This is a genomic window from Rothia sp. HMSC071B01, from assembly GCF_001808945.1.
GTDB lineage: Bacteria > Actinomycetota > Actinomycetes > Actinomycetales > Micrococcaceae > Rothia.
Window position 1 is genome coordinate 351,697 of the sequence record NZ_KV795073.1, and the last position, 57,221, is coordinate 408,917.

General features: G+C 58.9%; 50 protein-coding genes, 4 tRNA genes and 1 pseudogene (1 of these 55 running past the window's edge). 15 read left to right on the plus strand and 40 right to left on the minus strand.

All coding sequences use genetic code 11. The features are described from left to right. Positions 1-144 precede the first annotated feature (144 nt). Together HMPREF2527_RS06385 and HMPREF2527_RS06390 are read right to left on the minus strand one after the other, a co-directional pair. Positions 145-735: a LytR C-terminal domain-containing protein gene (locus HMPREF2527_RS06385; protein WP_070507216.1), complete on the minus strand. Its 591-nt coding sequence runs from the start codon at positions 733-735 to the stop codon at positions 145-147. 261 nt (positions 736-996) lie between these two features. After that, positions 997-1,320 carry a DUF3263 domain-containing protein gene (locus HMPREF2527_RS06390; protein WP_012902847.1) on the minus strand — a complete coding sequence of 108 codons (324 nt, stop codon included), beginning with the start codon at positions 1,318-1,320 and terminating at the stop codon, positions 997-999. A 211-nt stretch (positions 1,321-1,531) separates the two neighbouring features. Here HMPREF2527_RS06390 and HMPREF2527_RS06395 point away from each other — a divergent pair, with 211 nt between their 5' ends. Further along, positions 1,532-2,203, plus strand: a complete 672-nt coding sequence (locus tag HMPREF2527_RS06395) for a uracil-DNA glycosylase (RefSeq protein ID WP_070507220.1) — start codon at positions 1,532-1,534, stop codon at positions 2,201-2,203. Positions 2,204-2,342: 139 nt separating this feature from the next. On the opposite strand, the gene HMPREF2527_RS06400 is transcribed toward HMPREF2527_RS06395, so the two are convergent. The 8 genes from HMPREF2527_RS06400 to HMPREF2527_RS06435 all read right to left on the minus strand — a co-directional run bounded on the left by HMPREF2527_RS06400 (position 2,343) and on the right by HMPREF2527_RS06435 (position 13,306). Continuing rightward, on the minus strand, positions 2,343-4,481 hold the full coding sequence (locus tag HMPREF2527_RS06400) for a threonine/serine exporter family protein (RefSeq protein ID WP_070507221.1): 2,139 nt from the start codon (positions 4,479-4,481) through the stop codon (positions 2,343-2,345). 416 nt (positions 4,482-4,897) lie between these two features. Beyond that, positions 4,898-5,176, minus strand: coding sequence for an HPr family phosphocarrier protein (locus tag HMPREF2527_RS06405; protein ID WP_005504506.1), 279 nt, complete (start codon positions 5,174-5,176; stop codon positions 4,898-4,900). A gap of 234 nt (positions 5,177-5,410) precedes the next feature. Next, a complete protein-coding gene (gene ptsP, locus HMPREF2527_RS06410; protein ID WP_012902843.1) occupies positions 5,411-7,105 on the minus strand; it encodes a phosphoenolpyruvate--protein phosphotransferase in 1,695 nt (564 codons plus the stop codon). A gap of 99 nt (positions 7,106-7,204) precedes the next feature. Beyond that, positions 7,205-9,223: a PTS fructose transporter subunit IIABC gene (locus HMPREF2527_RS06415; protein WP_070507222.1), complete on the minus strand. Its 2,019-nt coding sequence runs from the start codon at positions 9,221-9,223 to the stop codon at positions 7,205-7,207. A 182-nt stretch (positions 9,224-9,405) separates the two neighbouring features. After that, positions 9,406-10,356 carry a 1-phosphofructokinase family hexose kinase gene (locus tag HMPREF2527_RS06420; protein WP_005508167.1) on the minus strand — a complete coding sequence of 317 codons (951 nt, stop codon included), beginning with the start codon at positions 10,354-10,356 and terminating at the stop codon, positions 9,406-9,408. Beyond that, positions 10,356-11,147: a DeoR/GlpR family DNA-binding transcription regulator gene (locus HMPREF2527_RS06425; protein WP_005504500.1), complete on the minus strand. Its 792-nt coding sequence runs from the start codon at positions 11,145-11,147 to the stop codon at positions 10,356-10,358. The genes HMPREF2527_RS06420 and HMPREF2527_RS06425 overlap by 1 nt, the downstream gene beginning before the upstream one ends. A gap of 400 nt (positions 11,148-11,547) precedes the next feature. Further along, entirely contained in the window at positions 11,548-11,982 is a 435-nt protein-coding gene (locus HMPREF2527_RS06430; protein WP_141744454.1) for a VanZ family protein, read from the minus strand. A gap of 34 nt (positions 11,983-12,016) precedes the next feature. After that, entirely contained in the window at positions 12,017-13,306 is a 1,290-nt protein-coding gene (locus HMPREF2527_RS06435; protein WP_070507226.1) for a histidine phosphatase family protein, read from the minus strand. A 228-nt stretch (positions 13,307-13,534) separates the two neighbouring features. Here HMPREF2527_RS06435 and HMPREF2527_RS06440 point away from each other — a divergent pair, with 228 nt between their 5' ends. From HMPREF2527_RS06440 to HMPREF2527_RS09690, 4 genes and pseudogenes are all read left to right on the plus strand, one after another. After that, a complete protein-coding gene (locus HMPREF2527_RS06440; protein WP_070507229.1) occupies positions 13,535-14,515 on the plus strand; it encodes an ABC transporter ATP-binding protein in 981 nt (326 codons plus the stop codon). Next, positions 14,515-15,933: an ABC transporter permease family protein gene (locus HMPREF2527_RS06445; protein WP_070507232.1), complete on the plus strand. Its 1,419-nt coding sequence runs from the start codon at positions 14,515-14,517 to the stop codon at positions 15,931-15,933. The genes HMPREF2527_RS06440 and HMPREF2527_RS06445 overlap by 1 nt, the downstream gene beginning before the upstream one ends. A gap of 190 nt (positions 15,934-16,123) precedes the next feature. After that, positions 16,124-16,888, plus strand: coding sequence for an HAD family hydrolase (locus tag HMPREF2527_RS06450; RefSeq protein ID WP_070507234.1), 765 nt, complete (start codon positions 16,124-16,126; stop codon positions 16,886-16,888). Positions 16,889-18,308: 1,420 nt separating this feature from the next. Beyond that, positions 18,309-18,461 (plus strand): annotated as a pseudogene (locus HMPREF2527_RS09690) (HAD family phosphatase); the annotation flags it as partial. 153 nt (positions 18,462-18,614) lie between these two features. Here HMPREF2527_RS09690 and HMPREF2527_RS06455 read toward each other — a convergent pair. From HMPREF2527_RS06455 to HMPREF2527_RS06470, 4 genes are all read right to left on the minus strand, one after another. Continuing rightward, positions 18,615-19,310 carry a methionine ABC transporter permease gene (locus HMPREF2527_RS06455; protein WP_070507236.1) on the minus strand — a complete coding sequence of 232 codons (696 nt, stop codon included), beginning with the start codon at positions 19,308-19,310 and terminating at the stop codon, positions 18,615-18,617. Further along, positions 19,311-20,366: a methionine ABC transporter ATP-binding protein gene (locus tag HMPREF2527_RS06460; RefSeq protein ID WP_049353211.1), complete on the minus strand. Its 1,056-nt coding sequence runs from the start codon at positions 20,364-20,366 to the stop codon at positions 19,311-19,313. It lies immediately after the preceding gene. Between the two features lie 141 nt (positions 20,367-20,507). Next, complete coding sequence (locus HMPREF2527_RS06465; RefSeq protein WP_070507239.1) at positions 20,508-21,392, minus strand: MetQ/NlpA family ABC transporter substrate-binding protein; 885 nt, start codon at positions 21,390-21,392, stop codon at positions 20,508-20,510. 316 nt (positions 21,393-21,708) lie between these two features. After that, positions 21,709-23,475 carry a long-chain-fatty-acid--CoA ligase gene (locus tag HMPREF2527_RS06470; protein ID WP_049363516.1) on the minus strand — a complete coding sequence of 589 codons (1,767 nt, stop codon included), beginning with the start codon at positions 23,473-23,475 and terminating at the stop codon, positions 21,709-21,711. Between the two features lie 296 nt (positions 23,476-23,771). Between HMPREF2527_RS06470 and HMPREF2527_RS06475 the strand changes: the two genes are divergently transcribed. Beyond that, positions 23,772-24,434 carry a sugar O-acetyltransferase gene (locus HMPREF2527_RS06475; RefSeq protein WP_012902830.1) on the plus strand — a complete coding sequence of 221 codons (663 nt, stop codon included), beginning with the start codon at positions 23,772-23,774 and terminating at the stop codon, positions 24,432-24,434. 45 nt (positions 24,435-24,479) lie between these two features. Further along, complete coding sequence (locus HMPREF2527_RS06480; RefSeq protein WP_070507241.1) at positions 24,480-25,586, plus strand: hypothetical protein; 1,107 nt, start codon at positions 24,480-24,482, stop codon at positions 25,584-25,586. A gap of 175 nt (positions 25,587-25,761) precedes the next feature. Here the strand turns inward: HMPREF2527_RS06480 and HMPREF2527_RS06485 are convergent, their stop codons facing one another. The 6 genes from HMPREF2527_RS06485 to HMPREF2527_RS06510 all read right to left on the minus strand — a co-directional run bounded on the left by HMPREF2527_RS06485 (position 25,762) and on the right by HMPREF2527_RS06510 (position 34,314). After that, entirely contained in the window at positions 25,762-27,237 is a 1,476-nt protein-coding gene (locus HMPREF2527_RS06485) for a dihydrolipoamide acetyltransferase family protein (RefSeq protein ID WP_070507243.1), read from the minus strand. Positions 27,238-27,336: 99 nt separating this feature from the next. Then, entirely contained in the window at positions 27,337-28,323 is a 987-nt protein-coding gene (locus HMPREF2527_RS06490; protein ID WP_070507245.1) for an alpha-ketoacid dehydrogenase subunit beta, read from the minus strand. 2 nt (positions 28,324-28,325) lie between these two features. Beyond that, positions 28,326-29,492 (minus strand): thiamine pyrophosphate-dependent enzyme, encoded by a 1,167-nt coding sequence (locus HMPREF2527_RS06495; RefSeq protein WP_070507247.1) that lies wholly within the window; start codon positions 29,490-29,492, stop codon positions 28,326-28,328. Positions 29,493-29,905: 413 nt separating this feature from the next. Continuing rightward, positions 29,906-31,033: a histidinol-phosphate transaminase gene (locus tag HMPREF2527_RS06500; RefSeq protein WP_070507249.1), complete on the minus strand. Its 1,128-nt coding sequence runs from the start codon at positions 31,031-31,033 to the stop codon at positions 29,906-29,908. Positions 31,034-31,316: 283 nt separating this feature from the next. Next, positions 31,317-33,701, minus strand: coding sequence for an extensin (locus HMPREF2527_RS06505; protein ID WP_070507252.1), 2,385 nt, complete (start codon positions 33,699-33,701; stop codon positions 31,317-31,319). 19 nt (positions 33,702-33,720) lie between these two features. Beyond that, on the minus strand, positions 33,721-34,314 hold the full coding sequence (locus HMPREF2527_RS06510; protein WP_070507253.1) for an ABC transporter substrate-binding protein: 594 nt from the start codon (positions 34,312-34,314) through the stop codon (positions 33,721-33,723). Between the two features lie 251 nt (positions 34,315-34,565). On the opposite strand from HMPREF2527_RS06510, the gene purB reads away from it, so the two are divergent. Continuing rightward, a complete protein-coding gene (gene purB, locus HMPREF2527_RS06515; RefSeq protein ID WP_070507255.1) occupies positions 34,566-35,999 on the plus strand; it encodes an adenylosuccinate lyase in 1,434 nt (477 codons plus the stop codon). 109 nt (positions 36,000-36,108) lie between these two features. On the opposite strand, the gene HMPREF2527_RS06520 is transcribed toward purB, so the two are convergent. After that, on the minus strand, positions 36,109-36,990 hold the full coding sequence (locus HMPREF2527_RS06520) for a hypothetical protein (RefSeq protein ID WP_049346152.1): 882 nt from the start codon (positions 36,988-36,990) through the stop codon (positions 36,109-36,111). A gap of 271 nt (positions 36,991-37,261) precedes the next feature. Between HMPREF2527_RS06520 and HMPREF2527_RS06525 the strand changes: the two genes are divergently transcribed. From HMPREF2527_RS06525 to HMPREF2527_RS09895, 3 genes are all read left to right on the plus strand, one after another. After that, on the plus strand, positions 37,262-38,323 hold the full coding sequence (locus HMPREF2527_RS06525; protein WP_012902817.1) for an EamA family transporter: 1,062 nt from the start codon (positions 37,262-37,264) through the stop codon (positions 38,321-38,323). 185 nt (positions 38,324-38,508) lie between these two features. Then, positions 38,509-39,327, plus strand: coding sequence for an EamA family transporter (locus HMPREF2527_RS06530; protein ID WP_012902816.1), 819 nt, complete (start codon positions 38,509-38,511; stop codon positions 39,325-39,327). 3 nt (positions 39,328-39,330) lie between these two features. Further along, positions 39,331-39,483 (plus strand): putative permease, encoded by a 153-nt coding sequence (locus HMPREF2527_RS09895; RefSeq protein WP_012902815.1) that lies wholly within the window; start codon positions 39,331-39,333, stop codon positions 39,481-39,483. Between the two features lie 102 nt (positions 39,484-39,585). On the opposite strand, the gene HMPREF2527_RS06535 is transcribed toward HMPREF2527_RS09895, so the two are convergent. Beyond that, a complete protein-coding gene (locus HMPREF2527_RS06535; protein ID WP_070507258.1) occupies positions 39,586-40,374 on the minus strand; it encodes a spermidine synthase in 789 nt (262 codons plus the stop codon). Then, complete coding sequence (locus HMPREF2527_RS06540) at positions 40,374-41,138, minus strand: DsbA family protein (RefSeq protein ID WP_070507260.1); 765 nt, start codon at positions 41,136-41,138, stop codon at positions 40,374-40,376. Before HMPREF2527_RS06540 ends, HMPREF2527_RS06535 begins: the two co-directional genes overlap by 1 nt. Before the next feature lie 320 nt (positions 41,139-41,458). On the opposite strand from HMPREF2527_RS06540, the gene HMPREF2527_RS06545 reads away from it, so the two are divergent. Both HMPREF2527_RS06545 and HMPREF2527_RS06550 read left to right on the plus strand, forming a co-directional pair. Further along, positions 41,459-41,533, plus strand: a tRNA-Thr gene (locus HMPREF2527_RS06545). A 105-nt stretch (positions 41,534-41,638) separates the two neighbouring features. After that, positions 41,639-41,905: a hypothetical protein gene (locus tag HMPREF2527_RS06550; protein ID WP_005504446.1), complete on the plus strand. Its 267-nt coding sequence runs from the start codon at positions 41,639-41,641 to the stop codon at positions 41,903-41,905. Between the two features lie 126 nt (positions 41,906-42,031). On the opposite strand, the gene HMPREF2527_RS06555 is transcribed toward HMPREF2527_RS06550, so the two are convergent. From HMPREF2527_RS06555 to HMPREF2527_RS06565, 3 genes are all read right to left on the minus strand, one after another. Beyond that, positions 42,032-42,907 carry an HpcH/HpaI aldolase/citrate lyase family protein gene (locus HMPREF2527_RS06555; RefSeq protein ID WP_005504437.1) on the minus strand — a complete coding sequence of 292 codons (876 nt, stop codon included), beginning with the start codon at positions 42,905-42,907 and terminating at the stop codon, positions 42,032-42,034. Positions 42,908-43,125: 218 nt separating this feature from the next. Next, a complete protein-coding gene (locus tag HMPREF2527_RS06560; RefSeq protein WP_049358270.1) occupies positions 43,126-43,665 on the minus strand; it encodes a hypothetical protein in 540 nt (179 codons plus the stop codon). A gap of 248 nt (positions 43,666-43,913) precedes the next feature. After that, positions 43,914-44,924 carry an NAD(P)H-quinone oxidoreductase gene (locus HMPREF2527_RS06565; RefSeq protein ID WP_070507262.1) on the minus strand — a complete coding sequence of 337 codons (1,011 nt, stop codon included), beginning with the start codon at positions 44,922-44,924 and terminating at the stop codon, positions 43,914-43,916. 125 nt (positions 44,925-45,049) lie between these two features. On the opposite strand from HMPREF2527_RS06565, the gene HMPREF2527_RS06570 reads away from it, so the two are divergent. Next, positions 45,050-45,137, plus strand: a tRNA-Ser gene (locus tag HMPREF2527_RS06570). A gap of 103 nt (positions 45,138-45,240) precedes the next feature. On the opposite strand, the gene HMPREF2527_RS06575 is transcribed toward HMPREF2527_RS06570, so the two are convergent. From HMPREF2527_RS06575 to HMPREF2527_RS06600, 6 genes are all read right to left on the minus strand, one after another. Further along, positions 45,241-45,684, minus strand: a complete 444-nt coding sequence (locus HMPREF2527_RS06575) for a hypothetical protein (protein WP_070507264.1) — start codon at positions 45,682-45,684, stop codon at positions 45,241-45,243. Positions 45,685-45,751: 67 nt separating this feature from the next. Then, entirely contained in the window at positions 45,752-46,033 is a 282-nt protein-coding gene (locus tag HMPREF2527_RS06580) for a hypothetical protein (RefSeq protein ID WP_049353199.1), read from the minus strand. A 137-nt stretch (positions 46,034-46,170) separates the two neighbouring features. Then, positions 46,171-46,644: a hypothetical protein gene (locus tag HMPREF2527_RS06585; protein WP_141744457.1), complete on the minus strand. Its 474-nt coding sequence runs from the start codon at positions 46,642-46,644 to the stop codon at positions 46,171-46,173. Between the two features lie 181 nt (positions 46,645-46,825). Beyond that, positions 46,826-47,470, minus strand: a complete 645-nt coding sequence (locus HMPREF2527_RS06590; RefSeq protein WP_049358267.1) for a polyprenyltransferase — start codon at positions 47,468-47,470, stop codon at positions 46,826-46,828. A gap of 201 nt (positions 47,471-47,671) precedes the next feature. Beyond that, positions 47,672-48,160 carry a hypothetical protein gene (locus HMPREF2527_RS06595; protein WP_005504421.1) on the minus strand — a complete coding sequence of 163 codons (489 nt, stop codon included), beginning with the start codon at positions 48,158-48,160 and terminating at the stop codon, positions 47,672-47,674. A gap of 209 nt (positions 48,161-48,369) precedes the next feature. Next, entirely contained in the window at positions 48,370-48,717 is a 348-nt protein-coding gene (locus HMPREF2527_RS06600) for a DUF4190 domain-containing protein (protein WP_049346009.1), read from the minus strand. Between the two features lie 253 nt (positions 48,718-48,970). Between HMPREF2527_RS06600 and HMPREF2527_RS06605 the strand changes: the two genes are divergently transcribed. Then, positions 48,971-49,062 (plus strand) — tRNA-Ser (locus HMPREF2527_RS06605). Positions 49,063-49,155: 93 nt separating this feature from the next. On the opposite strand, the gene HMPREF2527_RS06610 is transcribed toward HMPREF2527_RS06605, so the two are convergent. From HMPREF2527_RS06610 to HMPREF2527_RS06645, 8 genes are all read right to left on the minus strand, one after another. Further along, the gene (locus tag HMPREF2527_RS06610; protein WP_005504419.1) at positions 49,156-49,701 is read right to left on the minus strand and encodes a SixA phosphatase family protein; all 546 of its coding nucleotides are present in this window, start codon (positions 49,699-49,701) and stop codon (positions 49,156-49,158) included. Positions 49,702-49,833: 132 nt separating this feature from the next. Continuing rightward, complete coding sequence (locus HMPREF2527_RS06615; protein WP_005504418.1) at positions 49,834-50,586, minus strand: winged helix-turn-helix domain-containing protein; 753 nt, start codon at positions 50,584-50,586, stop codon at positions 49,834-49,836. Between the two features lie 577 nt (positions 50,587-51,163). Then, positions 51,164-51,802 (minus strand): uracil phosphoribosyltransferase, encoded by a 639-nt coding sequence (gene upp, locus HMPREF2527_RS06620; protein ID WP_005507583.1) that lies wholly within the window; start codon positions 51,800-51,802, stop codon positions 51,164-51,166. Positions 51,803-52,007: 205 nt separating this feature from the next. Further along, positions 52,008-52,094: transfer RNA gene (locus HMPREF2527_RS06625), tRNA-Ser, on the minus strand. Positions 52,095-52,260: 166 nt separating this feature from the next. After that, complete coding sequence (locus tag HMPREF2527_RS06630; RefSeq protein WP_070507268.1) at positions 52,261-52,881, minus strand: TetR/AcrR family transcriptional regulator; 621 nt, start codon at positions 52,879-52,881, stop codon at positions 52,261-52,263. A gap of 78 nt (positions 52,882-52,959) precedes the next feature. Further along, positions 52,960-55,566, minus strand: a complete 2,607-nt coding sequence (locus HMPREF2527_RS06635; protein WP_070507270.1) for a YhgE/Pip domain-containing protein — start codon at positions 55,564-55,566, stop codon at positions 52,960-52,962. 2 nt (positions 55,567-55,568) lie between these two features. Further along, complete coding sequence (locus HMPREF2527_RS06640) at positions 55,569-56,480, minus strand: ABC transporter ATP-binding protein (RefSeq protein ID WP_239662194.1); 912 nt, start codon at positions 56,478-56,480, stop codon at positions 55,569-55,571. 299 nt (positions 56,481-56,779) lie between these two features. Further along, positions 56,780-57,221, minus strand: the 3' portion of a protein-coding gene (locus tag HMPREF2527_RS06645) for a nucleoside deaminase (protein ID WP_049340406.1). 86 nt of this gene lie beyond the right edge of the window; 442 of the gene's 528 nt are visible here — the last part of the coding sequence; the start codon falls outside the window, past its right edge; it ends in the stop codon at positions 56,780-56,782.

The window sequence follows — 57,221 nt, forward strand, 5'->3', positions numbered from 1 at the left end:
GCGTGAGGGGTGTTAAAAGCATCAACCCCACCCGGCGCATCAGTGGAATTGCGCGGATGGGGTTGAGCAGAAGTCGTTATGGCAGAAACAGTGGGCACGGGCTTAGATTCGCGGACTTAGATTCACTGGGGCAACCGCCCGAACCTATTCCGCTGCAGTAGCGGAGCCGGTGTAATCCGAGGACAGAATCACGATGACCTCGTGGTTGCCCATCCGCACGTCGGAGGTTGCCTGACGCACCTGAGCAATACCCAGCTTCGAGGCGATACTCTGCGCCTGCGACTGGTAGCCCTCAGCGTAGTAGACCACGCTGGTTGCCGGTGCCACACCCGTGTAGTTTGCCGTCTCGCTGATGGTGTAACCGGTCAGCTGCGCCGCCGCACCGGATGCGCTACCCGCCGGAGCCGCCGCATTGTAGACCGCCACAGAGATGGACTCAGCCAGACCGGTCTTCGTGGCGCTTGCCGACGCAGAAGCCTTAGCCGGCGCAGAGGACGCCGACGCACTTGCGGGGGCGGAGCTGCTCTTCGCGGTGGACGCCGAGTACTGCGGGGAGGCGGTGCGCGGCGCGTACACGTACATTGCGCCGCCGATGAGCAGACCAACTACGCCTGCAGCTACCAGGGGGATAGCGCCCTTGGGGCTCTTTGCCGGGTCAGCATTGACCGCGCGGTAGGTTCCGCGGCGGGCGGTATTTTCGTCTACCTCGTCAAATTCGTCGCGGGGGGAGCTCATTTATCCTCATTTCACGGGTCTCTGTTTACCGGCTGGTACCGTGCCTCCCTGCCTGGCACGCGGGCGCGGCTGCAGAAGGTGCGGTCTTGGTGTTCTAGTACCTAGAGTACCGGCTCAATTAGCGAGAACCAATGTGAACGCCCCGCAACCGGCTGTGAAAGAGACGGACACCGCACAGTGTTCAATCTCTGGTTGAACCTAAGGTGTGCGGGGTTGGATGCAGGAGTTGGAAGGCTCGCACGGCTCCCGCAATTCGAGCCCCTAGTCAGCGTCTCGGCGGGCGCGCAGAACGTCGATCATCTGCGGCGCTGCGGCGCGTACCCGCTCATCATCGAGCATCACATTCAGGCGCTGATAGTAGGCAATCGGGGTGAAACCGGCGGCGATAATCGCCTTCTCCTTGGAACCCTGGTGCTTGAAGCGGCGGCGCTCCACCTCAAGGATGCGGCGCTCCACCGGGGTCAGCCCGCCGGGTTGGCTCTGGGCTTCCGGCTGGTTTTCTATTTCCGCCTGGCTCTGCGCTTCTAATTGGCTCTGTGCTTCTGGCTGGCTCTGTGCGGTTTCAGCGCGTTCCTGTTCTGACACGTTCCCTCCTGTCTGTAGCTCGCCCGCTGCGGCTGGCGTCTCCTAGCGTGTGTATTCGTCATCCCCTAGTCTAGAAGAGAAACCCAGCCTAGAAGAGAACCCTAGCCTAGAGGAGAGCCTCAGTCTAGAAGAGAACCTCAGTCTAGAGGAGAAGTATTCATCCCGCACCCGGCCCCGTCACCGTCCGGGTCGCATCAGCCCCAGGAGATTCATGAACCAGCCCCTCAGCAACATTATGAGCGAGGATTGGGCGGCAGCACTCGCCCCGGTCGAAGAGCAGATTCACGCCATGGGCGCTTTCCTGCGTGAGGAGCACGCGGCGGGGTATCGTACTTTCCCGCCTGCCGCTGATATTTTCAATGCGTTCCGCCGCCCGATGAGCCAGGTGAAGGTCCTCATTATTGGCCAGGACCCCTACCCTACTCCGGGCAATGCGATGGGTTTGTCGTTCTCGGTGCACCGCGGTATGCCGTTGCCTCGTTCGCTGAACAATATTTACAAGGAACTTGAGGACGACCTGGGTATTGCCCCGGCTGATCACGGCGACCTGTCCTGTTGGGCTGATGAGGGTGTCATGCTGCTCAACAGGGTTTTGACGGTGCGCGAGTCTGATGCGGGTTCGCACCGCGGCAAGGGCTGGGAGGAGATTACCGAGTGCGCTATCCGTGCACTGGTGGCGCGTAACCAGCCGCTGGTTGGCCTGCTGTGGGGTGCGGATGCGCGCAAGTGCGCACCCATGTTGCAGCCGTACCCGAGCGTGGAGTCGGCGCATCCTTCGCCGCTGTCTGCTCGTCGTGGTTTCTTTGGTTCGCGCCCGTTTTCGACCGTGAATTCTTTGCTGGTGCAGCAGGGTGCGGAGCCGGTGGATTGGACGGTCCGCTAGGCGCAGCGTAAGAACCGGTGTAAAAGCTGGCGCAATGGGTGTAGCGAAGGGGCGGTAGCTTGTGAGTTGAACTCGCAAGCTGCCGCCCCTTCCCGCATCCAATATATGCAATATTGGCTATATACCCTTGAAAATAGGGTTAGGAATCTGCCGGTTCCACATTCCGCGGAGTCGTAAAATGCTGTAGCGCGTACTGCATCGTGTAATTACCCAACGCAACACCCGAAGCCATCGCCACCACAATCGAAACCGCCGTAATCATATTCTGCATACCCAGAATCACATCCGTCTCAACCGTCAACAAATACATGCCGCGGAAGAACGACAGACCCGGCAGCAAGAACGTAATCGCAGGAATTGAGAAAATCGCCTGAGGCACATGCAGACGGTACGCAAAATACGTGCTCAACGCACCAATCACAACCGCCGCACACGCCGTCGGACCGCGACCAGTACTTGGGCCAGCCAGTAGCTCATAACTGTAATACGCCGCCAGACCGCAGCCCGTAATGACCATCAGCCACCCGACCTTCACCAGCTTCGTCTGCAAGGTAATCGCAAAGGTCGCAATCGCCACCAGGAAGAAGAACGACGCCACCAGCGGGGTCGTCGGCTCAAAACGCAACTGCTCAATATCCAGGGTCGGGCCGTTGAAAATATTGATCGCACTCACCGCGGTCGCAATGCCAACCACCAGGCCCAAGAAGCTCATGCCCGTAGACACGAAACGACCCGCAGCCGTCACCGGGAAGCCATTAATCGCGTCCTGCACGGCACCCACCAGGCGCGGCGTTGGCAAGAACATAATCATGCCCGCAGCCACCACCAGAGGCGCCGAAATCGCCTCCCCTTGACGCTGCAGCACCGAAAGAATGGACCCTTCACCACCCAGCCAAATCGCCAAGAAGGTCATCAGACCCGCACTAGCAGCCATACGGAAGAACGCCGGAATGCCAATCGAACTCAACCACTGAATCAGCAGGTACACCGGAATAAAGATAATCGCCGCGCTCAACGCCGTCGCAAAGCTCGCACCCAGCGCCGCCGTCAGGGTTCCGGCACACGCCAGGTTCGCCAACCACACCACCAGAGGCGGGAACGGCTTGGGTCGGTGCGTAATCTGGTTCAGCTTCAAATCAGCCATTTCCAGGGTCATACCGCCGCGAGTGATCTTGTAGATCAGGCCGTACACTTCAGAAAGCGCCTCGTAGTTCTCCGTAGAGGAACGCACCACACGCACCAGGGTATGGGTGAAGCGCTCCTCAGCATTCGCATTGCGCTTGGCGATGCGGGACTCCATGTAAATATCGGGGTCCGACGTGTAGTTGATGGTCACCGACTGGTTCGTAATATCGACTTCCACCGAGTCCAGCCCGTACGCCGAAGAGACCGCAATAATCGCCGAGTCCACGTCCATTGCATCCGCACCGTAGTGGAACATCGCCTCCGCCAGGCGCAGGGTGAAGTTCAGAGTATCGCGGGCGTACTCCTTCTCACGGCGGAACGCCTCACGGCGCTCATGCTCCTCAGAGCGAATCGTCGGCACGAACTGGCGCTGCGCGATGCGCTGGGCACCGCGCGGGGCAGCGGGTGCCGCCTCCTCAGTGCGCACGAAGGAGCGGAAGCGACGCGAACCCCAGCGACCACCGCTACCGCGCCCAAACAGGCCGCGAGAGCCGCCCTCAACCAGCGGTACGGAGGTGGTGGGCATCGAGACAGGCCCGGTCTTCGGCATTGCGGTAGGATCCGCGCCGAAGCGGCGGGCTGCGTGAGAGTTGGGCACCTGCGGAATCATGCCGGTCATGGGCACCGGCTGGGAGGGGCGAGTCAGCGCTGCCTCAGTTACCAAGTTGCTGGATGTGACGGGGTTAGAGTCCTCACGGTACGCATCCAGGTCGTCATCAGGCACGAGGGAGGGGTCAATGACGGTGCGCGCGCCGTGGCCGTTAGGGGTCAGTTCGGGGTCGCATGTGGGCTCAACCGGCTCCTGCGCGGTGATGCCCATATCCGCTGCGGCCTCCTGCAGTACATCGCTGACAGCTTCTGCAGCGACGGTGCTCTCCTGGCTTGTCGCGGAGGTAGCATGCTGAGCCAGCACGCGGCGCAATTTCTCGTCGGTGACCTGGTCTAGTGAAACCAGGGGAAAACCGCGTTTACCGGCGATGTAGCCCGCGGTGGTGTTCTGCTCGCTTCCTTCCATTGCGGCAGTGTTCGCTTCGTCTGCATGCGAAGCTTCCCGCGATGTGGGGGTCGCGGGGGTGTTCCTCGATTCTGCCAATGTCCCTCCCAGATAGACAGTGCCTTTTTAGTCTAACAAGGGCACGATTCTGCGGTAGCACTGAAGAGCAGAAATATCACTTTTCTGCCCGGTGATTTTGTGAGCAAAAAGCGCTCTGCGGCACTTACGGCAGAAGGCTTCATTGATATGAAGAGAAATCCAGGTCATTACTGCACAGAAGATATTTTGGGAGATATTTCTAGAGCTATTTTCGAGGAAAAATAAAGGTTATATATACATTAAGATTTGCAGAGAAATATCCCCTATCTCCCCCCACTCACGCCTCAATAAAAAATGAATTATTCATAACAAAAAATATCCCGCCACCGAAGTGACGGGATATTCACGCTTTAAGGCTGTAGCCTTCACAGCATCCGAAGCGCACCGCTCAGGGTCACTTCAGAGGCGAAAGTCAATTACTCAGCGTCGTGGTCGGTCTCGAGGATCTTAACCAGCGAGTCAAGAGCCTCTTCAGCACCTTCGCCCTCAGCGCGCAGGACAACAACGTCGCCGTGCTTTGCACCCAGGGACATCAGGGACAGAATCGATGCAGCGTCCATAGCCTCATCTGCGGGCTCACCCTTAGCAGCGATGGTCACCTCAACGGGGAGGTCGCCAGCTGCCTCAGCGAAGATAGCTGCCGGACGTGCGTGCAGGCCAACACGGCTTGCAATAGTGGCTTCGCGCTCTGCCATTATGTTTCTCCTTTGATCAAGGAACCAAAAATATATCAGTCCCTATTCTAAATGAACGGGGCGCTTCAGGACCCGCCCTTACTCTATAAATTGTACCGTTCAGCCGTACGCTAACAAGTACAAAAATGCCGGATGCAGAAATAAAACTCCGCACCCGGCATTTTTATGGACCCGGGCACCGCCTAACACACCCCACCAAGGGGCGGCAGGCAGAACCCGGAATCGTTTTAAGGCTTAGAGGCCCAGCTCATCCAGAATCGGCAGAGCCTTGCGTGCGCTCTCCTTCGCCTCAGCAGAAGAAATCTGCTGCAGAGCGATAGCCGCAATCTGCTGTGCCTTCTCCTTGGTCACAGACTTCAGAACCGCAGCCACAGCGGGGATAGCGCCAGCGTTCATGGACAGGGTGTCAACACCCAGACCAATCAGAACAACAGCCAGAGCCGGGTCAGCCGCAGCCTCACCACAGACGCTCACGTACTTCTTCTTACCCGCGGTGACCGATGCACGCTGAGCACCCTCAACAGTCATCTTGATCATCTTCAGCACTGCAGGCTGCCAGGGGTTGTTCAGGTGCGCCAGGTCACCCAGCAGACGGTCAGCTGCCATGGTGTACTGGGTCAGGTCGTTGGTGCCGATGGACACGAAGTCGACCTCGCCCAGGATAGCCTCAGCGTTCATCACAGCTGCGGGGGTTTCAACCATCACACCGTGAACGGGCAGGCCGATCTCCTTGAGCATGTTCGCGAAGTTGCGTGCCTCGGAGGTGGTCGAAATCATCGGAGCCATAACCCAGATGTCCGCGTCGGAGTTCTCCGAAGCAGCCTTAATAGCCTCCAGCTGGCGGGTCAGAACGCCCGGAACGGTCCAGTCAGTACGGAAACCGCGAACACCCAGTGCGGGGTTCTCCTCGGGGTTCACGTTCAGGAACGGCAGGGGCTTGTCAGCGCCAGCGTCCAGGGTACGAACCACAATGTGCTTGCCGGGGAATGCGTCAAACACGGACTTGTAGGTCTTAGCCTGAGTCTCGATAGAAGGCTCAGAGTCGTGGCCCAGGAAGCCGAACTCGGTGCGCAACAGGCCAACACCCTCAGCCTTCAGGCTTGCAGCCTTCTCAGCGGACTTGCCGTCACCAACGTTTGCGTACAGCTCAACGCGGGTGCCGTCAGCCAGCACACCCTGACCGTCAAAGTCAGCGACAGGCTTACGGTTTGCGTACTTGATTGCTGCCTCACGGTCAGCGTCGGTGGGCTCGGTGTCAACGATGCCTTCGTTGGAGTCCACGTAGACGACGGTGCCGTCAGCAATCTCGGTCACGCCCTTAGCCGCCACAATAGCGGGCAGACCCAGACCGCGAGCCAGAATAGCGGTGTGTGCCTGGGGGCCACCGTCAGAGGTAATCAGAGCGATAACCTTCTCGGGGTCCAAGGTCGCGGTGTCAGCCGGTGCCAGGTCAATAGCGGCCAGGATGAACGGCTCATCAGAAACGGGGATGCCGGGAGCCTGCTGGTCGGTCAGCTCAGCAACAATGCGGGCACGCACGTCGTGGATGTCGGTGACGCGCTCAGCCATGTAGCCACCCAGGGCAGCCATCTGGTCTGCGAAGGAGGTTGCAGCCTCCCAGATAGCGCGCTCGGGAGCCATCTCCTGAGTCTCAACCAGCTTAATAGCGCTCTTGATGAGTGCACGGTCGGTAGCCATCTGAGAGGTAGACTTCAGAACAGCCTTGCCGTCACGGCTAGCGTGCTCTGCACGAGCGAGCAGGTCTTCCTTCACGCGGACCGAAGCGTCCTTGATGCGCTGCGCTGCAGCCTCAGCGGTCTCACCGCTCAGACGCAGACCGTCCTTGGGTTCCTCGATGGGCTTAGGCATCTGAAGAACGGGGCCAATAACGCGGCCGGCGTATACGCCGACGCCCTTGTAGGTAGTCATAAATTCATGTCCTATCTGTGGTTTGTCTACAGTGTAACGTGTTTTTTCACGCTCACGCCTGCAAACAGACGATCAAATGAAGGTGAGGTTATACGGCCTTTATGCGGATGCCTTGGAGCGGGCACCCATGGACTTCAGCACAACGTACACCAGAGCCGATAGCACGGTACCGGCCAGCACGGCCACGAAGAACATCAGCGGGTTCTGCGCCAGACCAATAATCCAGATACCGCCGTGCGGAGCCGGGGAAGCCACGTGCGCACCCATGGAGATTGCACCGGCAATAGCGCCACCAACAATGGTCGAAGGAATCACGCGAGCCGGGTCAGCCGAAGCGAAGGGAATAGCACCCTCAGAGATGAAGGATGCACCCAGCAGCCACGCAGCCTTACCGTTCTCACGCTCGTTCTCGTTGAACAGCTTGGGACGCAGGGTGGTTGCCAGAGCCATAGCCAGCGGCGGAACCATACCGGAAATAATGACGGCAGCCATGATTTCCTGGTTCACGGTCGCACCCGAGGACAGGCCAGCAGTTGCGAAGAGGTAAGCAGCCTTGTTGATGGGGCCACCCAGGTCAGAAGCCATCATGGCGCCCAGGATCAGACCCAGCAGCAGAGCGGAACCGCCAGACATGGAGGTCAGCCAATCCTGCAGGGTGGTCATCACCCACGCCAGGGGCGCACCGAGCAGCAGGTACATTGCCAGGCCGGCGACCAGAGAAGTCACCAGCGGGGTGATGACCACGGGCATCATCGAGCCAAGCCAGCGGGGCAGCTTCAGGGTACCCAGAGCGTACGCAATCAGACCGGCGAGAATACCGCCAACAATACCGCCAAGGAAGCCCGCGTTTACCGCAAGAGCCACCGAACCGGCGATGAAGCCCGGAGCAATACCGGGACGCTGAGCCAAACCGTACGCAATGTACGCGGCAAGAGCCGGAACCATCAGGCTCAGACCGAAACCACCGATGGTCTGCAGAACAGCACCCAGGTACAGGGTCCAGTGCACGTCACCGAGATTGAACAGGGTTGCCGAGTCGAGAATCGCCTTGGTGTTCACATCGCCAAGGTTCGGCACCGTAATTGCCTCGAAAACGAAGCCCAGGGCGACCAGAATACCGCCGGCGGCAACGAACGGAATCATGTAGGAGATACCGGTCATCACAGCCTTGTAGATGCGCGAGCCCCAAGCGCCTTCGGTAGCGCCTGCGCTGTCCTCACCGCTGGATGCGGCAGCGGCAACGCGTGCACCGTTGGGGTTCTCGGCCTCAGCCAGAGCCTCCGCAATCATTTCCTTAGGCTCGTCAATACCGCGCTTGACGGGAGACTCAATAAAGGGCTTACCTGCGAAGCGGTTACGCTCACGCACGTTCACGGACACCGCGAAAATCACGGCGTCTGCGGCGTCAATATCAGCCTGAGTCAGCTTCTCGTTACCCGAGGAGCCCTGGGTTTCAACCTTCAGGTCGTAGCCGAGCTCTTCAGCAGCGTACTTGAGGGCGTCCGCAGCCATATAGGTGTGAGCGATGCCGGTGGGGCATGCGGTCACAGCAACAATCTTCTTCACCGGAGCCGAAGCGGCGGGTGCTTCCTTCTCAGCAGCAGCCGGGGTAGTAGCCGGAGCAGCAGCGGCAGCCTCGGCGGGCTTAGCCTCTGCCTTCTTCTCACCCACGCCGAGCGCACCGTTGACCAGCTCAACGATCTCTTCAGCCGAGGAGGCTTCGCGCAGGGACGCGGTGAAGCTCTTCTTCATCAGGGAGCGTGCCAGGGTGGAGAGCAGCTTCAGGTGAGCCTGGTCAGCGCCATCGGGTGCAGCGATGAAGAAAATCAGGTCGGCGGGGCCGTCCTTTGCACCGAAGGAAACTGCAGGGTTGGGGCGTGCCATTGCCAGGGTCGGCTCGGTGACGGCGGCACTGCGGCAGTGCGGAATCGCAATACCGCCGGGGATACCGGTGTCGGTCTTGGATTCGCGTGCCTCGGCAGCCGCGTAGAGCTGCTCGAAGTCGGTAGCGCGTCCGGCATTTACGACTGCCTGGGCGAGCTTGGCAATTACGTCGAATCGGGTCTCGCCGAGGTTCTCGTCCAGCAGGACGAGATCTGCGGTGATCAGATCAGACATATTCCCTCCTCGGGTATGTGTTGGGGCGGGGATTCGCTTAGCGGTGCCGGGCTTCTCCCCTATATGGGTTCAAAGTGTGTGCAGTGTGTGTTGTGTTCGTATATGCGTGTGGGTGTTGAGGTAACACCCCTGCATACATTCCCTTCTGAGAATAAAAGCTGGAGGTGCGAAAACAGTCCGAATTAGAGCTGCAGCTGACGAACAGTGACCTTCTCAGGAGTGGTCTGCTCCAGCGAAGGCATACGGGTACCGGGCAGAGCAGCAGCAGCCGAACCGTGAGCTACCGCCTGAACTAGGCAACCGGGGGCATCCTCACCACGAGTGTGAGCAATCAAGAAACCGGACAGCGAGGAGTCACCGGCACCCACAGTGCTACGAACCTGAATCGGCTCGTGCACAGCGTGCCAGATACCCTGCTCAGTGACCAGCACGGCACCGCCGCCACCGAGGGTGGCAAGCACATATTCAATGCCGTCGCCGAGCAGCTTCTGGGCGGTACGGGCGGTCAGCTCGGGGCTGGCCTCCAGCTCCTCCCAGTTGTCGCTACCGGTCAGCTGAGCCAGCTCCTCCGAGTTGGGCTTAATCAGGGTGGGCTTATGCTCACCGGCGACGGTCGCAATCAGCGGCGCCTCAGAGGTATCAATAGCAATCTTGCCCTCGTAGCCGGAGGCGCGCAGTGCCGCAACCAGCTCGGAGTAGTAGGTCGGTTCCAGACCCGGAGGCAGCGAACCAGCCAGAACCACCCAGTCGGCACCCTTGGAACGCTCAACCACCAGCTCGTCCAGCTTCTGACGCAGTTCAGCATCAAAAACGGTACCGGGGGCGTTCAGCTTGGTGGTGGTGCCATCCGGGTCAACCACGGTGATGTTCGAGCGAATCGGCTCACCGGTGGGCAGGTTAGCGAACTCAACGTCCACAGCCTGCAGTGCGGTCAGCACCGGGTCGGTGGCTTCACCGGGCACAATGGCGAGGGTCGGCACGCCGGAAACCTGCAGGGCACGCGAAATATTCACGCCCTTGCCACCGGGATCCTGTACGGCGCCGACAGCACGCTGCACGGCACCGTGAGCCAAAGGCGCACCCAGTTCAATGGTGCGGTCCAGGCTGGGGTTTGCGGTCAGAGTAATAATCATTAGGCAATCACAATCTCAACGTTTGCGGCCTCGAGTGCCTGACGGAGGGCACCTTCGGGCTCGCGATCGGTAATGAGGGTGTCAATATCCTCAAATCCAGCGAAGCGGACCAGGGATTCCTGACCGAACTTCGCGGAGTCACAGAGCAAGACCACGCGGCGGGCCGCCTTGCAAATTGCGGTCTTGACGATGGCTTCGTTCATGCCGGGGGTGGAGATGCCGAAGTGGGCTTCAATACCGTTGGCACCAATGAAAGCAATATCGGGGCGCATGGTGCCGAAGTGCTCTGCGGCGCGTGCACCAACAGCAGCCCAGGTCATCTTGCGCAGCTGGCCGCCAACCAGTTCAAGGGTCACGCCTTCGGCTTCGGCGAGCTTGACTGCAATGTGCAGTGCATGGGTGATGACGATGCGGTCATTGCCGGTCTTGAGGCTGAAGTTCTCAGCGCCGATGTGGTCGGCGAGAATTTCGATGGTGGAGCCTGCGTCCAGGACGATGGAGCCCGCCTCGGAGTCGCGCAGCATCTGGTATGCCTTGGTGGCGATGCGGCGCTTTTCGGGGGTGTTCATGCCCTGTCGGGAGGAGATGGAGGACTCCAGGGAGGTGGACTGCTCAATGGTGACAGCACCACCGTGGACACGGCGGAGCTTACCTGCCTCTTCCAGTGCGGCGAGGTCACGACGCACGGTCTCCATGGTCACATCGTAACGGCGCGCAAGGTCAGCGCCGTTGACACGACGTGCGGAGGCAACAAGCTTTGCAATTTCGGCACGGCGTTCTTCTGCGAACATAAATCTGGTGTTCCTTTGGGCTAGTGGGAGGAAATCTGTGCGTTCTTTTCTGTGCTCTGCTCGGCTTTTATAACCGTGAGAGACATGGTTTCAGTGAGCCAGCAGAACACTTGAGGGTAATACTTGATTTTATGTGGGTTTTTGTGGGTAAGTCAATATAAAACGCTGTATTTACCGGAATATTACCCGAATGTTCCCTACAGAAACCACACTATATCGGAGGTCACTGCCTGTTTATGTCTGTTTGACCTAATGAACTGTTGGGTTTTCCCGCTCCCCCCTCATCCGCACAGTATCCAACACCTACACGGCGCCCTCACAGGGTAAAAAGTGGAGGCGCCAGCTCCGAAAATCCTCAGCGAGAATCCTCGAAACCAGCGCCTCCACCGGGCACAAAACTTTATTTACCTTGACGCTCACGACGTTCACGACGCCAACGATGCACGCCCAAAGCACCCGCCGCACCCAGCAGGGCACCCGAACCGTTCATCAGCACATCCACCGGGTCACCGGTGCGATCAGGCATGAAACTCTGAATCGTCTCAATGCAGGCGCTGACCAAAAATCCCGAGTACAGCACGTGCGGGCGAGCCTTCGGCTTGAGCAGCAGGGCGAAAAGAAAACCGCCCGGAATGAACATGATGACGTTCGAAAGCTGCTCAATGCTCGAATAGGTGATGAACGCAGGCAGCCAGCCCTCGGCATGGCCGGTATCCAGCAGCTGCGCCAGGCGGCCGCCCATCTCGTTATCGTCCACGTGTACGGGGGCGAACACGATACTCGCCACCACCGCGCAGTACAGCGCCGTAACCGGCCAGAGAATCAGCCGCCACACGCGAGCGCTAGAGCGACCGCTACCGGGTTGTCCTTTACCAAACAAGGCGGCCCACCTCGTCGAACTGCTTGGTCGAATCCCACGCGAACAGGCCCGGTACGTCAATCGTGAGCGGTTCGGCGTTCGGCACGGTCACGGTCCACTCTTCACCGGCTGCGGCGGAGAGGGCGCGGCGGATAAAGCTGCCGTGGCTGACGGCAATAATCTTCTGGTCGCCCGAGGCTTCAGAGAGTTCACGCACGATATTGCGCAGGGTGCGCACCGCACGAATGTACACGTCACGTTCGGATTCCACGTTCGGGTAGTAGCGTTCCGGGGCGCGGCGTTCGGGGGCGGGAATGTCCAGGCCCTCGCCGGCACCGTAGGCGCGTTCCACCAGTTCGGGGTAGGTCTTGTGCACCTGCAGGTCGAAGTACTCACCGACCAGCTGCGCCGTCTTGTAGGCGCGGGACAGCGGCGAGGACACCAGCACAGTGAACTCCAGACCCATGTCGGCGAGCTTCTTGCCGGTGGTGCGTGCCTGCTCGCGGCCGGTGTCATTGAGCGGAATGTCGGTGATGCCCTGCATCAGGTTCGCCTTGTTCCAGTCGGTCTGGCCGTGACGGATCAGGGTGAGGGTCGTGTTCTCGGCACCCGCCGGTACTTCCTCGGGGCCCAGCTCGGGTTCCAGATGCTGCACGACCAGGCGGTCGATCGCGTCGTCCAGGTACTGCAGGGGCACCTCGGTCAGGGAGGCGTTCACCGGGATCGGGTAGATACCGTCCTCGTTGAGCAGTTCGGGGTGGCGCTCAGCGATCAGGGCGGTCATGGTCATGGCAATCAGCATGCCGTGCGCGGCGACCACAACGGTCTGACCCTCGTATTCGCGGCGGACACGGTTCAGCGCCGCGAGGGAGCGGGCGAGGAAGTCCTTCTTCGGCTCCACATTGAAAGCATTGTTGGACTGGCGGGAGGCGAGAATCAGCTCGCGGGTAGCAATCTGGCCTTCCAGGTCACCAAAGGAACGTTCCTGGAAGCCGTCAATGGCACCGCGGTAGGGTACGCCCAGGCCTTCGGCTACGATTTCGGCGCTTTCTACGGCGCGGGAAAGGGGCGAGGAGACGATAGCGTCCACCCTGGTGCCCTCAGCTGCTGCCTGTTGCAGGGCGCCGATAGCGGTGCGGACCTGCTCTCTGCCGGTGTCGTTGAGGGGGATGTCGGTGCCGCCCTGGAAGCGGTGGTCGATGTTCCAGTCGGTCTGGCCGTGGCGCAGGAAGATGATGCGGGTTCCTGCCTCGGGGTCGGCTACCGGAGTGATGATAGGGGTGTTCTGTGCGTCGGTCATCCTTCTAGTATGGCATTGCCCCCGCGCAGTTCAAGGGGGCAAGAGGCGTATTCTCTCATGAAGCGCACTCATACCGCGGTATGAGCTGCGGGGTGGTTGAGCACCCGGTCGGGCGAATTTTTTCAGGGTTTTCCCATATTTTTCAGCCCCCAGACGGAGGGGTGAGCCGCCAAGAAGCTGAGATGATAGAAGAGTACTTCCGTTAGTTCATACCCAATGAAGGTTGTCATGACGCAGAATCCTCAATCCCAGAACCATCCTCAAACCCAGAACCCGCAGTTCCAGGCTCAGAACCCGTATTCAATGACCCCTCCGCAGGCGGCGCAGCCTGCCGGTCAGTATTCCGCTCAGCAGGGTCAGCCCGGCCAGCAGGGCTACTATCAGGGTCAGCCGCAGGGCTACCCGGCTCAGGTGCCTCAGCAGGCGCAGCAGGCGCAGCAGGCGCCCTTCGCGCGCGGCGCGATTATTTCTGCCCGTAACCTGCACAAGTCGTACGGCAATAACCCGGTGCTGCGTAACGTGAGCCTGGATATTTTCCCCGGCGAGTCTGTGGCGATTATGGGTCCTTCCGGTTCCGGTAAGACCACCCTGTTGCACGCGCTCTCGGGCATTATCAAGCTCGATGCCGGTTCTGTGCTGTTCAATGGCCCGGCGGGTCAGGTGGCGGTGGAGTCCCTCAGCGAGCGTGAGCGCACCTCCCTGCGCGCTAACTCGTTTGGTTTCGTGTTCCAGCAGGGTCTACTGGTTCCCGAGCTGACCGCGGAGGAGAATGTCTCCCTCGCCGCGATGATTGCCGGTGTTCCCCGCCAGCAGGCGCGTTCCATTTCGGCTGATCTGCTGAACCGTCTGGGTTTGGGGCAGATGCTGGACCGCCGTATGGGTGAGATGTCCGGTGGTCAGGCTCAGCGTGTGGCGATTGCCCGCTCCCAGGTGAACGGTGCCCCCGTGACTTTCGCGGATGAGCCGACCGGCGCGCTGGATTCGAAGACCGCGCGTGAGGTGATGGCGCTGCTGCTGACCATGATTCCGCAGCAGGGTAAGACTCTGCTGGTGGTTACTCACGACCCGAACGTGGCGGCGGCGTGCTCCCGCGTGGTGTACCTGCAGGACGGTCAGATTGTGAGCGATCAGCGCAATAACCAGGGCGGTGTTCCCGCTTCCCAGAACCACGCTCAGAGCTTCGGCGCTCAGTCTCAGGCAGGTGCATAATGCAAATCTATGCTCTACTCGCCAAGCGAACCCTATGGAGTTCGCAGGCGATTCTTCCCGTGCTGGCTTTTGCCGCCTCCTCGGCGCTGTTTTTGACGGTTGCCGGTGGTGTTCAGGCGCTGAGTACCTGGCTTGACCACGCCAACGTTGACCACGACATGGTGAACCTGTTGGGTGTTCAGAAGCTCTACATGGGTTTGGCGTGGGTTGCCGCTCTGGTGCTGGTTGTTCCGCTCTTTACCCTGGGTGCTTCGGCTGCTCGATTGAGTGCCCGCCGCCGTGATGAGCGTCTGGCATCCCTGCGTCTGATTGGCGCCTCCACAACTCTGATTGTGGGTCTGTCGGTTGCGGACGCGCTGGTGTACTCCCTCGTGGGTTTCATTATTGGTCTGCTTCTTTACCTGGTGCTGATTTTCCCCTTCGGCGCCCTACACTTCATGAACGTTCCGCTGGGTGCTGAGAATATGCTCCTGCCGGTGAGCGTGATTTTCTACTGCTTCCTGGGCTGTATGGTTCTGGCGGCTCTTAGCTCCCTCTTCGGTCTGGCGAAGGTCAGCATCAGCCCGCTGGGTGTGCGTACCCGCGCGAAGGCTGGTTCCGCCGGTTACATTGCTCTGGGTATCGGTGTTGTTCTGGTCATTGCCGTGATGATTCTGGCTTCGACCTCGAAGGGTTTTAGCATGTTCTCGCCCTTCCAGGACGGCGGTGCCGATAGCGCGATTAAGAACCTAGCGATTTTCATTGCTCTGCCGGGTCTGCTGATGATGGTTGCTATCGACCTGATTGGTACCTTCCTGGTGTGGGCATACGCAAAGATTCGTGTGCGCATGACCCAGAAGGCGTCGGTTCTGCTGGGTTACCGTGCGGTGCTAGAGTCCCCGCGCGGGGCGTGGCGTCAGGTTTCGGGTGTGGCACTGTCGACCTTCTTGGTGACCTTCTTCGGCCCCATCCTGATTCTGGCGGGTGAGATGAACAAAACGGCGAAGGAGGTAGGCCCCGCCGCCGGCCCCTTCATGACCATCATGTCGGACATGTTCCAGGGCATGCTGCTCATGCTGTTCTTCTCGTACCTGCTGGTCACCCTCTCCGCAGTGCTGAATCAGAGCGCCGCCATTTACGAGCGTGGTTCGCTGTACTCTTCGCTGAATATGATGGGTACCCCCACGAGGATGTTGCAGGCTTCGCGCCTGACCGTGGTTTTCGGTCCGCTGGTGCTCATTAGCGTGGTTTCTGCTCTGCTGGGTCTGCCGCTGACGGCGTTGATTGCGGCGCAGGGTCTTTCCGGTGAGATTCTGACGAAGATGTTCGGTATGACCTTCGGCGCTATTGCGCTGGGTCTGGCGCTAGTCTATGTGGGCCTGTTGGCGACCATTCCGTTTATGCGTCAGGTGACTCACAAGCCGGTGTCCGCTCTCTAAGCTGTTTTAGCTTCTGCCCTCCCGTTGCGTCCGTTCTGGATGCGGCGGGAGGGTTTCTTTATGTCTGCTGATGTGCTGTGCGCTTTTGTGTTGTGTGCTTTTGTGCCCTCACCCGGTTTGCGCCCTGCATGTTTTCTCACGCACCGGGCCACCGCTTCCATAGCCTAAAACCCTGTGAGAGACTGACATTATGTTTGAACACACAGTACCCTCCGATTGGTTCCCCCGTTGCGCAATCTTCGACTGCGACGGCATCCTCCTCGACTCCGAGACCGTCTGGAACGATGTGCAGCGTGAGCTTTTCGCCCGCTGGTCTGTTCCCTTCACCGAGGAGGTGGAGCATCGCCTCACCGGCCTGGCAGCAGCCGATGTCGCCGAGGAGCTTGCACTGCTCTCCTACGAGGCGCAGAACGGCCAGAAGCCGGACACCGCCTCCGCAGAGTACGCCGAGCACCATGAACGCGTGATGAAGGACCTGCTCATCACCGAGCACGAGGTCATCAGCTCCGGCGTGGACCTGATTGAGGGTGCGCAGAAGTTCCTTGGCTTCCTGAGCGAGCACATGCCGGTTGCGGTGGCGTCGAACTCCACCGCGAACATTCTGACCCTGAAGATGGAAAGCTACGGCTACGCCCCGCTGGTGCGCACCTGGGTCAGCAGCAACGACGTTCCGGCCGGTAAGCCCGCCCCGGACATGTACCTGGAGGCGGCACGTCGCCTCGGCTTTGAAGGCCACGAGGCGCTGGCGTTCGAGGACTCCCCCGCGGGCGCGCAGGCGGCACGTGACGCCGGTACGAAGGTCATGATTTACGTTCCGGAAGGCACCGACCCGGCAAAGGCACCGACCGGTTTTGGGCGCTTCGATTCGTTCAATGACCCGCAGCTCTGGGAGGCGGCACGCACCTGGATCGCCAAGCTTGAGGCAGCTCAGCAGTCTGAAGCAACGCAGGGCTAAGCACGTACCGCAGACGCCTCACCGCGCCACCGCCTCACCTGATAGGCAGCATCAAGAAAGACCCCCGGCCCGCTCCTCAAGGAGCAGACCGGGGGTCTTCTATGCTTATCAGCTGCCTCTCTAGCACCCGCTCTTGTAGCCCTTTGACCTCATCAGCACTTTCGCGGAGCGCTACTTTTCCAAAGTCTCACTAAACGGTACCAATACAAAACATCACGAGAACCTGAACATTGGCAGGTTCTCGTGATGCTAGGTGTTTTAGAACTCCAAGGATGCTTATTTCGGCTGTTGCTTATAGAAAACAAAAGCGTACTGGATACTCATAAGTAGAACTACAACCTGAGCCAAAGGGTCAAGCCAATACACTTGTAAAATTACCACAGCCAACATAAAAAATACGGATTTTATGAAGGATGCCGCAGGTTGTACGTAGTTCTTATTTGCACGATATGCAGAGTACCCAAAAACTCCACAAAGAATTAAAATACTGCCAACATTATAAACCATTGAATCATGCGAAGATGTAAAATAAAAGCAAGAATAACCTGCGAACCATAATTCAGGTATCGGTATGTATCTAGTGTCGACCACTTTAATCACCTATCGCTACAGTTACAGAAATACAACTTGCAATTGACTTACTAACATTTTTCATTGGCTGTCCCTCTCTAGCTGTTGATAATATCTCTAGTTTGATGTGAAACAGAACACTTTTATGATATCAATCAGCAAAATGGGAGTCAAAATTATTTTAGTAATGATTCAATAACAATTTGCGCCACTGCACACTATAGTATTTAGCTGCTAAAGCTCCCAGCCCGTTCTCTCTCCTCAGCAAACTTACATCCTAAGTCGTCTTATTGCGCTTCGGATGCTCCTCTGCCTTACACATTTCTAGGTTCTTATCGCAGATACAGCGGTAAACAGTCTTCACTTCCCCTGCTGCTTTCACCCACCTCTCTTCTTCTTTCCTACGTGCGTATGCTTTTCTTCTCTTACGAGCAGGAGATAACTCTGGTCTTGTCCTCACAACTCTCTCACTTCAGTTCTACGGTCTAGGAACTTTTATTTTACGTCCGCTTAAGCGGACTTCGCTAACGCTCAGGCTCTTTTTCTCTCTGGCTTCTCTCCTTCTGTTCCAAGACTCAACCTCACAGCTCAGGCTGAGAGAGGTGAGGGGAGAGAGAAGCGAATGCCCTTGTACTTTCCAAACAAAATACACAAAGGTATTTGAATGAAAAGCACAAGGGGCATCACAACAAACAACACAGGCCAGTCGGTCGGCTCGGTCGGTCGATTGGCGAAGCATAAGAAGCACAAACGGCTCGCTCTTCGCATAGATGGCGGAAGGCTCTAATCTTCCGCGCGGAGGGCATTCGCCCTGTGATCTGGCGGTGTTGTTGATGTGTAGGTCATAGACATGCCGGTTGCGGTGGCGTCGAACTCCACCGCGAACATTCTGACCCTGAAGATGGAAAGCTACGGCTACGCCCCGCTGGTGCGCACCTGGGTCAGCAGCAACGACGTTCCCACCGGTAAGCCCGCCCCGGATATGTACCTGGAGGCGGCGCAGGGCTAAGCTGCACCCGCCGCCCTCGTAGCAGCATCAAGAAAGACCCGGTACGAGGAAAGACCCCCGGCCCGCTCCTCAAGGAGCAGACCGGGGGTCTTCTATGCTGTATCAGCCGTACCTACAGTACCTACAAGGCCTACAAGGGGCACGAGCTTATCGGCGCATAACCTTCTTCGCCAGGAAGTTACCGATGAACTGAACCAGCTGAACCAGGACGATAATAATCGCCACAACAGCCCAGGTGATCTCATCGTTGAAGCGCTGGTAGCCGTCCACGATCGCGATCTTACCCAGACCGCCAGCACCCACGTAACCGGCCATAGCGGACATATCCACCACGCCAATGACGAGGAAGGTGTAACCGAGGATCAGCGGGCCAAGCGCCTCCGGAATCATCACGGTGAACAGGATGGTCAGCTTTGAAGCGCCCATCGCACGCGCCGCCTCAATCACGCCCGGGTCAATGGAGACCATGTTCTGCTCCACGATACGGGCAATAGCGAACGCAGCACCGAAGCTCATCGCGAAGACCGCAGCGTTCACGCCCAGGCGGGTACCCACCACAGCACTAGTCAGCGGGCCCAAAGCCGCAATCAAAATAATGAACGGAATCGGGCGAATCACGTTCACCAGAATGTTCAGGATCGTGTACACGAAGCGGTTCTGGAAGATGTTACCTTCACGGGTGGTGTACAGCAGCGCACCAACAATCAGGCCGACCAGACCTGCACACAGCATCGTAACAGACACCATGTAGAAGGTGTCGCCGATAGCCGGGAGCAGCTTCTCGGGCAGGAACTCGGACCAGTCCGTCTTAGACGCAGCCAGCGGAAGAGTAGTAGCAAACATTTAGCGCACCTCCTGCACGCGGGCAACGGTCTTCAGTTCGGCAACGGCGGCATCAATGCTGGTGATTTCGCCGAGAAGTTCCAGGGTGAGGGTACCGTACGCCTTACCCTGCAGGGTCTCAATACCGCCGCCCACAATGTTGAAGCGGACGTTACGGGCACCCAGGTAGGACAGCACCTTACCGAGCTCCTGGTTACCCTCCACGATTTCAACGTTGATGAGGTAACCCTTGTGGTTAGCGCGCAGCTCAGCCGCCTCCTTGCCGGTGGGGGCAAGCTTGACGGTGGTTGCCACGAACAGCTTCGCCACGTCGGTCTGCGGGTTGGAGAAGACGTCGTAGACGTTGCCCTGCTCGACCACGCGGCCGGACTCCATGACCGCCACACGGTCAGCGATGCTGGAGACCACGTCCATCTCGTGGGTAATGACCACGACGGTCACACCCAGTTCGCGGTTCACACGCTTGAGCAGAGCGAGCACTTCATGAGTGGTTTCCGGGTCCAGCGCGCTGGTGGACTCATCCGCCAGCAGCAGGGCGGGGCTGGTCGCGAGCGCACGGGCAATACCCACACGCTGCTTCTGACCGCCCGAAAGCTGGTTCGGGTAGTGGCCTGCACGGTCGGCAAGACCCACAAACTCGAGCATTTCCAGGGCGCGGGCGCGGCGGTCCTTCTTAGACCAGCCGGCAATCTTCAGGGGGAACTCGACGTTACCGAGCACGGTGCGGGAGTTCATCAGGTTGAACTGCTGGAAGATCATACCGATGTTGGTGCGTGCTTCGCGCAGTTCGGAGTCGCGCTTGCCGGAAATTTCGAAGCCGCCGACGGTCAGGGTGCCGCTGGTGGTGGTTTCCAGGCCGTTAATGAGGCGGACCAGGGTGGACTTACCGGCGCCGGAGTAGCCGATAATTGCAAAGATTTCACCGCGGTTAATGGTGAGGGAGACGTTGTCGACAGCAACTACTGCCTTGGGGCCGTTGCCGAAGACCTTGGAGACTCCGTCCAGAACCACCATGGGCGAGGTGCTGTCGCCGAAGCTCTGTGCCAGTTCACTCATAAATATGTATCCGTAAATGTCGTGGTTGGGGCGCTAAAGGGCCTTAACGCCGTTACGCAAAGGACGGTAAGCCTTCACCCGCATCGGGTTCTTAGACTTACCGCCTTTGCGTATGCCTAGAAGAGGCGTGTATTCAGAAGATTACTTCTTGGCGCGCAGCTTGGCTTCTTCGTTAGCCAGGGACTGACGCAGCTCGTCGGTGCTCACGTTGACCTCAACAGCGGTGCCGCGGGTCTCTTCCTGAACGACGTCCATGACGGCCTTCGAGTGGAAGAGTTCGACGATCTTCTTGTAGGTCTCGTCGTCAGCCTTGTCCTTCTGAGCAACGAAGAGGTTCACATACTTGATGGCCGAGGGGTCGGTCTTGGGGTCGTCCTGAGCCAGTGCGTCTGCGGGCTTCAGGCCTGCATCCTTGAGGAAGTCGTTGTTGACGACTGCGCCGTCAGCGGACTCCATGCCAACCACGGTCTGGGTTGCGTCGACGGGGGTGACCTTCACCTTGGAGTTAGCGGTGTCCACGTCGTCGATGGTGGGTGCGTCAACGTCAGCGTTCTTGAAGGTGACCAGACCGTTGGTCTTCAGCAGCTTCAGTGCGCGTGCCTCGTTCACGGTGTCGTTCGGGATAACGATCTCGCCGCCCTGGGGGATGTCAGCCAACTTGGAGTGCTTCTTGGAGAACAGAGCCATCGGGTAGATGACGGTCGGACCGACAATCTGCAGGTCCTTGTTAGCGCTCACGTTGTAGTTAGACAGGTACGCGATGTGCTGGAAGCGGTTCATGTCGATGTCACCGGCGTCCAGTGCGGGGTTCGGCTCGGTGTAAGCGCTGAACTCCTTGTACTCAATGTCGATACCCTGCTTCTTAGCTTCTTCCTTCAGGGTCTTGTTGAACTTCTCAGAGCCAACCACACCGATGGTGACCTTCTTGGATGCGGAAGAGGAGGAAGAGGAGGAGTTGGTGGAACCGCAGGCTGCCAGGCCAAAGACCATGGGGACAACTGCGAGTGCAGCAGCAAACTTCTTCACGGCTATGAATCTTTCTGTTGAATGATGATGCGTTCCACCGGGTGCTGACGTTGGTATTAGCACGTCCGATGGGAATGATGATGGGACAATTACAGCACGGGCGGGGGCGGGTGTGGAAGTTAAGAGCTATTCATGAGACACAGAACGTCAAGGTCGTCATATTTTGTCATATTTCGTCATGCGGTGATTATTTCCAGGTTATAAAGCGTCATTACCGGTGTATTCAGGCGCACACAAAACGCCGGCAAGGGCACAAAAACCCAAGCCAGCGTCCATCTAACCCACTCATTACGAGCAGGCGGCGAATCAACCAGTACTACTGATCGAACTCGCCCGAAGCAATCAGCTGCTCACGCACCTTACGGCGTAGAACCTTACCCAGCATCGAACGGGGCAGGTCATCCACCACCACGATGCGGCGCGGAACCTTATAGCGGGTCACCTTCGAATAGCAGTGCTCGCGCAGAGTGTGCTCCTGCACCACTCGGCCCGGGGCGGCAACCACAGCGGCAACGACCATCTCGCCACCGGCGGGCAGCGGAATACCGACGACCGCCGCATCCGCGACCATGTCGTGCTGCTTGAGCGCGACCTCAACCTCCGTCGGGGAGACGTTGAAACCGCCGGTAATAATGACTTCCTTAATACGGTCGACAATCTGAATGAAGTAGTCCTCATCCAGGCGCACAATATCGCCGGTACGCAACCAGCCCTCGGGGGTGATGGTCTTAGCCGTCTCGTCCTCACGCTTCCAGTAGCCGGCAAAACGCTGAGGGCCTTTCACCCACAGCTCGCCCTCTTCACCATCAGGCACATCCTCGCCAGTTTCCGGGTCCACCACACGAATATCGGTGGAGGGGAACGGAACACCAATAAAACCGGCGCGGCGAGTGTCATTGAGCGGGTTGCAGGACACCAGCGGCGCGCACTCGGTCAGGCCGTAGCCTTCCACCATGAAACCGCCGGATGCTTCCTCCCACTCGGCAACCAGCTCAGGCGGCAGGTTCATCGCACCAGAGACCGCGTAACGGATACCCTCCAGGGACACGCCGCGCTTCTTCGCCTCATCCATGAGGCGGCGGTACACCGGCGGAACCGCAGGAAGAATGGTCGGGCGGGTCTTCTTCATTGCCTTCAAAATCAGGTCCATGTCCACGGTCGGGAACAGCACCAGGCGGGCACGGCACAGGGACGCAATCGTCACGCCCAGGGTCATACCGTACGCGTGGAACAGCGGCAGAACCGAGTAAATCACCTCGTCATCGCCCGGGTTAATCCATGCCTCACCCATGCGGCCGTTAGACTCCAGGTTGCGGTGCGTGAGCATCACACCCTTCGGCAGGCCGGTCGTACCCGAGGTGTACTGCAGCAGCGCAATATCGTGCGCGGTCGGGCGGCGATGCGACGGGTCAATACGCTCACTCTTCACCAAATGAGCCCACGACACCGTACCCGGCGCGGAGCCGGTCAGCTTCTCACGCGAAGCACGCGCACTCTTCACCGGCAGCTTCAGCGCGGTACGCATCAGCGCGGGCATCGCCGAAATCATGTTCACTGAATAAATATGGTTCGGGCGGATATCCGCCGGAAGACCCGTAATATGCGAGGCGATCTTATCCCACACAATCGCGACCTTCGCGCCGTGATCCTCAAACATGTGGCGCAACTCCGCGCCCGTATACAGCGGGTTATGCTCCACCACAATCGCACCCAGACGCAGAATCGCGTAAAACGCCGCAATATGCTGAGGACAGTTCGGCAAAATCAGCGCCACACGGTCACCCGGTTGCACGCCCGCCACACGCAGACCCTCCGCCGCACGCTCAATCTGATCCCCCAACTCAGCGTAGGTCGTGGTCGCGCCAAAAAACTCCAGCGCCACCTTGTGGGGTACGGTGCGGACCGCCTCATCAATGAGGTGACTCAACGACGTCTCCGGGAGCTCAATATCGCGTGCAGTCCACGTAGCATAGTTCTTCAACCAGGGACGATGCGCCAACGGATGCGCGCCAGCCGACGCGCCAGCGGGGGATGCAGGAGCCGCCGCATCCTGCAGGTTCGTGTTCTTCTGAGCCTCAGTCATGCAATGATTGTGCCTTCCCGCCCCCGCAGGCTTCAACTCTGCAGCGCTTCTTCCCACGCTGAAAATCACACGGTACGCCCGCCCCAGATACCGCAATAAACACCGAAACACTAAGGTAAACCCAAGCAACTCTGGGATACTTAAAGCATGAGTAAACGACAGCAAGAGATCACTGACGAACAGTTCAAGAAGCTCCTCCGCGAAATTTCCAAACGATTCGCTATCGCCGGAGGAGTCGTCATTCTCTTCGGAATGGCCATCATCGCGCTAGTCTACCTTCTGGGAGGAGCCCACTAATGCACACCCCGCAGCGCCCCACTGGTGAAAACTTCAACCGCATGACCAACGGTTCCGTCTACATGGCCGACGCCGAATGCGCCGCACAGTTCAAGCGCATTTACGCCGCCACCATCCTCGCCGAAGAACACTACGCACGCGGCGAGCAGGCGCAGGCAATGCACGTCTACCGTGAACACCTCGGCCACCTGGGCGAACACGCCCACATCCGCCCCGGCGCACGCTTCGACTACGGCGTGAACACCTACATCGGTAACGGCTCCTTCTTCAACTTCGGCACCGTCTTCCTGGACGTCTGCCCGATCCGCATCGGCTCCACCGTACTGGTTGGCAGCAACGTACAGTTCATGACCCCCACCCACCCGCTCCACCCCGGCGACCGCGCCGACTACTGGGAAGCAGGCGCACCCATCACCGTTGAAGACAACGTATGGATCGGTAGCGGAGCTATCATCCTGGGCGGCGTGACCATCGGCAAGAACTCCGTCATCGGCGCAGGCACCGTCGTCACCAAGGACGTCCCCGCTAACTCCCTCGTGGTGGGCAACCCCGGCCGCGTCATTCGTACCCTGGGCGAGAACGAGCGCCCCGCGCACCCGCACACCTTCTCCGCAGAAGCTATGGAAGAAGCACGCGCCTTCTACGCTGACCGCGCGCTCTAAGGCAACCCGCACACCACGACCCCAGGATTAGATCCAAAGGACTTAATGAACGCACAGAACAACACCCCGCAGCAGCGTCCGGCTGCCGCGGCGTCCTCCCCCACCGAAAGTGACCTGTGGGAGGCGGCATTCTCCTCCGACGACCCCACCGTGGTCCTGACCGATGAGGAGCTGAACGCGGCACGCCGCGCCCACGAAAAGGCGCGCGAGTCGAGCTCTTCGGCGCAGTCCTCCGCACAGTCCTCGCAGGATGCGACCCGCCCCCTCACCCAGGCGGCTACCGCAACCCAGCCGATCCTCTCCCCCAGCGCCACTTCTCAAGGCGCAGAATCCGGCGCTCACTTCGGCGAACCCGGAGATGACAACCTCAGCTGGCTCGACAAGCCTGCAGCCCCCAGCGCGGACAACGTACGCGGCGGTGGCGCCCCCACTACCGCACCTGCCACCGCTGCAAGCTACGAGGTGCCCGCACCCGGCAACGCCCATGCGGCACCCAGTGCCCCGCAGGCTAATCCGGCGGATGATGACCACTTCGTCATCCCCGCCCCCGCAGGTGATGCCGCTGGCTCGGAACCCATCCTCACCGCCGCAACCGCACTGTCCATGCAGAAGAGCCGCTACTCCCGCATGCACCTGTTGCCCGGTCTGCTCGGCTGGCTGATTACCATCTCCCTCATGGACGGTGGCCTGTGGGCTATCCAGTCGTGGCTGACCCTGACCGGTCAGAGCGAGTCCATCGACTACGCCACGGTGGTCTCCCGTCTGTTCAGCGGCGCATCGAACGCTGTGCCGGTCGCGGTGGCGTTGGGTGTGCTCATCTTCTTCGCCTACCTGGTGGGCGGTTACGCGGCGGGACGCATGGCACGATTCGCCGGTGCGAAGCAGGGCATTGCCGTATGGCTCTGGCAGATTATGGTGCTCATCATCGGGTCCCTGGCGACCTTCCTCGCGCCTCAGCTGTTCCAGAACGGTGTCGCGTCCCTGTCCCTGCAGAAGCTGATGGGGGGCGACTTCGCGAACGGCCTGCTGGCGGTTCTGCTGGTTCTGGCGTTGAGCTTCCTCGGCGCTATCCTCGGCGGTCTGTGCGGACGCCTGTACCACCGCCGAGTGGACAAGTACCCGAGTGACCAGGTGGCACGCGAGGACGCCTAGGCTTCTGGACACCTAGTCTTCTAAGCACCCGCGCCTCGTTGCGATAGGAATGAACCGTACAGAAAACCTCCGGTACCTTAAGTAAGGTACCGGAGGTTTTCTGCATCTAAATATCTGTATCCTCAACAGCCTCAGCTACCCAGCAATACGACGCTGACTAGCTAAAACATGCCGCCTAGTGGTCCAGCAGCAAGGCAGGCTCCTCAAGAATCGCAGCCACATCAGCCATAAAACGAGCCGACAGGTCGCCATCCACCACACGGTGGTCGAACGAGCCACCCAGGGTCGTCACCCAGCGAGGAATAACCTCACCATCAACAACCCACGGCTTCTGCTTGATCGTACCGAAGGCAACAATCGCCACCTCACCGGGATTAATAATCGGGGTACCCGTATCAATGCCCAGCGAACCAATATTCGTAATGGTCAGGGTACCGTTCGCCATCTCAGCGGGCTGAGTCTTACCCTCACGGGCGCGAGTAGTCAGGTTGTTCAGCGCAACCGCCAGCTCACGCAGGGACAGCTCCTGAGCGTCCTTAATGTTCGGGACCATCAGGCCGCGCGGGGTTGCCGCAGCAATACCCAGGTTCACGAAGTGCTTAATCTGGATTTCGCTATCGGTCCAGGTCGCATTGACCTGCGGGTTACGCTCAGCAGCCCAAATGACCGCGGCAGCAAGCACCAGCAGCGGGGTGACCTTCACGCCCTCAAAGTGGCGAGACTTCTTCAAACGCTTCACAAACTCCATGGTGCGGGAGGCATCAACGTCCACGAAGATGGACACGTGCGGGGCGCTAAACGCTGAAGCAACCATCGCCTTCGCGGTAGCCTTACGCACGCCACGCACCGGGATGCGCTCGATGCGGTCACCGGGGGTGGTTGCGGGCTGCCAGAAGGGCTGGCCGGCGCCGCTATGCTGCACATCGTTCAGGTGTGCCACATAGTTCATGAGGTCCTGCTTGGTCACCTGGCCGCGCGCACCGGTAGCGGTCACGTTCGCCAGATCAACACCCAGCTCCTTTGCGGCAAGACGCACCGGAGGCGGTGCGAGGGTCGGGCGGTGCGGAACCTGCTCGGGAGCCAGAGTCGGCGCGGGAGCTGCTGCGGGCTCGGGTGCCAGGCGCTGCACCATCGAGTTCAGCGGGGTGTTCTCCACAAAACGGGAGGCGCGCTCAGCCAGCTCGCTCAGCAGACCCTGGTTGCGATTCACCGGGTCGGAGGGGGTGTGCGCCACGGGTGCCTGAACAGCCGGTGCGACCGGTGCCGCAGCAGCCTGTGCGGGCTGGGCTGCGGAGGCGGGGCGCTTGCGGGCGCGACGCTTTACCGCATCTGCCTTGGGGCCGGAGCCAACCAGTGCGGTGCCGGACTCAGCCTCTGCCGCGGCGGGGGTTACCGGGGTTGCGGGTGCCTTGTCGCCGCCGGAGATGCTGATAATCGGGGTACCCACCTCAACGGTTTCACCTTCGGCAACGAGCAGCGCCTCGACGGTGCCGGCGAAGGGCGAGGGAAGTTCCACAACGCTCTTCGCGGTTTCAATTTCGACGAGGACGTCGTTGATGGCGACCTCGGTGCCGACTGCCACCTTCCAGCTGAGGATTTCTGCTTCGGTCAGGCCTTCGCCCACGTCAGGGAGCGGGAAAATCTGGGACATTTTTACCTCTCACTAGGGCATATACCCTATACGGAATATTCTGTGCGGGCTTTCAACCCGCCATAGCGCAACACGCTGATACGTCAGATCAGGGTATGCCTAGTAGTCAAAAGCGCGGTCAACCGCCTCAAGAATACGGTCAATATCGGGCACGTACTCTTCCTCAACACGGGAAACCGGGTACGGCATGTAGTAGCCACCCACGCGAATCACCGGCGCCTGCAGGCTGTAGAAGCAACGCTCCGTAATCGCCGCAGCCAGCTCGCCACCCATACCACCGAAGGTCGGCGCCTCGTGGGCAATAATCAAGCGGCCAGTCTTCGCCACCGAAGCAGCAACGGTCGGCACATCCAGCGGGGAAATCGAGCGCAGGTCAATAACCTCAATCGAGCGGCCATCCTCCGCGGCAGCCTCTGCGACAGCCAGAGCAACCGGCACCAGCGGACCGTACGCAACGATGGTCGCGTCCGTGCCTTCACGCACCACCTGGGCGCTAAAGGGATCAAAGGAAGTGTCGCTAAAGTCCACTTCACCCTTGAGCCAGTAGCGGCGCTTCGGCTCAAAAATAATGACCGGGTCGGGGCATTCAATCGCCTTGCGGGTCATCCAGTACGCCTCGTGCGGGGTCGAGGGGGTCACAATACGCAGACCCGCGGTGTGGGCGAACAGCGCCTCCGGGGACTCGGAGTGGTGCTCCACCGAACCAATCACACCACCGTACGGAATACGGATAGTCACCGGCACCGTGTACTGCTTATCAGTGCGGTTGTGAATTTTCGCCAGCTGGCTCGTAATCTGGTTGTAGGCGGGGAACACGAAGCCGTCGAACTGAATCTCAGGCACGGGTCGGTAGCCGCGCAGCGCCATACCGATCGAGGTGCCGATAATGCCGGACTCGCCCAGCGGACTATCCATGACGCGGCGGTCACCGAAGCGCGCCTGCAGGCCCTCAGTCACGCGGTACACGCCGCCGAGCTTACCGATATCCTCACCGAGCATGACGACGGTGCGGTCGGCTTCCATGGCATCTTCCAGGCCGCGGGTAATCGCCTTGGCGAGGGTCAAACGTTCAATTTTCTCGCTCATGCTTACTCCTCTTCAAAGCCTGCAACGTAGGTGCGGTAGAACTCGCGGTCGTCTTCCACCTGCTGGTGTTCCTGCGCGTAGACGCGGTCGAAGAAACGCTCAAAGTCAGCAACCTCGGAGTTCAGCACTGCCTCACGCACGCCGTTCGCGACCTGCTGTGCAGATTCCGCAACCTCTTCGAAGAAGGCGTCGTCAGCGTAACCGTTATCGCGCAGGTGCTTCTCGAGGCGAATCATGGGGTCGCGGTGCAGCGGGCCTTCAAGGTCGGCGTCGGTACGGTACTTGGTGGGGTCGTCCGCGGTGGTGTGCGGGCCGAGGCGGTAGGTCTCAGCTTCAATCAGCACGGGGCCTTCGCCGGCGCGGATCTTCTCCATGGCGTAGCGGGTTGCAGCCAGCACGGCGAGAACGTCGTTGCCGTCCACGCGAATACCCTCGAAGCCGTAGCCTGCGGCGCGGGTGGACACCGGAACGCGGGACTGCACCTCGAAGGGCACCGAGATAGCCCAGCGGTTGTTCTGCACGAAGAAGAGCACCGGCGCGTTATAGGAGGCGGCGAAAACCATGGACTCGTGTGCGTCACCCTCGGTGGAGGAGCCGTCACCGAAGTAGACCGCCACGGCGGGCTTCTGGGTGTCCTCGGCGGGGTCGGTTGCCTGACCCTGACCGGTGCGGCGGGTGCCGGTTTCAGCCTCGATGTCGGCGTCGAAGTTCAGACCCATAGCGTAGCCGACGGCGTGCAGGGTCTGGGCGGCAAGCACCTTGGTGTAGGTGTGGAAGTTGTGTGCCTTCATGTCCCAGCCGTGGGTGGTGGAGCCGCGGAAGATGGTGATTAGGTCGCGGAAGTCCACGCCACGCGTCAGGGCGACGGCGTGCTCGCGGTAGGAGGGGAAGATGTAGTCGTTGGGTGCGTAGGCGAGTGCGGAGCCGACCTGTGCGGCTTCCTGGCCTCGGCTGGGCACCCAGAGGGCGAGCTGACCCTGGCGCTGCAGGGCAGTTGCCTCGTCGTCGAATCGGCGGGTGGTGTACATGAGGCGGTATGCCTCGCGCAGGGTGTCTGCGTTGACGTCTTCGATGTACTGACTGTAGGTGGGGTGTTCGTGTACGGTGCCGTTTTCATCCATGAGCTGGATGCGTTCGGGCACTCCGGGGTACTTGTCGTTCTCGTGCATCTAACCTCCACACGTGACGAGGGCTTGGCCCTCAGCGACTTGGGTTTTAGTCTCAACTTTCACCTGATGGTGCAGGGTTTGAGGTGTTCCGGCAAGCCTGTGAGGGTCTGGGCATATATAGTTACCAGTCTACTCTTTTCGGCTTTATCTCGCGGCAGTTACGCTGATAACACAGCGTATTATGCCCTGTCATTCACTATTTGAACATCATTAAATTAAACCTCCCATATATTCTTTTTCAGGAATATACGGGAGGTTTAATTTAACTATTGAGAGCTTTTTCGGGTCATCATTTTTTCCGCGCGAGAACCATTTGAAAAGCCCAAACAAACCTCGACAAGGGAAAATAGTACATTGTTCAATTAGGGCTCAAACAGGGCAGGGTGGGCACTCCCGCCCCTTCACAAGACGCTCTAGAGCCCCTTCGCGAAGACCTCACATAGCGAGAGGAAACGGTCATTCGCCTCCACCTCGCCAATACTCACGCGAACACCCTCGGTACCGAACGCACGCACCGACAGCGCATGCTCAGCCATCAGCTGCACAAACTCACCCGTGCGCTCCCCCAGGGGCAGCCACACGAAGTTCGCGTAAGTGCTCGGGAAATCGTAGCCCAGCTCGCGCAGTCGAGCGGTCACGCGCTCACGCTCAGCGACCAGGTGGCTCACACGCTCCATCACCGCATCCTCATGCTCGATGGAGGCGATAGCCGCCGCCTCAGCCAGCGCCGTCACGGCGAACGGGGTTGCCGCCACGCGCAGGTGCTGCGTAATCTGCGGGTGCGAAATCGAGTAGCCCACGCGCAGACCCGCCAGGCCCTGCGCCTTGGAGAAGGTGCGCAGAATGATGACGTTCTCATAGTCGCGGTAGATGTCCAGGCCGTTCAGCGGGGCTTCTTCCCCTTCCGGCACGGTGGAGGCGGCGCAGAACTCGAAGTACGCCTCATCAATCACCACGGGGATGTGGGCGGGCACCTTCTCCAGGAACGCACGGATCTGACTTTCGGTGACGGCGGGGCCGGTCGGGTTGTTGGGGGTGCAGACCAGGATCAGGCGGGTACGGTCGGTGATGGCTGCCGCCATGGCGTCCAGGTCGTGTGAGCCGTCGGGCAGGTTCGGCACCTGCACACTGCGAGCGCCCATAATGCCGACGAGGATCGGGTATGCCTCGAAGGAGCGCCAGGCGTAGATGACTTCGTCCTGCACGCCGTCGGCGTTTACGCCGGCGAAGGTTTTGAGGATTTGGTTGAGCGCGCCGAGGCTTCCGGCGCCGGTGACGATGTCGTCAGCGTCCACGCCGAGCCGTGCGGAGAGCTTCTGTCGCAGGGCGGTGGAGAGCGGGTCGGGGTAGCGGTGCACGGTCGCAAATTCTGCGAGGATGCGCGCGACCTCGGGTACGGGACCCAGCGGGTTCTCGTTCGAGGAGAGCTTGTACTGGGTGAGGCCTTCAACGGGTGCGGGCGGCTTGCCTGCCGCGTAGCTGGGCAGGGTGTTGAAGACGGGGCGGACCGGGATATTGGCGTGTTCAGCTGACTGGCTCATGCTTCCAGTATGTGCCTGCGGGCGGCCCGGAGGCTAACGCTTCTCACCTGTAGAGCAGATCGCGAGCAAGCTGTAACTGTGCAGGCAGCAGATACTAGCCGCGAGCGCTGCACGCTAAGAAGCACTGCACTCAAAGAAGCACTGTACACACAGACTGTGCGCGCAAAGTTGGAGGGGCGCCGCCGGGGTTGTTCCCGGCGGCGCCCCTGTTTCTCTTCTCTACTCTACTCGTCCCCTCCACCCTCCACCGAGTCGTTGAGATTAGTTCTTTGGACTCGGTTTTTTAGACCATCAGGGGTTTGCGCTCCTCGAGGGGATTCAGATCCTCGGGAGGGCCTGGGGCGCGGAACCCGGGGTCGATGTTCTCGGGCGGAGCTGGTGCGAGGAACCCGGGGTCAATGCTCTTAGGCGGGAGCATAGGCGCCAGCTTCTGGCCTGGCAGGATGGGAATGAGCGACTCAACGCCGTCGTAGTCTCCGCCTTGCCTATCGCCACCGACCACATGCGGCATAGCCGTTAGGTCACCAATCCGGGGTAGTGATTCAACCACGTCTGGCAGGCCCTGAATGAGGCGGGGTGCGACGCTCCCCAGGGTGGGTTGTGCTTCCGGGCGCACGATGAATCCGGGGTCGATGTCATCTGCCGGTGTCATGGGCATGTGGCTGACGGGCTGAGTGTTCTGCGGTGCGTTGACGATGAATCCACGGTTGGCAGGAGCAAGGTTCGGTGCGGGCAAGGCTCCTGAATTCGGCATCTGCGGCACAGGCATTTCGGGCCATGCAGGCTTCGGGCTATGAGGCTTTTCCTGCGGAGTCGGCTCGGGATGAGGGATGGTCTTTTGGACACCCTCGATGACGGCGGGGATTTGCTTAGCAACCGCCCAGGCGGATTCTCCAGCTTCTCGCTGAAGACCCTCGGCCTTCTGCTTGGCAATCTCCATGCCCTGCTGGACGTCTGAGACAGTGTCTTCGATTTTCTGCCGAGTATTTTCGATACTCTCTCGCACTTTACGCTTTGCCTTAGCCAGGTTCCCACCTGTCAGCTGGTCGAGCCCTTCAACTATGCCCAAGCCACCAGGCACAGTTCCTGATGCAAGGGCTGCAACAGCATAGCCCTCGGTACGTCCAGCTGTTATACCGATTCGTACAATGGGAGGCAGACCATCCGGCAAGGCTGACGCAGAGGTAACCTTCTGCTCCCCCAGCACATACTCTTTACCGTCCATTGCGGCGCGCATGCCGCCAGGCACCTTGCCGCTATGCCCTTCACGGTGTAGGGCTTCGTGGTAATTTACGGCATGATGCTCATGGTTATTGACGGTGATTACCGTATCGCGTTCATCAGGATGCCACGGTTCTCCAAAAATCTGTGGCAAGGGAATCTTCTTTGCTATATCAGGAACCCCATCACCTTCTCCCTCCACGTAATCCACGGCAAAGTCACGTTGTTTGGCTGACATACCTCGCATCGGGGCAGCTTGGGCATAGACACCCACAATATTGATTTCTTTGGCGACTTCAGCACTATTCGCCATGTTGTGGGCGATCATTGCTCCCTGACTGAAGCCCTCCAGGTATACACGAGCATCCTTGGGAGCACCAGCATCACGCAGAGCCTGCAAAATCATCATGTATGCAGAGTTCATCTGGTCTGAGCTGGGCGCCTCACGAAGAGCCCCAGAGCCATCTATGATAGATCCACCCCAGGACCCAAAGATAGTACCCGGAATGCTGACCACATATAGGGCATGGGCTGGGTCGCCTTCGTGTCCTGCTTCGTACATGACGGTGACGAGTACGGCACTGCGTTCAGCAGTCAAAGGGTCCTGTCGCGAACGCTCAAGTTCAAGGTCCTGTGCTTTACCAATAGTCATCAGACGGTCCGAGCTGGCGCCCACAGAGAGCTGGTTTTTCTCGCCGCGATGCGTAGCAATACCGTATTCCTCCGCAGAGGCTGTACGGACGTTGTAAACCACGTTTCCACCGATAGCTGTCTTGATGAGGTCAGACAGGTCACCTCCCAGTGCCTTTCGAGCAAGTCCTCGCGGAATGCCAAACATGTCTGCAACGCGGTCAATTGTTCGCTGACGGGCAATTTCGGGGTTCGATTTGGCATCAAAGTAGGCGGTGGCGCCGAAGAGAATACCCGCAATGATAGGCGAATACGGAAGCGTCCGAGATGCCGCAAAGTACCCAAGCTCGGGAATGGTGAGCTTCAAGAGGTATTTAGCTTCGCCGGGTTCTCCAGCGATGAGTCCGCGCAGGTGGTCTCGGGTGCTGCGTCCGTCGGGTAGTTTACCGTCCTTTGCGATGCCCATGGAATCGAACCAGCCTGCGACGATATTTTCGGTCTGCAGGTAGGAGCTGTGGGCGACGCGGACGGCAGCTGCGGTGGCGCCGAACTTTGCGGCACTCATACCGAGCTCTGCAGCAAGGCCGGTGCAGAGGGCAGCAGCCTGCTGGGCGCGTCCGTTAATGCCGAGGAAGAGACGAGTTTCAGCGGCGATGCCAAGAATGGGCATGGTGCGGTCGGCGCAGGTGTGGCTGACGGTGTCGAGCCCGTCAGCGATGGCGGGCATTTCTTCAAGCTCAACGCTGATGGTGCCTGCGGTGGGCCCTGCGGAGTCGGTGAGGTCACCGATGGGTGCAACGGTGGGTCCGGTAATCATGGTGTCTCCTAGGGTGGGGTTAGTGGGTTCGGATGAGCGAGCTCAGCCCGTCGGGCAGGTTCACGTGCATGAGTGAATCGAGCGTTGACTGGGCTTTTTGCACGCCTGAGCGGGCGATAATTTCGCCGGGGTCGAGCTTTTCGAGTGCGTCGGCGGCGCCGTCGGCGAGTTTGCCGAGTAGCCCGTCTACAACGGAGGCGGCGGCTTCGATTGCCTGCGCTTTGGTGGTGAGGTCGTTGGCGAGTTCTTCGCCGGCGGCGGCAATCATGGCGGCGGCGCTTTCGGCTTGTTCGGCTTGGTTGCGGATTTTTTCGCGGTGTTCTTCAAGTTGTCGCCGGTAGGCGCGTCCGGCTTCGGATGCCCAGTGGTCGCCGTTGAGTTCGTTGGCGCGTTGGTGTGCGGTGCGGATTTCTTGGGCTTCGGTGCGCATCCGGTGGGAGAGTTCTGCGCCTTTGGCGCGGGCGAGCGCGGCGGCTGCCATGAGTTGCTCGGCGAGGGCGTGGCCGGCGGCGGTGCCGATGCCCATGTGTCCTGCTGCGCGGAGGATATCGGTCGGTTCGATTCGGGGCAGCTGGGGTACGGGTGGTGGTGCGGTGTCAACAATCGTGGTCATGGTGTGTCCTTTCACGGCGGGTTTGTTTTAGGCTAAATCTGTTGCGGTGACCGTGCAGGTGGAGTGCGCCAACCTGTGGATAACTCAGGCTTGTTTCGAAAAATTCGCACGTTTTGCGTCCTCAAAACCCAAAAAATGCCCCCTCCGCATCCCCTCGTTTTGTCATATTTCTGTAACTAACCAAGCCGCCCGTCACGTCCATATGCTCTTCCCGCCTCTTTTTTTCAGCGAATTCATGCAAAAATAGAGCTATGTCTCACACCAATAACACCTTCTTGCCTTCTGGCCGTATTGACCTGGGCACCGGCGAACTTGCGCTGGGCCCCCTCGACGGACGCTACGCATCCGTAACCGCACCCCTGACCAACTACCTCTCTGAGGCAGCTCTGAACCGCGACCGCATCCATGTTGAGGTTGAGTGGTTCATATACCTGTGCGAGCACGAGGTGCTGCCGGGTCTGTCCCCGCTGAGCGAGGAGCAGAAGAAGGGCCTGCGCGCCATCGTTACCGATTTCAACGCTGATTCTGTGGCGGAGCTGGCTGAGATTGAGGCAGTCACCGTTCACGATGTGAAGGCGGTCGAGTACTACATTGGCCGCCGCCTGGAGGGCCTGGGCCTGGGTCACCTGGTGCCGCTGGTTCACTTCGGCTGCACTTCTGAGGACATTAACAACCTCGCCTACGCGTTGGGCATCAAGGATGCTGTTGAGAACGTGTGGGTTCCGGCTGCTGAGAACCTGATTGAGGTTCTGCTGAAGCTGGCTGAGGAAGGCCGCGACGTGCCGATGCTGTGCCGCACTCACGGTCAGCCTGCAACTCCCTCCACCCTGGGTAAGGAGTTGGGTGTTCTCGCCTACCGTCTGAAGCGTCAGGTGAAGCACGCTGCTGCTACCGAGTTCCTCGGCAAGATTAATGGTGCGACCGGCACTTACGCTGCTCACTATGCGTCGGTTCCTGACGCTGATTGGCAGGCTGTTTCTCGTGGTTTTGTGGAGCACCTGGGCCTGACCTGGAACCCGCTGACCACTCAGATCGAGTCGCACGACTGGCAGGCCGAGCTGTACTCGGATATCGCGCACTTCAACCGTGTGCTGCACAACCTCTGCACCGATGTGTGGAGCTACATTTCGATTGGTTTCTTCCGTCAGATTCCGGTGGCTGGTGCGACCGGTTCGTCGACTATGCCGCACAAGGTGAACCCGATTCGCTTTGAGAATGCGGAGGCTAACCTGGAGCTCTCTAACGCTCTGCTGGATTCGCTGGGTTCGACCCTGGTGACTTCTCGTTGGCAGCGTGACCTGACTGACTCCTCGGCGCAGCGCAATATTGGTGTGGCGTTTGGTCACTCGGTGCTGGCTATCTCCAATGTGGTGAAGGGCCTTGAGCGTCTGGATATTGCGACCGAGGTTATTTCCGCTGATCTGGATGCGAACTGGGAGGTTCTGGCTGAGGCGATCCAGATGGTGATGCGCGCTGAGGCTATCGCAGGTGTTCCCGGCATGGAGAACCCGTATGAGCGTCTGAAGGAGCTGACTCGCGGTCACCGCGTGGATGCTGCTCGTCTGAAGGAGTTTGTGGCTACTCTGGGCCTCTCCCCCAAGGCTGAGGCGCGTCTGTCGGCTCTGACTCCGCACACCTATAACGGTATTGCGGCTCAGCTGCTGGACCATGCGAAGAACGCTTAGTCCGTAGCAAAGATATAAACAAAAGACCCCGGGTCCCTGCATTCAGGGATTCGGGGTCTTTAGCGTGTTGGGTCTTCGCTATGTTCCGGTTTTATGACCGGCGAGGATTTTAGCGGCCGAGCATGCGGTGGTGACCGGTTTCGGTGTCGTTGCCCTTGTCGCGGGTGAAGACCTTGCCTACAGCCTTACCTGCGTCCTTGACGCCCTTGAGCAGGGAGCCAGCCACGCCGGAGGAGCCGTCCGAACCTTCGCCGCCCTGTACGCGCGGTGCACGCGGGGTAATCATGAGCTCTGCGGGGAAGTAGGCGGGCGCGTCGCCGAAGGCTCGGCGGGTGTTGCGCACGACGTCCTTGCCGAGGGTCAGGTTCGCGCCACCGCCAACGACTGCGCCCACGCCGAAGGGCAGGGCACGGCCGAGCAGTGCACCGGTCTGGCGGGTGAGGAAGCGGCGGATGAACATGTTTCGGATGGTACGTTCGACGCTGAACATCTTGCCGCTGGAGGAGTTGCCGAGCAGCATGCCCCACTTGTTGGAGACACCGCCTGCCTTGCCGGTCTGCAGCAGCACGGTGTTCATGAGCTGGGAGCCTTCTTCGCCGAGCATGATTGCCATGACCATGGAGCGGGCGGTTTCGGGGTCGTGTACGTGCACGCCGTGCAGTTCTGCGACTGCCTGGGCGTAGAGTGCGGTGCGTTCGAGGTAGCCGCCGACTGCGAGCGCGGACAGGCTCATGGAGGTGACGGTGCCGACGCCGGGCACGAATGCGGATGCGCCGGTGACGCCGCCGATGGCGGTGATGTCACGCAGGTAGGTGCGGTCGAGGCGCTTGTGGATTTGTTCGGGGGTTTCGTCGGGGTGTGCTTCACGCAGTTTTTTGACGATGGACAGCGCGAGCGGTCGTTGCATGCGCAGTACGTTGTCGAGGGTGGTGGTCAGTGCGGGACGGGGGTTGCCGTCTTCATCGAATAGAGACTTCTTCGGGTCAAGCATGCTCTCAGTAAATCACGGCTTGGTGAATTTTTCCTGAATATGGGGCCTGTGGTGGGGTTTGGGGGGTGAAATTTCACCGAGGGCGTGGAGGTTTTTGATCGCTTGTTAGGGTGTTTTGGTCTTTATTTGCGCCCAATTTTAAAGCGCGTAAAATTGTCGTAGATTACACACTATTCATTGTTTGCATAGTGCGTGACCTGCTTCACGGAGATTCGGGTTGCGCCTGATGACAGATAGCGGCTAATACCTCTTCTGAATCCTAAGGAATACTATGACTTCTTCCACCCATACGCCCAATGCTGCGCGTTCTCCCCTGGCGACTCAGGGGCTGGGTGTTGCGTACGCGACCGGCGCGATTATTTCGGCGCAGTTCGGTGCGGCTCTTGCCAAGCAGCTCATGGGCGATTTGGGCCCCTGGGGCGTGGTCGCTCTGCGCCTGTTGACTTCTTCTATCCTGCTGTGGGTGTTCTTCCGCCCGCAGATTCGTTCGTGGACCCGTCAGCAGTGGATGGCGGTCATTGTCCTCGGTGTCGCCCTGACCGGTGCGAATGCCTTCTTCTATGTGGCTATTGAGCAGGTTCCGCTAGCAATTGCGGTGGCTATTGAGTTTATGGGTCCGCTGGTGCTGGCGACGGTTATGTCGCGCCGTAAGCTGGACCTGGTGTGGATTGCTCTGTCATTTACGGGCATGGCGATTCTGACTGCTGAGTCCCAGGCGAAGCCTGAAGATTTCGCGTTGATGGGTGTGGTTTTCGCAATCCTGACCGCTATTTCTCGTGCCGCCTATATTCTGGCGACTGAGAAGGTTGGCGCTCTGATTCCGGGTATGGGCGGCATGGTCGTGGGTAACGTTGTCTCTACCCTGCTGGTTCTGCCGTTCCCGTTCCTGATAAGCGGCAATAACCTGTTGAAGGTCACCCAGGATGTGCACCTGCTGGCTATTGGCTGCCTGATGGGTCTGCTGGCTTCTGCCCTGCCGGCGCTGGGTGAGGTTTCTTCGCTGCGTCTGCTGCCCGCGCACATTTATAGCGTGGTGCTGTCCCTGGAGCCTGCGATTGCGGCGGCTGTGGGTATTGTGATGCTTGGTGAAGCTACCGGCCTGGTTCGTTGGGTTGCTATTGCTCTGCTGGTGGCGGCGAGTATCGGTATTTCGATTTCTCACGCTCGTGCGCAGAAGAAGGCGCAGGAGGACGGCACGCTGGAGGATGCGGACCATTACCTGCCGGGTGCGGTGGATGCGCACGCGGTGGATATTGCGCAGATGGCGACTAACTCTATTACGATTCCGTCGGCTGAACAGATTAAGGCTGACCGTGAGGCGAAGGGCCTCTAATCTACTGAACTGTAGCCGTGTCAACGGCTTCTAGCCCCCCCCCGGGTAACGAGTAGGATAGTATCTCGTGTTGCCCGGGGGGCGCGCTCTTTAAACGGCGCTATTGGAGCGTTCGTTCTGCCCCGTAGCGGCACAGCATGCACACGTGGAGAAGTACCGCCTTGTGAGGCGCAGGAAGGAGAATCATGCCGCATACTTCATCTCAACGCCCCGCACTGGGCATTATGTTTGTGCTGATGTCCTGCTCATCGCTGCAGTTCGGTGCCGCGTTCGCGATTACTCTTTTCCCGCTGTTTGGCGCTCTGGCTATTAGTGTCAGCCGCCTGGCGATTGCTTCCATTGTGGTGGGTAGCGCCGTGTGGTTGGCGGCGCGTTGGCATACCCGCCGCGGCGGCGAAATGCCGCCGGGTGCGCTGTCGTGGTCGAAGGAGCAGTGGCATGCCGTCATCATTTTCGGTATGACTTTCGGTCTGATGAACGGCTTCTTCTATTGCGCGATTGACCGCATCCCGATTGGTTTGGCGGTTGCGGTGGAGTTCTTGGGCCCGCTGGCGTTGGCGTCCATGCTGACGCGCAGGCTCCGCGACGCGGTGTGGGTGCTCTGCGCTCTGGCGGGCATGCTGGTGCTCGGCTATGAGGCGGCGGTCGGTAAGGATACCGACTACCTGGGTCTGACGTTCGCGCTGATTGCTGGCGTGTTCTGGGCGCTGTATATTCGCTCGAGCGCGAAGGTGGGTGCCCTGGTTCCGGGTGCGAGCGGTCTGGCGGTTGCGATGCTTGTTGGTGCCGCATTCATTGCCCCGGTGGCAGCGGTTGTTCCGGCTCCTCAGCCGATGTGGAATGCGGCGCAGGATCCGATGCTGCTCCTCATGATTTTTGGTACCGCGATGTTCGCTTCGGTGATTCCCTATAGCGCGGAGCTGATGGCTCTGCGTAACCTGCCGCAGCAGGTGTTTAGTGTGCTGATGAGCATGGAACCGGCGATTGCGGCGATTGCCGGTTGAGCGTTGCTGGATCAGGAGACCGGCCCGATTCGTTGGGTGGCAATCTGTCTGCTGATGACGGCGAGTGTGGGTATTACGCTGACCACCACGAAGGGCGATTCCCCCAAACAGAAGGATGACGGTGAGGACCCCGTTCCCGTGCCGCTACCCGAATAAAACCAAGATTCTGCCGGCGCGCGGCATAGAGAAAACCCATATACAAAACCGTTGAGGCGGGTACCTGGTTGGTACCCGCCTCAACGGTTTTATGTTTCAGTTTTAGCTCTCGGCCAGCTCGTCCAGCAGGTCGCGGAGCTCATCGGTGGTGAGCACTTCCGCCGGATGCGGACCCATCGCGTACAGCCGGTCCTGGGTGTCCTCGTCCAGCTCGCGGGCGGTGCCAACCAGCACGAGGTTGCCTTCATTCTGCCCGCTAATCATGGAACTTTCGCACAGGCACCACACACGGTCGAAGACTTCCAGCATGGCGGCTACCTGCAGCTGGAAGAAGGGCAGACCCGCGTCATCGCCCACGTTGATGGCGACCATGCCGCGCTCGTTCAGGGCGTCCTTGAGTTCGCGGTAGAAGTCGCGGTTCGCCAGGTGGGCGGGTGCGTCCATGCCGGTGAAGATGTCGAGAATGATCGCGTCGAAGCCGGGCACGCCCAGCAGTTCGGGCAGGTTCGCCAGCTGCTCGCGGGCGTCACCGACCACCAGCTGGCAATCGGTTCCGACGGGTAGCGGCAGGCGGTCCGTTACGAAGCCCATGAGCTCGGGTTCAATATCCACGGCAACCTGGCGGGAGCCGGGGCGGGTCGCCTGAATATAGCGCACGAGCGTGAGCGCACCGGCGCCCAGGTGTGCAGCGGTGATGGGTTCGCCGGCGGGTGCGAGCGCATCCACCGCGTTTGCGATGCGGCGCAGGTACTCGTAGAACACGTAGTCGGGGTTCTGTACGTCCACGTGGGACTGCTCGGCGCCACCGATTTCGAGGACGTGGCCGTGGTCGCTGAACCCGTCGGGGTGAATTTCGGCGCGCTGCCCGCCGGAGAGCTGAATGTGTGCCACTACTTCACGCCAGCTTCACGCTTGAAGGTGCTGACCAGGTCATCCACCGAGGAGGAAGAATCCAGACCCTCAATGACCTTGTCGTTCACGGCGAAGGTGGGGGTGCCCTTCACGCCAATCTTCACGGCGTGCTCGTAGTCGCGCTGGATGGGCTTGACGGTGTCGGAGGCGAGTAGGACCTTGTCGAATTCTTCGACGTTCAGGCCCAGTTCCTTGGCGTAGTCGTTGAAGAGGGTGCGCAGCTTATCGCGTTCTTTGATGTTCTTCCAGTCGTTCTGGGTGGCGAAGAGCTTGTTCGCCATTTCAACGTGCTTACCCTGAGCTGCTGCGGCTTCTACGGCGAGCGCGGCGGGTACGGCGTTGGCGTGCATGTTCAGCGGCATGTGACGCACGGTCACGTTCATGATGCCGTCAAGCTTCTTGGCGGCTTCTTCAAACTTAGGTTCTGCCTTAGCGCAGTAGGGGCACTGGTAGTCGGTGTACAGGGTTGCGGTGCCTGCACCGGGTACTTCGCGGTTGAGGCGGTAACCGACGTAGCCGTCATCGGCGGTTGCCGAAGCAGTACCCGAAGGGTCAGCGGATGCCGAAGCGCTAGCGGATGCACTTGCCGAGGTAGCGGCGGTGCTTGCAGATGCGCTCGCCGAACCGCTCGCAGACGCCGATGCGGAAGGCTGGGAGGAGCTGGAACCGCATGCGCTCAGCCCCAGGGCGGCGGCGGGCACTACGCCCAGTAGCAGGGTGCGGCGGTTGAGGGGTGAAGTCATGGTGGTTCCTCTCTCTACGGGTGGCGGGCTGGCCTGTTTGCTACATCTGTGGTTGATTAATCTGTGGTTGATGTGCACTCTGAGGTGCTGTCAGCCGCCGTGGGTATAGGGTTTATTGTATGCCTCTGCCCTGAACTTTCCCTATCTTCGGGCGGGTTTGCGGGGTGAATGCAGTGCACACCATAGCCGCCCTGTCGCCTGCTCCCAGCTGCGGGGCCGGTGTTGAAAGTAATTAGCCTCTCCCCCGCCTTTTTGGTACTATTGCGGGGTATGCACTGTTCACCGGTTGCTTTCGGGCAGTTGAGAACGGCAGCATATGCGCCTCTATAGCTCAGGGGTAGAGCATTTCCCTCGTAAAGAAAAGGTCGTGGGTTCGAATCCCACTGGGGGCTCCACATCCGCCGTAACGCGTGCCGGTTTCCGGTGTGTTGCGGCGGTTTTTAGCATCTGAGAGTTGTCGTTTTCTCGAAGATGTCACCGTCGAACTTTAGGAGATTCTCATGTCTTCTCGATCCGCATCCGCTAAGCGCCAGAGTGGCCGTGCGCAGGCAGGTCGCGCCGCTGCGGGCTCTGCACGCCCGATGAGCCCCACGATGCGTTTTGCTCTGGTGTACGTGCTGGCGCTGGTGGTTTCCCTGGCGGTGTGGTTCTTCTACCGTTCCGTGTATGAGGATGACACCTCGTTCCTGGTGCCGATTGTGATTTCCTTGGTGACTTCGTACGTGTGCGCTCATGCGCTGACGGGCGGCAAATCGCCCCGCAACTAGACCGCCGACCAGCAGCCCGCCAGGCTGTAGCCTCGTGAGGTTTCAGGCAGACAAAAGCCGCGCATCCGGTTCCCCGCTCGGGGGTCGGATGCGCGGCTTTTTACGTGTGTACTTTAGACCAGCGCCTTACTTGGATGCGCGCTGGAAGTCGCTGTCGGTCTTGCCCCACAGGCCGTAGACCTTGGCGAGTTCCTTGACCTTCTTTGCACGCAGGTAGCGCGGCAGGTAGGAGCCGTCGCGGGGGCCGTCGAGGGGCACGTCGAGCATCTGGTGTGCTTCTTCGATTTCGAGCTCGCTCGGGGAGAATGCCGCGTTGATGGTCTCAGCCTGGCGAATGTCGAGGGTGATCTTACCGGTCATGCCGTGGTCGTTCGCGTAGCCGCATGCCTTGGAGAGGTCAGCGCCGTATGCGCCGAGGGTCGGGCCGTCGATGGGGCCGGGCAGACCACCCAGGGTGGAGGCGATGACCAGTTGCGAACGCACGTAGGCGAGCGCCATGGGGGTTGCGGAGGAGCCGGTGTCGCGGCGGTAGTCGCCTGCGCCGAATGCGAGGCGGAAAGTGCCGATTGCGCGAGCAATATCCACCGAGTGGTGCACGCCGAGCGCGGACTCAATCAGCGCGATGATGGGGGTTCCGGGGGGTAGCTCGGCTGCGGTACGGTCAATGTCGGTAGCGTGCTCTGCGGTGGCGAGCATGACGCCTCGCAGACCCTTCACGTTCTTGAGGGCCTTGACGTCCTTCCACCAGTGTTCGGTGGTGATGGCGTTGATTCGCACCCATGCGACGACGCCGGAGTTGAGCATACGGACGACCTGTTCGCGAGCGGCGTCCTTCTCTTCGGCGGGGCAGCCGTCTTCGAGGTCGATAATGATGGAGTCGGCCTCGGATTCGAAGGCCTCTTCAAAGACTTCTTCGGAGGAGTTGGCGCGCACGAGGAGCCAGGAGCGTGAGAGGCTGGGGCGCAGCTGACGCGCACGCTCATTGCGGTGGAATTCAAACATGGTGTGTGACTTCTTCCGTGAATTGTATATGCATTGGGTTGTGCCGTAGAGGGGCAGGAAAAAGCCTGCGGTTCTTCCGCGCGTACCATCGCATTGTGTCGTCACCTCCATTGTGACGGAACCGCATAAGAAGTGTCCTACACCTCTTCTTTAAGCGTATCGCCTGTTGAGGTGCACATCAAACTAACCCGCCTGTTGACCGCAATTTAGGCCCTGTGTTATGCCTCAATCAGCTGGGTGCGGCCCACGGGGATTCCATCGTCGAAGGTCAGCTTGCCGGCGGCTTCCTTCTGGGCGCGCTGAATCAGACGCTCAGCGTCTTCAATGTGCTGGATGACGGTTTCCACGCGGCGGTGCACGCTCACCTGGCGGTCGCATCCGGTGGCACAATTGCCGAAGCAGCGTGCCATGGCGAGCGCTTCGGCGCAGAGTGCCACGGCGTTACCTGCCTTGGAGAGGGCGCGGTTCAGGTCGGAGTAGGTGCCGAACGGGGAGGCGGGAATATCGCCGTCGCTGGGGGCGAGGCGGTGCGCTTCCATGGCGACTGCACGCACGCGCGGGATGAGGTCGGCGAGCGCGTTTGCATCCGGCACGATGAGCTCGATCATGGAGTCGGATGAGTCGGTTGCCGCTAGGCGTTCGAGGACCTGGTGGAAGCGGTCGATACCGCGAATGAACCGGTCGTGGGATCGGCGCCAGATGCCTTTGCCGAGCTCGGCGTCGTCGCGGCGCGATTGCAGGTAGCTTTTAAGTCCCATGTGCCCTCCTCTGCGTGGTGTGTGTGCCGTGTTGGTTGGTCGGTGGAGGCTGCCGGCGATGGGCTCTGCGGCGACCCGCAAACCTCCCTATACTTAGGTTACCCTAAATCTCTTTTGGTGACGAGATGTCAGCAGTCAACTGTTTATTTCAAACCCAGATTTTCTTCACGCCGCTCACGCGACGCTCCCCGCAGCGCCAGTCTAAAATGGCACCGGCCTAAAATAGCACCGCAGGGGCGCAGCGATTTCTAGACCATGCGCAGCACAATCTTGCCGCGATGCTGACCGGAGTCGAAGTATTCGTGGGCGGCAGCCGCCTCCTCCATGTCGAAGATACGGTCCAGACCCACGCCAATCCTGCCGGATTCAATCAGCGGCAGCACGTGTTCGCGTACACCTCGCAGAATCTCAGCCTTCTGATGATCCGAACGGGTACGCAGGCTCGTAGCGTGCACCGACAGGCGGCGGGAGAGCATATACCCCAGGTTCACTTCTGCTTTGGCGCCGCCCATCAGACCGATAATGCACAGGTGCCCGCCGTCGGCGAGGGTGTGCAGATTGTCGTCCAGGTACTTTCCGCCCACGACGTCGAGGATGTAGTCAGCGCCGCGTCCGCCAGTTTCAGCCAGCAGAACTTCACGGAACGAATGTTCTGTATAAATAATGGGTTCCGCACCTAGTAAGCGCACATATTCTGCTTTTTCCTCGGTTCCCACGGTTGCAAACACGCGGGTACCTACGGCGAGCGCCAGCTGAATAGCGTGCACACCGATACCGCCGGTACCACCGTGCACGAGCACCACCGCGGGTTCACCGTCTTCCTTGAGGTTTTCGGCGGGGTTCATGCTCATACCACAGGTGAGAACCAGGTTCGAGTAGACGGTTGCCGCGACTTCGGGAATACCGGCGGCTTCGGCAAAACTCAGCTGTTCGGGTACGGGCAGCACGTGGTCGACCGGTACGGTCACGTAGTCGGCGTAGCCGCCTCCAGCGAGGAGCGCCATGACGGGGGTGCCGCTGTTCTCCACGGAGGCGCCTTCACCGACCGCTTCAATGACGCCGGCTACTTCGAGGCCGTAGATGGCGCTCGCGCCGGCGGGCGGCGGGTAGAATCCGCGGCGCTGCAGGGCGTCGGCGCGGTTGATTCCGGCGGCGTGAACACGGACGAGAACTTCGTGGGATCGGGGTACGGGGGCGGGGACTTCGCTGATTGTCAGAGCCTCAGGTCCGCCGTGACTGTTCTCAATAATTGCTCTCATGAGTCCTCCTCATTGCCGGAAGCACCATCGTTGGTGCGCGATTTACAGAAAGCTTATCGCATGAGATAATCTCGTAGTGCCCTGCGGCACGGTATTGCCATAAAATGCCGGTCTCTGGTGCGTATGGATGGTTGTCCGAGCGGCCGAAGGAGCTGGTCTTGAAAACCAGTAGGCGGTGACCCCGTCTCAAGGGTTCAAATCCCTTACCATCCGCGTTTTAGCTTCTGCTCCACGTGTGGAGCGCAAAGAGCCCCGTTCCTCGTATTGAGGAACGGGGCTCTTTGCATACGCCGTTTTGAGTTACCGGAGGGCGTCGTCAGTTGATTTGTGACAAGGCATTCGCAATATACATGAAGAGGGCGGCGATACCGATGAAAAAGCATAGCCCCAGCCAGTTGAGAATACGACCCGCTAGGGCAGGTACACCGTGCCTCTGCGCTACCCACCCCTGCCAGATACCCAGGATGTTCAGCACCGGCGCGGCGAGAGCTACCTGCAGACCACTTTCTCCAAGACCCTGGACAAGCAACCAAAACCCTAGAACGAAAGACAGCGGGCTGAGGAAGCCGAAAAGCAGGGAGAAGTTCGCAGCCCTTTTACCGTCTTGTGTTCCTTGCACAGCGGGAGGTTGCTCGCTCGCATGTTGCTCCCAGTCGTCCGTATCGTCAGCACTGGGTTGCACGCTGTTGTTCGCCTGGTAGAGCTTGGCGTACTCGGGGTTGTCATCGAAAGCTTCGTTGTTTTGGGGTAGCTGCGACATCGCATCCACAACCTTTCAGGATCTACACGCGTTAGTTGAATACCTCAGCCTGGTGCTTCGCAAAAACCTATTCGCCGTTGAACCACGCCCACACAATCAGTACGTACACGAGGACAAGCTTGGCGATAGCTATCCAGCTCAGGATTCGACCCGCAAGAGAAACTACGCCGTAACTATCCGCTTCCTTAGCTTTATGTAGACCAAGGACACTTAAGATGATGGTGGGGATACCGAAAAACCACGGACCCGACACCATGATGTTGATGAGGCTGAGCACACCGAAAGTGAGTGAAAGTTGGGAGGCTCGTTCCCCTAGATTAGTCGCTGTTTTCCCACCGCTCTGCATCATAGGGGGCTCTTCAATATCAGCACCCTGTTTGTGGCGATGAGGTTTCGAGCGCAGACCAGCTGCTGGGTCGGAATACGGGCCTAGGATTGGATCCTGCATCGTTGCATAATAACCTTTCAATACCGGGTGTTACGTGTCTATCGAAGTGAGAGAGCGCTCAGGCTCGTCGACGGGCCTGCATCATTGAAGCCGTACAGAGCAAACCCAATCATTATGATGAAGCCGACGATGGCGATGACAATGACCATTCCTATCCCACTGAGAAGCAGACCCACATTGGCGTCTTCACCGTGCTGTCTTGCCACTCGTGCTTGCCAGAGACCCAAGAGGTTCAGTAATGGCGCAGCAATGATTATTGGCATGCCGATACCAAAGCCATGGGAAACCCACCAAAACGCTAGGGCGAGAATAAGCATACCGAAGACACCGAAAATCAGGGAGAGGTTTGCGGCTTTTTCACCAGGGCCCATCTTCCACACGCTCGAAGAGAACTCACTCGCGGGTAACGGCTGGTCGTCCATAACAGACTGCACGCTGTCGCTCCCCCGGTGGGGCTTGGCGTATTCCGGGGCGTTACCGAAGGCTTCATTGTTTTGGGGTAGCTGCGACATCGCATCCACGACCTTTCACATTCCACACGAGGGGGTGTTAACTTCACCCTAGACCTTCCCCCGCACGGGAACAAGCATGTCAGGACCATTCCACGAAACATACGGCATATACACAGCAAAGCCCCGATCCTTGCGTTGAGGAACGGGGCTTTTGCGTACCCTCCAATGAGGGTGAAAGTGTTTAGAAAAGTACCAGCATCTGCGCAGTCTCCACGAGCCTAGAATTTGCGGCAGAATCAGAAAGAGCCAGCATAATCGCCAGCAGCATACCGCCACCAAAAAGCACCAGGAACATGCCACCAATGACTACGCTAATCCAGTTCAAGATACGCCCAGCCGAAGCAGCCGCGCCAAAACGTTCTGCCTCGTTCGCCTTGAAAATACCGATAACACCCAGAATCAGGGAAGGCAGACCAAACAGCCACCAGCTGAGAGTCACTATACACGCCAAGCTGATAATACCCAGCACCGTGGAAGTCTGAGCAGCCTTCTCACCGGCAAGCTGCTCGGGGGTCTTCTGAACAATGCCAATAGGAACCATCATGGGCTGACCGTACTGGCCGGGCTGCTGGTACTGCTGACCGTACGGGTCGTACTGATTCTGACCATACGAGTCTTGGCCGTACGAATTCTGACCGTACTGGTCATAAGAATACTGATCGTAGGAGCTCTGCCCGTACTGGCCGTAAGAACCCTGACCGTATTGGCCATACTGACCGTACTGAGTGTTCTGCCCGTACTGGCCGTTCTGGTTGTACTGCTCGTTCAGACGGTTGTAGTCCGGGTTGTAGTCGTAGGGGTCTGAACCCCGAGGATTCTGAGACATGGCATCTCACTTTCGTACGGCTGGTGTGTGTTAAACAGTATTCACCCTAACCTATCACCGAAACGGGTACAACTACATCTGTCGCACAAACCCGCGCAATACATTTTAAGAGGGCAGTAGAGTGCCAGCTGGTACGCGAAAGCCCCGCTCCTCAATACGAGAAACGGGGCTTTTATGTACCCTCTAGGAGGGCGAGACCTTTTAGAAGAGTGCCAGGGTGCTGACCAGCTCAGTAAAGTGGTTGGAAGAGGAAGAAGCAGCACCTGCCGCGCCGATAAGACCCAGCAGCAGGAAACCACCGATTACAACCAAGAATAGGCCACCAAAAGCTGCGTTAATCCAGCCCATGATGCGACCACCCGAAGCTGCAGTGCCAAAACGCTCAGCCTCATTAGCCTTCATAATGCCGATAACACCCATGATCAGCGAGGGCAGACCGAACAGCCACCAGCTAACAAAGAAGTTGCAGATCAGACCAATAATGCCGAGCACCATGGAGGTCTGACCAGCCTTCTCGCCAGCAAGCTGCTCGGGGGTCTTCTGAACAATGCCGACGGGCACCATCATGGGCTGACCGTACTGACCAGGCTGCTGGTACTGCTGCTGACCGTTCTGAGCGTTCTGCTCGTTCAGGTTGCCGTATTCCGGGTTGTAGTCGTAGGAGTTAGAGTCCTGCGGGTTCTGAGACATGTGGTCCCTCTTTCGTGTGAATGGTGTGTATTGAACCTTACTCACCCTAACCTATCGCTGAGGTGGGCACAAACGGATTCGTCATTCTGGAGCTATACGCACCATATATGCACTAATTAGAAAACTAATTAGGCACGCAAAAGCCCGCGTGCACACGGAGTACACGCGGGCTTCCTCAAATCATGAGGCTACTGCAGGTAGCTTCAATCTTACTGCTTTACAAAAATCTTCAGAGCGACCAGCAAAATAATACTGACGACACCCAGAACAGTACCGGCAATAGCCATACCGCGGTTCTTCAGCTCGGGGTTATTCATAGCCAGGCGGCCGGTCGCAATAGCTACAGCACCAAGGATGAAACCGAGGACAAAGAAGCTCACAATACCGCTCACCAGAGAGACAATCGACAGGGTCTTTGCCTTCTTCGCCTGAGCCTGCTGCTCAGGGGTCTGAACGGGCACACCGTAAGGAACCTGCTGATTGAACTGGGGTGCCTGCTGGCTAAACTGGGGGTCCTGGTTGAACTGGGGCTGGGGGTTGTTGGGGTTTTCAGACATGATTTCTCATTTCGTTGAGTAAATAAGACGACTCTGGCAACGCTGCATGGAAAAATCACACGCCAGAGACGCCCTCTATTTATCGGTTGGACAGTAGCAGTCTATCGAAAATGTATATGAGCCTCAAAGCACACAATCCATAATCCGCCCTATAAAGCAACACATACTCAGAGATATCTCCAAAGCACGGGCCGAATTGACCAAGCGCAAAACAGCCTATATTCTTATAGGGATGCGCTCACGAGCGCACCGTGGAGACGTGCCAGAGCGGCCGAATGGACTTCACTGCTAATGAAGGGTCGGGGTTAAACTCGACCGGGGGTTCAAATCCCCCCGTCTCCGCCACAAAAAGCCCCGTACCGGCTGGTACGGGGCTTTTGCTTTACCCATTTCATTCAGGTACAAAGCCTAGAAAAACCTGGGCTAGAAACTCCTGGTCTAGAAGCTCTTGAAGTCCACGAGGCGCGCATCCGCACCATCAAGCAGAGCCCACTCCCCCGGCACCTCAAACACCGCAATGGAAGAGGGTGGGAAACCGTAATACACATCCATGGACGCGTTCGGGTCAGAATCAGGGCTCATCAGGCGCTGCGCGGCATCCTGCACGCCGGGCAGATGCGACACCACCATCAGAGAATGAACATTCTCCGAAACGCTGTTAATGCGCGCAATAATGCGGGACGCAGACACCTCATACAGCCCCTCATCCAGATGAGCAGTAGGCGCCTTCGCCCCCAAACCATCCGAAACCCAAGTAGTCGTCTGACGAGTACGCAAAGCCGACGACGACATAATCTGCTCCGGAATATAACCGCGAGCCGCCAGCCAGGCGCCAGCAGCGGCAGCCTGCTCATGGCCGCGCTTCGTCAGCGGACGATCAAAATCGTTCAGACCCCAATCAGCCTCCGCATGGCGCATAATAATCAGACGCTTGACCCCGCTGCGGTGCGAGCCAGATGCAGTGTTGGAAGAATTTTCAGCCATACACCCATTCTATCTAGAGGGCGCCGGAACGTGCCGCACGCCGCCACAGCACGCACACTAACACCCCTAGGGGGCACAAGTAAACCCCGGCGCACCGGCATGACGCCAGCACACCGAGGTGCACTCTAAAAACTAGATTGAGTATTCCGGAGCAGCCCAGACAACAACCTCGGGGTGCTCAAAGAAGCGGTAACCCTGACCGCGCACCGTACGCACGGTACCCGACAGGCGGCCCAGCTTCGAACGCAGACGACGAATATGCACGTCAATCGTACGCTCATGCGGATGCTCGTCACCGGAGCTCCACAGCGCCTTCAGCAGCTCCTCACGACCCACGGTGCGGGAAGAATTCTCCACCAGGTGTGCCAGCAGCTCGAATTCCTTGAAGGTCAGCATGAGCGGCTCACCGTCCAGGAACACCTCGCGGCGTGCCAAATCAATCAGCACACCCGAAGAGTGGCTATTCGTGGTCTCTGCTTCGCGGGCGACATGCGCCTCCGGGTGCATATACATTGCGGTCGGATCGCCGAGTGCATTACGTACTACCTCAAGGTCGCTACCCTCAGCGTTCACCGGAGCCAACGCCACAGCGGCGTACGACTCCGACTCGGGAGCCAGGTGGTGTGCATAAGTGCGCAAATCCTGAACGATACGCACCAGGGAGGTGCCGTTCGCTGCAGCAAGTTCCTCGTTCAAACCAACATAGAGCACAAAGCCGCGTGCCTCATTTTCCTGAGCCTGCTTATGGGCAGGGTCACCGGCTGAGAAAGTCATCGGACGCAACGTTGCAGCCTGCGCAACGGGACGCTGAGGCTGCACGACCTGGCGCTTAGCGGCGCGGCCGCGCTGGGAGATGTGCACATATCCAGGTACAGCGCCTGACATGATTCAACCTTCTCTCAAAGTCTGTGTACGGGATCCCTGTCGTACGTAGTGTGGGGTGCGCCGGAAGTGACGCCGAGTCAAACAGTCCCCAATACCTGTTCGAGCTTCAATCCTCTTACTTAATATTTCTCCTATTTGACGGATAAATCAAGCGGATTCGGCATAGTGGATTCATCTTTATGGGCGAGAGGAGTACAATACCCCCTCTCGCGTTTTGGGGTTTCAGGGACTACCTGAAGCTTTCAGTATTTTTTCTCTTATAAATATTCATAGCTTCTTTTATTTACTGGTTTCACCCTGTATTTTCATGTGAAGCTGTGAATATGCTCAATATATTTTGAGCCCCTCAAAGCACTATAGTGTTCCTCATCACATATTATCAAGGGTGTTTCATAAACCCACACAAGCGCCCAACAACACCATAAACACCCAAGACAGCAGACCGTTAGACACACATCCCCCAACACCACACCATATGACCTGCACACGGCCTCCAGCAGACACAACAAAGCGCCCCCGCACATGCTTAAACATATGCAGAGGCGCCCCACTCACATCACGTGAATAACGCTGAAAACTACTCAGCCAGACCGTACAGGCGGTCACCGGCGTCACCCAGACCCGGAATAATGTACGCCTTCTCGTTCAGACGCTCATCACGAGCAGCCAGGAACAGGTCAACATTCTCCATACCCTCAATGCCCTTCTCCAGAGCAGCAATGCCCTCAGGAGCAGCAATCAGGCACACGCACGTCACAGACTCAGCACCACGCTCACGCAGGAACTTAATGGCCTCAATCAGAGTGCCACCGGTAGCCAGCATCGGGTCCAGCAGGTACACCTGACGACCAGTCAGGTCCTCCGGCAGACGCTCAGCATACGTCACAATATCCAGGGTCTCCTCATTACGAGCCATACCCAGGAAACCCACCTCAGCGGTCGGAACCAGACGGGTCATACCCTCCAGCATGCCCAGACCAGCACGCAGAATCGGAACAACCAGCGGCTTCGGATCAGCAATACGAACACCGGTAGTAGTCGCCACCGGAGTCACAACCTCAACCTCTTCCACACGAATCTCGCGAGTCGCCTCATAGGCAAGAAGGGTCACCAGCTCATCAACCAGCTGACGGAAAATCGGGGACGGAGTGTTCTTATCACGCAGAACACTAATCTTGTGAGAGACCAGCGGGTGGTCAAGAATCTTAATACGCATAATACGATTTTACCCACCCCCGAATCAGCAAGCACCGGCAAAGCCCCGGAAGTGGCACACACCCTATAAAACGAGGCGAATACCGCCGCGCAGAACCCACCAGCGCACCCACCAATGCACCCGCCAGCACCACCCCAGAACAATCCGAAACAATCCGGACATGCAAAAACCCGCCGAGACGAATCTCGACGGGTTTTCGTTGGTGCGGTGGTGGAGGGATTTGAACCCCCGTTGGCTTTTACACCAAACATCATTTCGAGTGATGCACCTTCGGCCGCTCGGACACACCACCAACAGTGGAAAACTATAGCACACCCCCAACAGGAGGGCAAGAATGAGCCTACATATCGTGCGCGTACGGCAGCCGGGTGTCGCCTCTTTCACGGCCCCTTTAACCGTGCCCTTTTCGACACCCGACACCGAAGTCCCGGCTACGTCTGCAGACCCAACAGGTCCGCCTAATGACGGATATACCCATCTACAACCAGCATGACAGCACGCGTTGCATCCTCAGCATTACGCTCCGCCTGATGCACTTCACGATCCATGGCAAGCATATAAATCGCGCCGAACATAGAGATCGCAATCGCACGAGGATTCTGAGCGGTATCAACCGTATAGCGGCGAGCCACAGCCTCCGTCATCTCCTCCAAATAATTCAGAAGATCCAGACGGTTATCGCTCATCGCCTCGGTCCAACCATCCGCGCCCTTCCACGCCTCCGCAAGCCACATCCGAGTAAAACCCGGACGGTCCTCAAGATACTGGAACGCGGCACGAACGGCACTCCGCAACGCCTCACGCGGATCAGAATGAACCGACGCCGCGCGACGCGCATCGCTCAGCAGCAACTGCGTGCCGTACTGGACCAGCTGATCCACCATGGTCTTCTTAGAACCAAAGTTGTAATACACGGTTCCCTTAGAAACACCCGCCCGGGCAGCCACCTCTTCAACAGTGGCGTACTCAAGCCCCTTCTGGGTCATGATATCCATGGCAGCGTTGAACAACTTCAACTGAGTTCTACCAGTACGGCCGGGACGACGACTTGCAGCTTCAGCGACAGGGCGCTGCAACATCAGAAGTCCTCCCTCCCTTTTTGCAGATATACCTCTATTTTATTAGACAGTTTTCCCCGGTGCTAGCCAGCAGAGCGCCTAAACCTCAATCTCCGGCGCAAGCTTCTTCAACGACCACGTACGATCACGACGCGTGCCGATGTAACCCAACATCAGACCAGCCAAACCCCACAGGGTCAAAACCAGCATGATGCCCCACAGGCTCGACTCATTAATGCCGTACGCCAAACGACGCGTACCCGCCACCGCATAACTCATCGGGAAGAAGTCATGCATCCAACGAATCGACTCAGGCAAAGTCTCATACGGCATCGTGCCGCCCGCAGTAATCAGCTGCAGAATCAGAATGACCAAAGCAACCAGCTTGCCCGGCGCACCCAAGATCACCGTCAGACCATGAATGAAACCGGTAAAGACCAGAGCCACATAGCAGAGGAACAGCCACACCAGCCACGGATGAGCCATCTCAAAGCCCAAACCAAACTTAATCGCCGCGAACATCAGAGTCGCCTGAGCAATACCTACCAGTCCGAACGGCATCCAGCTACCGAGCATCACACGAATCGACGGAGCATGCGAAGCCAACGCACGGTTATTCATCACGCGCAGCGTCTGAACCAGCATCAGGCCACCAATCCACAGCGCCAAGCACATGAAGAACGGGCCCATGCCCTCACCATAGTTACGAGCCGACGCCAGCGACTCATGCGACAAAGTCACAGGGTTCGACATCGTATCCGCAACCTTCGCCTGTTCAGTCGGCGCAAGGCTCGGAACCTGCTTAGCGCCAGAAGCCAGACCGCTCTCCAACGACGAAGTGCCATCCTTCAACTCGGAAGCACCATCATTCAGCTGAGTAGAACCATCAGACAGCTTCGCCGTACCGTCAGAAAGCTGCGACGCACCATCCTTCAGCTCATTCGCGCCATCAGCCAGCTTCTGCTGACCCTCAACCGCAGACTGCTCCTTCTCCGCCAAAGTACCGCTACCATCCTTCAGCTCGGCAGTGCCGTTCTTCAAAGAATCAGTACCCTCCTTCAGCTCAGAAGCACCACCCGCCAGAGTCGCAGAACCACTCGCAAGGCTCGAAGCACCCGAAGCGATCTTGGAATTACCATCAGCCAGGGTCGCCGAACCCGACGCCAACGAGGACGCGCCAGCATCCACACGAGCGGCACCATCAGCCACCGACGAAGCGCCCTTGGCAAGCGAAGACGCACCGGAATCCAGCGAATCCACGCCAGCCACCAAAGTCTGAATCTTCACCGCAGTCGACGACGAACCATCAGAAATACAATGGCTCGACTTCAATGCGCTCAGCTTCGACAGTGCATCAGCAGCGGCAGCATCACGAGTAGCCAGGTGCGACTGCAGAGCCTTCTGATTCAGCTCAGCAACCTCATTCTTCGTCTCCTCAGAATCAACAGCAGCCACCAGCTGATCAGCCTGCTCCTGAGTCAACGTACCCGCCTCAACCAGCGGAGTCACCTGAGCACGCACCTTTTGCGCACTCGCAGACACCACAGTATTCGACAGATCACGACCAAAATCGCCACTACCGGCAGACGTATCCGTCTCATGCAGACGCATGCACATCGCGTTCAGCTCAGCCGGCAACTCACGAATACCAGCCTGATCCATGCCTTCACGCAACTGATGAATACCCGACGCCAAATCATTAGCACCCTTCGCAACCGCCGCCGAACCGCTCTTCAAGCTCGCAGTACCCTCAGCCAGGGTCGCCGAACCGTCCTTTAGCTTCGACGCACCCTCAGAAGCAGACGCCGCCGCCGAAGCCAAGGTCGACGAACCATCCTTCAAGCTCGAGGCACCATCAGCAAGCTTCGCGGCACCAGAATCCAGCTTCGCCGCACCAGAATCCAAAGTCGACACACCATCAGCAAGCTTCGCGGCCCCCTCAGCCAACTGCTTCTGACCATCCAACAACTGCGACTGACCATCAGCCAGAGAGGAGGTACCATCCTTCAGCTTCACGGCACCATCATTCACCGTGGCGGTACCGTCCTTCAGCTGAGTGATAGCGTCCGCCAGCTTCACCGTACCGTTATTCACCTTCGACGCACCATCAGCAGCCTCATCCATCTTCGAATGAATCGTCGTGAAGCTAGCCAACAGCGAATTAGCCGTCGAATTACCGACCTTCTCAGCCACCGAATCACGCACCGCAGTGCCCGCCTTCGTGACAATATTCGTCAGCACATAGTTATTCGCGTCATTCGTAATGACCTCGATACCCGCCGAACGCGCATCAATAGGGCCCGTCTTACCGTCAGCATCAGGCTTAAACGAACCGGCACTCTGCAAATTACGCGAGAAATCCTTCGGAATCACCATCGCAAAGTCATAGGTGCCGTTCTCCACACCCTCGACAGCCTCAGTACGAGTCTGCACCTGACGCCAATCAAACGTGCCAGCATCCAGAAGATTCTTCTTCACGTCAGCACCGGTATTCACCTGCTTACCTTCGGAATCCGTCGCGCCCTCATCCTCAACCACGAGAGCACCCACAATGCCATTCACATTGCCGTAAGCATCCCAGTTACCGTACAGGTACAGGGCGCCGTACAGCAGCGGGATGCAAGACATAGCAAGAAGCACCAGAACCGGCAAAACACCGCTGGTCAGGCGCTTAAGCTCAACAAGAGCCACACGCAGAACAGTCATTCTTACTCCTTCTCAGCGGTCTTCTGGGCAACAGTCTTCTGGTTGCCGGTCTTCTGGTTATCAGTCTTATGGTCAGTGGTCTGAGCGGCTCCGGAAGTGCCGGATACCGCGGGGGTGAGGGAAATCGAAGAGGCCGCGGGGATTTCCTCCACCTCACGCACCTCAATCACGTCAATCACAGGCTCGGTCTGGGTTAGTTCTTCTGCCGCAGTCAGCGCTTCCGTCTCAGTCAGCTCTTCTACAGGCTCCTCAGCCGGCTCAAACTCGCCGTCCTGATCCATGTGAACACTACCCACCACAGCACGGGCGCCCTGCCAGGACTCCGAAATATGCGGAACAATCGCCACCACAGTGCGAGGGCGATCCTCGTCAGTGGCAAGCTCCTCCAGGTAAGGAAGCCACATATAGGTGTGGTTCAAATGACGGGAGGGCGTATCAAAAACCAGCAGGTCCGAAGGACTCGCCTGCGCCAAAGCCGCCATCAGCTCAATGTTCATCTCACCATCAAGCTCATCCATCCACAGGCCGTCCAGGTCCTCAAGACCGCGTTCCTTCAGCCAGCGGCTCGCACGGGAACGACCAAAAACCGGCAGATTATAGGAGAGCATCTCAGACACGTAATCGTGCACACGCATGTGCTGCTCGGGGGCGGTCACGTCAGGAGAGTCGATAATGTCACTGATACGACGCAGCTTCTTCATCGAAATCGGCTGCGGCTCCGCATCACCATCGCTCCAAAAAATCTCGCCACCCGACAGAGGCAAACGGCCGGTAAGAGCCAAACCCAGCGAGGTGCGCTCCATCTGGCTATCCGCCTGAATAATGATGACCTCGCCCTGATTTACAGAAAAAGAGGTACGACCAAAAAGGGCGTGGTGACGCCCCTTAGCCCAAATATTGTCAACGCGAAGCACGAATAAATCCCCTTTAAATACAGGACGGTTCAGGTGAGTTTTGGGGAGCACTCCGCAGGTTGCGTGGGGTATCTATTTTCAGTCACGGGCAGACGGAGGCTCCAGTGCCTATATATGGTAGACCCGGACATGTGTGATGTAGTGGGCTTTTTGCCTGAAATTGGGTACCAATTTTGAAATTTTTGAAGTATTTTTCAAATAAATGGGGGTTTCGTACAAATAACGCGGAAAGCCACGCGTTCTCACGCAGCTTTCCACGTTATACAAAACAGTTCCTGAAGCGCCACCACGGGTGACGGTTAGGGGCGGCGTTCCTTAAAGAAGTCCACCATCAGCTGCGCGCACTCATCAGCACGCACCCCCGCATACACCTCGGGAGCCGGAGCGACCTTGCCGTCACGCAGCACATCGTAACGGCTACCAGCAGCCCCCGTCTTCTCCTCCCAGGCACCAAAAACCACCGTCGAAACGCGCGACGCCAAAATCGTGCCGGCACACATCAGGCACGGCTCCACGGTCACGACCAGGGTGCAACCGTCCAGGCGCCACTGCCCACGATGCGCCGCCGCCTGACGAATCGCATTCACCTCCGCATGGGCGCTGGGGTCATGCTCCTGCTCGCGGGTATTGCCCGCTGAACCAATAATGATGCCCTGCTCATCCACTACCACGGCGCCGATAGGAATCTCGCCACGCTCACCAGCGGCGGCACCCTCAACGAGGGCGTGCGCCATCCACTCA

Excerpts from the sequence above, each read along its gene's own strand:
- HMPREF2527_RS06420 (WP_005508167.1), bottom strand. The coding sequence starts at position 10,356 with ATGATTATTACTCTGACCGCAAACCCCAGCCTGGACCGCACCATTGAA.
- HMPREF2527_RS06600 (WP_049346009.1), bottom strand. The coding sequence starts at position 48,717 with ATGTCTGAAAACCCCAACAACCCCCAGCCCCAGTTCAACCAGGACCCC.
- HMPREF2527_RS06635 (WP_070507270.1), bottom strand. The coding sequence starts at position 55,566 with ATGACTGTTCTGCGTGTGGCTCTTGTTGAGCTTAAGCGCCTGACCAGC.
- HMPREF2527_RS06580 (WP_049353199.1), bottom strand. The coding sequence starts at position 46,033 with ATGATGCAGAGCGGTGGGAAAACAGCGACTAATCTAGGGGAACGAGCC.
- HMPREF2527_RS06385 (WP_070507216.1), bottom strand. The coding sequence starts at position 735 with ATGAGCTCCCCCCGCGACGAATTTGACGAGGTAGACGAAAATACCGCC.
- upp (WP_005507583.1), bottom strand. The coding sequence starts at position 51,802 with ATGCGTATTAAGATTCTTGACCACCCGCTGGTCTCTCACAAGATTAGT.
- HMPREF2527_RS06490 (WP_070507245.1), bottom strand. The coding sequence starts at position 28,323 with ATGAGCGAGAAAATTGAACGTTTGACCCTCGCCAAGGCGATTACCCGC.
- HMPREF2527_RS06480 (WP_070507241.1), top strand. The coding sequence starts at position 24,480 with ATGAACGCACAGAACAACACCCCGCAGCAGCGTCCGGCTGCCGCGGCG.
- HMPREF2527_RS06560 (WP_049358270.1), bottom strand. The coding sequence starts at position 43,665 with ATGGGACTTAAAAGCTACCTGCAATCGCGCCGCGACGACGCCGAGCTC.
- HMPREF2527_RS06520 (WP_049346152.1), bottom strand. The coding sequence starts at position 36,990 with ATGCTTGACCCGAAGAAGTCTCTATTCGATGAAGACGGCAACCCCCGT.
- HMPREF2527_RS06610 (WP_005504419.1), bottom strand. The coding sequence starts at position 49,701 with ATGGCTGAAAATTCTTCCAACACTGCATCTGGCTCGCACCGCAGCGGG.
- HMPREF2527_RS06615 (WP_005504418.1), bottom strand. The coding sequence starts at position 50,586 with ATGTCAGGCGCTGTACCTGGATATGTGCACATCTCCCAGCGCGGCCGC.
- HMPREF2527_RS06530 (WP_012902816.1), top strand. The coding sequence starts at position 38,509 with ATGCCGCATACTTCATCTCAACGCCCCGCACTGGGCATTATGTTTGTG.
- HMPREF2527_RS06510 (WP_070507253.1), bottom strand. The coding sequence starts at position 34,314 with ATGACCACGATTGTTGACACCGCACCACCACCCGTACCCCAGCTGCCC.
- HMPREF2527_RS06445 (WP_070507232.1), top strand. The coding sequence starts at position 14,515 with ATGCAAATCTATGCTCTACTCGCCAAGCGAACCCTATGGAGTTCGCAG.
- HMPREF2527_RS06540 (WP_070507260.1), bottom strand. The coding sequence starts at position 41,138 with ATGACTTCACCCCTCAACCGCCGCACCCTGCTACTGGGCGTAGTGCCC.
- HMPREF2527_RS06460 (WP_049353211.1), bottom strand. The coding sequence starts at position 20,366 with ATGAGTGAACTGGCACAGAGCTTCGGCGACAGCACCTCGCCCATGGTG.
- HMPREF2527_RS06425 (WP_005504500.1), bottom strand. The coding sequence starts at position 11,147 with ATGTTCGCAGAAGAACGCCGTGCCGAAATTGCAAAGCTTGTTGCCTCC.
- HMPREF2527_RS06500 (WP_070507249.1), bottom strand. The coding sequence starts at position 31,033 with ATGAGCCAGTCAGCTGAACACGCCAATATCCCGGTCCGCCCCGTCTTC.
- HMPREF2527_RS06475 (WP_012902830.1), top strand. The coding sequence starts at position 23,772 with ATGCACACCCCGCAGCGCCCCACTGGTGAAAACTTCAACCGCATGACC.
- HMPREF2527_RS06405 (WP_005504506.1), bottom strand. The coding sequence starts at position 5,176 with ATGGCAGAGCGCGAAGCCACTATTGCAAGCCGTGTTGGCCTGCACGCA.
- HMPREF2527_RS06485 (WP_070507243.1), bottom strand. The coding sequence starts at position 27,237 with ATGTCCCAGATTTTCCCGCTCCCTGACGTGGGCGAAGGCCTGACCGAA.
- HMPREF2527_RS06395 (WP_070507220.1), top strand. The coding sequence starts at position 1,532 with ATGAACCAGCCCCTCAGCAACATTATGAGCGAGGATTGGGCGGCAGCA.
- HMPREF2527_RS06555 (WP_005504437.1), bottom strand. The coding sequence starts at position 42,907 with ATGTTTGAATTCCACCGCAATGAGCGTGCGCGTCAGCTGCGCCCCAGC.
- HMPREF2527_RS06470 (WP_049363516.1), bottom strand. The coding sequence starts at position 23,475 with ATGACTGAGGCTCAGAAGAACACGAACCTGCAGGATGCGGCGGCTCCT.
- HMPREF2527_RS06455 (WP_070507236.1), bottom strand. The coding sequence starts at position 19,310 with ATGTTTGCTACTACTCTTCCGCTGGCTGCGTCTAAGACGGACTGGTCC.
- HMPREF2527_RS06435 (WP_070507226.1), bottom strand. The coding sequence starts at position 13,306 with ATGACCGACGCACAGAACACCCCTATCATCACTCCGGTAGCCGACCCC.
- HMPREF2527_RS06565 (WP_070507262.1), bottom strand. The coding sequence starts at position 44,924 with ATGAGAGCAATTATTGAGAACAGTCACGGCGGACCTGAGGCTCTGACA.
- HMPREF2527_RS06415 (WP_070507222.1), bottom strand. The coding sequence starts at position 9,223 with ATGTCTGATCTGATCACCGCAGATCTCGTCCTGCTGGACGAGAACCTC.
- HMPREF2527_RS06590 (WP_049358267.1), bottom strand. The coding sequence starts at position 47,470 with ATGTCTCAGAATCCTCGGGGTTCAGACCCCTACGACTACAACCCGGAC.
- HMPREF2527_RS06495 (WP_070507247.1), bottom strand. The coding sequence starts at position 29,492 with ATGCACGAGAACGACAAGTACCCCGGAGTGCCCGAACGCATCCAGCTC.
- HMPREF2527_RS06585 (WP_141744457.1), bottom strand. The coding sequence starts at position 46,644 with ATGTCGCAGCTACCCCAAAACAATGAAGCCTTCGGTAACGCCCCGGAA.
- HMPREF2527_RS06630 (WP_070507268.1), bottom strand. The coding sequence starts at position 52,881 with ATGTTGCAGCGCCCTGTCGCTGAAGCTGCAAGTCGTCGTCCCGGCCGT.
- HMPREF2527_RS06440 (WP_070507229.1), top strand. The coding sequence starts at position 13,535 with ATGACGCAGAATCCTCAATCCCAGAACCATCCTCAAACCCAGAACCCG.
- HMPREF2527_RS06575 (WP_070507264.1), bottom strand. The coding sequence starts at position 45,684 with ATGTCGCAGCTACCCCAAAACAACGAAGCTTTCGATGACAACCCCGAG.
- HMPREF2527_RS06550 (WP_005504446.1), top strand. The coding sequence starts at position 41,639 with ATGTCTTCTCGATCCGCATCCGCTAAGCGCCAGAGTGGCCGTGCGCAG.
- HMPREF2527_RS06505 (WP_070507252.1), bottom strand. The coding sequence starts at position 33,701 with ATGATTACCGGACCCACCGTTGCACCCATCGGTGACCTCACCGACTCC.
- HMPREF2527_RS06595 (WP_005504421.1), bottom strand. The coding sequence starts at position 48,160 with ATGTCTCAGAACCCGCAGGACTCTAACTCCTACGACTACAACCCGGAA.
- HMPREF2527_RS06450 (WP_070507234.1), top strand. The coding sequence starts at position 16,124 with ATGTTTGAACACACAGTACCCTCCGATTGGTTCCCCCGTTGCGCAATC.
- HMPREF2527_RS06525 (WP_012902817.1), top strand. The coding sequence starts at position 37,262 with ATGACTTCTTCCACCCATACGCCCAATGCTGCGCGTTCTCCCCTGGCG.
- ptsP (WP_012902843.1), bottom strand. The coding sequence starts at position 7,105 with ATGACTACCTACAAGGGCGTCGGCGTATACGCCGGCCGCGTTATTGGC.
- purB (WP_070507255.1), top strand. The coding sequence starts at position 34,566 with ATGTCTCACACCAATAACACCTTCTTGCCTTCTGGCCGTATTGACCTG.